Source organism: Streptomyces sp. NPDC051576, from assembly GCF_040681835.1.
In the GTDB taxonomy this organism is placed as follows: domain Bacteria; phylum Actinomycetota; class Actinomycetes; order Streptomycetales; family Streptomycetaceae; genus Streptomyces.
The window spans coordinates 57,512-114,164 of record NZ_JBFAZO010000020.1; the positions used below are offsets into that span (position 1 = coordinate 57,512).

The 56,653-nt window shown below is 71.9% G+C and carries 52 protein-coding genes (2 of these 52 cut by a window edge); 31 read left to right on the forward strand and 21 right to left on the reverse strand.

What is annotated here, in order from left to right; genetic code table 11:
- From ribH to AB0M63_RS43485, 6 genes are all read left to right on the forward strand, one after another.
- On the forward strand, positions 1-388 hold the 3' portion of the coding sequence (gene ribH / locus AB0M63_RS43460) for a 6,7-dimethyl-8-ribityllumazine synthase (RefSeq protein ID WP_355918553.1). Its footprint begins 98 nt before the window's first position; 388 of the gene's 486 nt are visible here — the last part of the coding sequence; the start codon falls outside the window, past its left edge; the stop codon is at positions 386-388.
- Between the two features lie 34 nt (positions 389-422).
- Positions 423-695 (forward strand): phosphoribosyl-ATP diphosphatase, encoded by a 273-nt coding sequence (locus AB0M63_RS43465; RefSeq protein WP_018534786.1) that lies wholly within the window; start codon positions 423-425, stop codon positions 693-695.
- A gap of 44 nt (positions 696-739) precedes the next feature.
- Positions 740-1,606 carry an ATP phosphoribosyltransferase gene (hisG, locus tag AB0M63_RS43470; RefSeq protein ID WP_355918549.1) on the forward strand — a complete coding sequence of 289 codons (867 nt, stop codon included), beginning with the start codon at positions 740-742 and terminating at the stop codon, positions 1,604-1,606.
- 26 nt (positions 1,607-1,632) lie between these two features.
- Positions 1,633-2,076 (forward strand): PH domain-containing protein, encoded by a 444-nt coding sequence (locus AB0M63_RS43475; protein ID WP_355918546.1) that lies wholly within the window; start codon positions 1,633-1,635, stop codon positions 2,074-2,076.
- A gap of 175 nt (positions 2,077-2,251) precedes the next feature.
- A complete protein-coding gene (locus AB0M63_RS43480) occupies positions 2,252-3,586 on the forward strand; it encodes a hemolysin family protein (RefSeq protein ID WP_355918543.1) in 1,335 nt (444 codons plus the stop codon).
- Positions 3,583-4,671, forward strand: a complete 1,089-nt coding sequence (locus tag AB0M63_RS43485) for a hemolysin family protein (protein WP_355918540.1) — start codon at positions 3,583-3,585, stop codon at positions 4,669-4,671. Before AB0M63_RS43480 ends, AB0M63_RS43485 begins: the two co-directional genes overlap by 4 nt.
- A gap of 32 nt (positions 4,672-4,703) precedes the next feature.
- On the opposite strand, the gene AB0M63_RS43490 is transcribed toward AB0M63_RS43485, so the two are convergent.
- Both AB0M63_RS43490 and AB0M63_RS43495 read right to left on the reverse strand, forming a co-directional pair.
- Entirely contained in the window at positions 4,704-6,572 is a 1,869-nt protein-coding gene (locus tag AB0M63_RS43490; protein ID WP_355918537.1) for an AAA family ATPase, read from the reverse strand.
- Positions 6,573-7,006: 434 nt separating this feature from the next.
- Complete coding sequence (locus tag AB0M63_RS43495; protein ID WP_355918534.1) at positions 7,007-7,627, reverse strand: hypothetical protein; 621 nt, start codon at positions 7,625-7,627, stop codon at positions 7,007-7,009.
- 217 nt (positions 7,628-7,844) lie between these two features.
- On the opposite strand from AB0M63_RS43495, the gene AB0M63_RS43500 reads away from it, so the two are divergent.
- The 6 genes from AB0M63_RS43500 to AB0M63_RS43525 all read left to right on the forward strand — a co-directional run bounded on the left by AB0M63_RS43500 (position 7,845) and on the right by AB0M63_RS43525 (position 14,142).
- A complete protein-coding gene (locus AB0M63_RS43500; protein WP_366023278.1) occupies positions 7,845-9,206 on the forward strand; it encodes a peptidase C39 family protein in 1,362 nt (453 codons plus the stop codon).
- A 101-nt stretch (positions 9,207-9,307) separates the two neighbouring features.
- Positions 9,308-9,454, forward strand: a complete 147-nt coding sequence (locus tag AB0M63_RS43505; protein WP_355918529.1) for an SCO1431 family membrane protein — start codon at positions 9,308-9,310, stop codon at positions 9,452-9,454.
- A 65-nt stretch (positions 9,455-9,519) separates the two neighbouring features.
- Positions 9,520-10,179, forward strand: a complete 660-nt coding sequence (locus tag AB0M63_RS43510) for a TetR/AcrR family transcriptional regulator (RefSeq protein ID WP_366023279.1) — start codon at positions 9,520-9,522, stop codon at positions 10,177-10,179.
- A 230-nt stretch (positions 10,180-10,409) separates the two neighbouring features.
- Positions 10,410-11,591: an acyl-CoA dehydrogenase family protein gene (locus AB0M63_RS43515; RefSeq protein ID WP_366023280.1), complete on the forward strand. Its 1,182-nt coding sequence runs from the start codon at positions 10,410-10,412 to the stop codon at positions 11,589-11,591.
- 343 nt (positions 11,592-11,934) lie between these two features.
- Positions 11,935-13,035, forward strand: a complete 1,101-nt coding sequence (locus AB0M63_RS43520) for a hypothetical protein (protein ID WP_355918519.1) — start codon at positions 11,935-11,937, stop codon at positions 13,033-13,035.
- 12 nt (positions 13,036-13,047) lie between these two features.
- Positions 13,048-14,142: a phosphotransferase family protein gene (locus AB0M63_RS43525; RefSeq protein WP_366023281.1), complete on the forward strand. Its 1,095-nt coding sequence runs from the start codon at positions 13,048-13,050 to the stop codon at positions 14,140-14,142.
- A gap of 10 nt (positions 14,143-14,152) precedes the next feature.
- Here the strand turns inward: AB0M63_RS43525 and AB0M63_RS43530 are convergent, their stop codons facing one another.
- Entirely contained in the window at positions 14,153-14,587 is a 435-nt protein-coding gene (locus AB0M63_RS43530) for a hypothetical protein (RefSeq protein WP_355918513.1), read from the reverse strand.
- 209 nt (positions 14,588-14,796) lie between these two features.
- On the opposite strand from AB0M63_RS43530, the gene AB0M63_RS43535 reads away from it, so the two are divergent.
- From AB0M63_RS43535 to fxsA, 4 genes are all read left to right on the forward strand, one after another.
- A complete protein-coding gene (locus tag AB0M63_RS43535; RefSeq protein ID WP_317881683.1) occupies positions 14,797-15,237 on the forward strand; it encodes an Lrp/AsnC family transcriptional regulator in 441 nt (146 codons plus the stop codon).
- 47 nt (positions 15,238-15,284) lie between these two features.
- Positions 15,285-16,886, forward strand: coding sequence for an amidohydrolase (locus AB0M63_RS43540; protein ID WP_366023282.1), 1,602 nt, complete (start codon positions 15,285-15,287; stop codon positions 16,884-16,886).
- A 533-nt stretch (positions 16,887-17,419) separates the two neighbouring features.
- Positions 17,420-18,220, forward strand: a complete 801-nt coding sequence (locus tag AB0M63_RS43545; protein ID WP_355918507.1) for a polyprenol monophosphomannose synthase — start codon at positions 17,420-17,422, stop codon at positions 18,218-18,220.
- A gap of 72 nt (positions 18,221-18,292) precedes the next feature.
- The gene (gene fxsA, locus AB0M63_RS43550) at positions 18,293-18,850 is read left to right on the forward strand and encodes an FxsA family membrane protein (RefSeq protein ID WP_355918504.1); all 558 of its coding nucleotides are present in this window, start codon (positions 18,293-18,295) and stop codon (positions 18,848-18,850) included.
- A 99-nt stretch (positions 18,851-18,949) separates the two neighbouring features.
- Here the strand turns inward: fxsA and AB0M63_RS43555 are convergent, their stop codons facing one another.
- The 4 genes from AB0M63_RS43555 to AB0M63_RS43570 form a co-directional block, all read right to left on the reverse strand.
- On the reverse strand, positions 18,950-19,324 hold the full coding sequence (locus AB0M63_RS43555) for an RNA polymerase-binding protein RbpA (protein ID WP_003977404.1): 375 nt from the start codon (positions 19,322-19,324) through the stop codon (positions 18,950-18,952).
- 255 nt (positions 19,325-19,579) lie between these two features.
- Positions 19,580-20,929 (reverse strand): MFS transporter, encoded by a 1,350-nt coding sequence (locus tag AB0M63_RS43560; protein ID WP_366023283.1) that lies wholly within the window; start codon positions 20,927-20,929, stop codon positions 19,580-19,582.
- Positions 20,930-20,968: 39 nt separating this feature from the next.
- Positions 20,969-21,736 (reverse strand): glycerophosphodiester phosphodiesterase, encoded by a 768-nt coding sequence (locus tag AB0M63_RS43565; RefSeq protein ID WP_366023284.1) that lies wholly within the window; start codon positions 21,734-21,736, stop codon positions 20,969-20,971.
- On the reverse strand, positions 21,733-22,422 hold the full coding sequence (locus tag AB0M63_RS43570) for a hypothetical protein (RefSeq protein ID WP_366023285.1): 690 nt from the start codon (positions 22,420-22,422) through the stop codon (positions 21,733-21,735). Before AB0M63_RS43570 ends, AB0M63_RS43565 begins: the two co-directional genes overlap by 4 nt.
- A gap of 64 nt (positions 22,423-22,486) precedes the next feature.
- Between AB0M63_RS43570 and AB0M63_RS43575 the strand changes: the two genes are divergently transcribed.
- Complete coding sequence (locus tag AB0M63_RS43575) at positions 22,487-23,989, forward strand: PLP-dependent aminotransferase family protein (RefSeq protein WP_366023286.1); 1,503 nt, start codon at positions 22,487-22,489, stop codon at positions 23,987-23,989.
- A 54-nt stretch (positions 23,990-24,043) separates the two neighbouring features.
- On the opposite strand, the gene AB0M63_RS43580 is transcribed toward AB0M63_RS43575, so the two are convergent.
- Together AB0M63_RS43580 and AB0M63_RS43585 are read right to left on the reverse strand one after the other, a co-directional pair.
- Positions 24,044-25,621, reverse strand: a complete 1,578-nt coding sequence (locus AB0M63_RS43580; RefSeq protein WP_366023287.1) for a hypothetical protein — start codon at positions 25,619-25,621, stop codon at positions 24,044-24,046.
- Between the two features lie 34 nt (positions 25,622-25,655).
- Positions 25,656-25,850, reverse strand: coding sequence for a hypothetical protein (locus AB0M63_RS43585; protein ID WP_019066471.1), 195 nt, complete (start codon positions 25,848-25,850; stop codon positions 25,656-25,658).
- Between the two features lie 256 nt (positions 25,851-26,106).
- On the opposite strand from AB0M63_RS43585, the gene AB0M63_RS43590 reads away from it, so the two are divergent.
- The 5 genes from AB0M63_RS43590 to AB0M63_RS43610 all read left to right on the forward strand — a co-directional run bounded on the left by AB0M63_RS43590 (position 26,107) and on the right by AB0M63_RS43610 (position 31,538).
- Positions 26,107-26,499 (forward strand): ankyrin repeat domain-containing protein, encoded by a 393-nt coding sequence (locus AB0M63_RS43590; protein ID WP_366023288.1) that lies wholly within the window; start codon positions 26,107-26,109, stop codon positions 26,497-26,499.
- 336 nt (positions 26,500-26,835) lie between these two features.
- Complete coding sequence (locus AB0M63_RS43595; RefSeq protein WP_355918485.1) at positions 26,836-28,254, forward strand: HEAT repeat domain-containing protein; 1,419 nt, start codon at positions 26,836-26,838, stop codon at positions 28,252-28,254.
- 139 nt (positions 28,255-28,393) lie between these two features.
- Positions 28,394-29,521, forward strand: coding sequence for a glycosyltransferase family 1 protein (locus AB0M63_RS43600; RefSeq protein WP_366023289.1), 1,128 nt, complete (start codon positions 28,394-28,396; stop codon positions 29,519-29,521).
- Positions 29,518-30,681: a glycosyltransferase gene (locus AB0M63_RS43605; RefSeq protein WP_366023290.1), complete on the forward strand. Its 1,164-nt coding sequence runs from the start codon at positions 29,518-29,520 to the stop codon at positions 30,679-30,681. Before AB0M63_RS43600 ends, AB0M63_RS43605 begins: the two co-directional genes overlap by 4 nt.
- Positions 30,678-31,538, forward strand: a complete 861-nt coding sequence (locus AB0M63_RS43610) for an SGNH/GDSL hydrolase family protein (RefSeq protein WP_366023291.1) — start codon at positions 30,678-30,680, stop codon at positions 31,536-31,538. The genes AB0M63_RS43605 and AB0M63_RS43610 overlap by 4 nt, the downstream gene beginning before the upstream one ends.
- A 13-nt stretch (positions 31,539-31,551) precedes the next feature.
- Here AB0M63_RS43610 and AB0M63_RS43615 read toward each other — a convergent pair whose 3' ends face one another.
- The 5 genes from AB0M63_RS43615 to AB0M63_RS43635 are packed head-to-tail and all read right to left on the reverse strand — an operon-like array spanning position 31,552 to position 35,934.
- A complete protein-coding gene (locus AB0M63_RS43615; protein WP_366023292.1) occupies positions 31,552-32,421 on the reverse strand; it encodes a biotin-dependent carboxyltransferase family protein in 870 nt (289 codons plus the stop codon).
- Positions 32,418-33,035 (reverse strand): allophanate hydrolase subunit 1, encoded by a 618-nt coding sequence (locus tag AB0M63_RS43620; RefSeq protein WP_366023293.1) that lies wholly within the window; start codon positions 33,033-33,035, stop codon positions 32,418-32,420. The genes AB0M63_RS43615 and AB0M63_RS43620 overlap by 4 nt, the downstream gene beginning before the upstream one ends.
- Positions 33,032-33,784 carry a 5-oxoprolinase subunit PxpA gene (locus AB0M63_RS43625; protein ID WP_355918687.1) on the reverse strand — a complete coding sequence of 251 codons (753 nt, stop codon included), beginning with the start codon at positions 33,782-33,784 and terminating at the stop codon, positions 33,032-33,034. Before AB0M63_RS43625 ends, AB0M63_RS43620 begins: the two co-directional genes overlap by 4 nt.
- Before the next feature lie 12 nt (positions 33,785-33,796).
- Positions 33,797-34,618, reverse strand: coding sequence for a putative hydro-lyase (locus AB0M63_RS43630; protein WP_355918470.1), 822 nt, complete (start codon positions 34,616-34,618; stop codon positions 33,797-33,799).
- Positions 34,615-35,934, reverse strand: coding sequence for an MFS transporter (locus AB0M63_RS43635; protein ID WP_366023294.1), 1,320 nt, complete (start codon positions 35,932-35,934; stop codon positions 34,615-34,617). Before AB0M63_RS43635 ends, AB0M63_RS43630 begins: the two co-directional genes overlap by 4 nt.
- Before the next feature lie 170 nt (positions 35,935-36,104).
- Between AB0M63_RS43635 and AB0M63_RS43640 the strand changes: the two genes are divergently transcribed.
- The 4 genes from AB0M63_RS43640 (at position 36,105) to AB0M63_RS43655 (ending at position 44,107) form a co-directional block, all read left to right on the forward strand.
- The gene (locus AB0M63_RS43640) at positions 36,105-36,812 is read left to right on the forward strand and encodes a GntR family transcriptional regulator (RefSeq protein ID WP_355918464.1); all 708 of its coding nucleotides are present in this window, start codon (positions 36,105-36,107) and stop codon (positions 36,810-36,812) included.
- A gap of 101 nt (positions 36,813-36,913) precedes the next feature.
- Positions 36,914-38,440: a hypothetical protein gene (locus AB0M63_RS43645; protein ID WP_366023295.1), complete on the forward strand. Its 1,527-nt coding sequence runs from the start codon at positions 36,914-36,916 to the stop codon at positions 38,438-38,440.
- Between the two features lie 47 nt (positions 38,441-38,487).
- Positions 38,488-39,366, forward strand: coding sequence for a hypothetical protein (locus AB0M63_RS43650; RefSeq protein ID WP_366023296.1), 879 nt, complete (start codon positions 38,488-38,490; stop codon positions 39,364-39,366).
- A gap of 40 nt (positions 39,367-39,406) precedes the next feature.
- Positions 39,407-44,107, forward strand: coding sequence for a hypothetical protein (locus AB0M63_RS43655; RefSeq protein ID WP_366023297.1), 4,701 nt, complete (start codon positions 39,407-39,409; stop codon positions 44,105-44,107).
- A 9-nt stretch (positions 44,108-44,116) separates the two neighbouring features.
- Here AB0M63_RS43655 and AB0M63_RS43660 read toward each other — a convergent pair whose 3' ends face one another.
- Positions 44,117-44,638 carry a hypothetical protein gene (locus AB0M63_RS43660; protein WP_366023298.1) on the reverse strand — a complete coding sequence of 174 codons (522 nt, stop codon included), beginning with the start codon at positions 44,636-44,638 and terminating at the stop codon, positions 44,117-44,119.
- A 418-nt stretch (positions 44,639-45,056) separates the two neighbouring features.
- Between AB0M63_RS43660 and AB0M63_RS43665 the strand changes: the two genes are divergently transcribed.
- From AB0M63_RS43665 to AB0M63_RS43680, 4 genes are read left to right on the forward strand one after another with little or no spacing between them, the layout of a single operon-like run.
- Positions 45,057-47,915 carry a nitrate- and nitrite sensing domain-containing protein gene (locus AB0M63_RS43665; RefSeq protein WP_366023299.1) on the forward strand — a complete coding sequence of 953 codons (2,859 nt, stop codon included), beginning with the start codon at positions 45,057-45,059 and terminating at the stop codon, positions 47,913-47,915.
- Positions 47,912-48,343 (forward strand): roadblock/LC7 domain-containing protein, encoded by a 432-nt coding sequence (locus AB0M63_RS43670; RefSeq protein WP_366023300.1) that lies wholly within the window; start codon positions 47,912-47,914, stop codon positions 48,341-48,343. The genes AB0M63_RS43665 and AB0M63_RS43670 overlap by 4 nt, the downstream gene beginning before the upstream one ends.
- 9 nt (positions 48,344-48,352) lie before the next feature.
- On the forward strand, positions 48,353-48,748 hold the full coding sequence (locus tag AB0M63_RS43675; RefSeq protein WP_355918443.1) for a DUF742 domain-containing protein: 396 nt from the start codon (positions 48,353-48,355) through the stop codon (positions 48,746-48,748).
- A gap of 43 nt (positions 48,749-48,791) precedes the next feature.
- Positions 48,792-49,397, forward strand: coding sequence for an ATP/GTP-binding protein (locus AB0M63_RS43680; protein WP_327405523.1), 606 nt, complete (start codon positions 48,792-48,794; stop codon positions 49,395-49,397).
- A gap of 126 nt (positions 49,398-49,523) precedes the next feature.
- Here the strand turns inward: AB0M63_RS43680 and glpK are convergent, their stop codons facing one another.
- From glpK to AB0M63_RS43705, 5 genes are all read right to left on the reverse strand, one after another.
- A complete protein-coding gene (glpK, locus tag AB0M63_RS43685) occupies positions 49,524-51,035 on the reverse strand; it encodes a glycerol kinase GlpK (protein ID WP_366023301.1) in 1,512 nt (503 codons plus the stop codon).
- 22 nt (positions 51,036-51,057) lie between these two features.
- Positions 51,058-51,783, reverse strand: a complete 726-nt coding sequence (locus tag AB0M63_RS43690) for an MIP/aquaporin family protein (RefSeq protein WP_366023302.1) — start codon at positions 51,781-51,783, stop codon at positions 51,058-51,060.
- 333 nt (positions 51,784-52,116) lie between these two features.
- On the reverse strand, positions 52,117-53,769 hold the full coding sequence (locus tag AB0M63_RS43695; protein WP_366023303.1) for a GGDEF domain-containing protein: 1,653 nt from the start codon (positions 53,767-53,769) through the stop codon (positions 52,117-52,119).
- A gap of 100 nt (positions 53,770-53,869) precedes the next feature.
- Complete coding sequence (locus AB0M63_RS43700) at positions 53,870-55,060, reverse strand: lipid-transfer protein (RefSeq protein WP_366023304.1); 1,191 nt, start codon at positions 55,058-55,060, stop codon at positions 53,870-53,872.
- Entirely contained in the window at positions 55,057-55,482 is a 426-nt protein-coding gene (locus tag AB0M63_RS43705) for a zinc ribbon domain-containing protein (RefSeq protein ID WP_366023311.1), read from the reverse strand. Before AB0M63_RS43705 ends, AB0M63_RS43700 begins: the two co-directional genes overlap by 4 nt.
- 237 nt (positions 55,483-55,719) lie before the next feature.
- On the opposite strand from AB0M63_RS43705, the gene AB0M63_RS43710 reads away from it, so the two are divergent.
- Positions 55,720-56,256: an NUDIX domain-containing protein gene (locus AB0M63_RS43710; protein WP_366023305.1), complete on the forward strand. Its 537-nt coding sequence runs from the start codon at positions 55,720-55,722 to the stop codon at positions 56,254-56,256.
- Between the two features lie 2 nt (positions 56,257-56,258).
- Here AB0M63_RS43710 and AB0M63_RS43715 read toward each other — a convergent pair whose 3' ends face one another.
- Positions 56,259-56,653: the final stretch of a TIM-barrel domain-containing protein gene (locus AB0M63_RS43715; RefSeq protein WP_366023306.1), read on the reverse strand. Its footprint extends 1,972 nt past the window's final position; 395 of the gene's 2,367 nt are visible here — the last part of the coding sequence; the start codon falls outside the window, past its right edge; its stop codon occupies positions 56,259-56,261.

A 56,653-nucleotide genomic window follows, 5' to 3' on the forward strand; every position in this document is an offset into this window, starting at 1 on the left:
TCTGGTGGACGGCGCCCTGCGCGCCCTGCACGACCTCGGGATCGACGAGCCGACCCTGCTCCGGGTCCCCGGCAGTTGGGAACTCCCGGTCGTGGCAAAGGTGTTGGCGGGCCGGGGCTACGACGCGATCGTCGCCCTCGGCGTCGTCATCCGGGGCGGCACCCCGCACTTCGAGTACGTGTGCCAGGGAGTGGTCCAGGGCCTCACCCAGGTCTCGGTGGAGACCGGCGTCCCCGTCGGCATGGGTGTACTGACCTGCGACACCGAGGAGCAGGCCCTGGACCGGGCCGGCCTCGCGGGCTCGAACGAGGACAAGGGGCACGAGGCGGTGACGGCGGCGGTCGCGACGGCGGCCACCCTCCGCTCAGTATCTGAACCGTGGCGTTAAGCCCACGATTGTTTGCAATAGGGTGGGCAGCACCATGTCCAATAAGACGTTCGAGGAGCTGTTCACCGAGCTCCAGCAGAAGGCCGCCACCGGCGACCCCGCCACTTCCCGCACCGCAGAGCTGGTCGGCAAGGGCGTCCATGCCATCGGCAAGAAGGTCGTAGAAGAGGCCGCCGAGGTCTGGATGGCCGCGGAGTACGAGGGCAAGGAGGCGGCTGCCGAGGAGATCTCGCAGCTGCTCTACCACGTCCAGGTGATGATGGTCGCCCGCGGCATCTCGCTGGACGACGTCTACGCCCACCTCTGAGCCACACCCCCACCCGCACATCCCACGAAAAGGAAGCCGACCTCATGCTGCGCATCGCCGTCCCGAACAAGGGTTCCCTGTCAGGACCTGCGGCGGACATGCTGCATGAGGCCGGCTACCAGCAGCGTCGGGAGTCCAAGGAACTGCGGATCGTCGACCCGGTCAACGAGGTGGAGTTCTTCTACCTCCGCCCCCGCGACATCGCGATCTATGTCTCCTCAGGCCGCCTCGACATCGGCATCACCGGCCGCGACCTGCTCATCGACTCCGGGGCGCACGCCGAGGAGATCCTGCCGCTGGGCTTCGCCCGCTCCACCTTCCGCTTCGCCGCCAAGCCCGGCACCGCGACCGGCATGCAGGACCTCAAGGGCAAGACGGTCGCCACCTCCTACGAGGGGATCGTCGCCGCGCACCTCGCGGCGGGCGGCGTCGACGCTTCCGTGGTCCACCTGGACGGCGCCGTCGAGACCGCCATCGAACTCGGCGTCGCCGAGGTCATCGCGGACGTCGTCGAGACCGGCACCAGCCTGCGCAACGCGGGCCTGGAGGTCTTCGGCGACCCGATCATGAAGTCCGAGGCGATCGTCATCCGGCGCTCGGGAGCCGAGACCGCCGACAGTGCCGACAGCGCCGAGCCCAAGGTCCAGCAGTTCCTGCGCCGCCTCCAGGGCGTCCTGGTCGCCCGGACATACGTGATGATGGACTACGACTGCCGGGTCGAGCAGTTGGAGAAGGCCGTCGCGCTCACCCCCGGCCTGGAGTCCCCGACCGTCTCCCCGCTGCACAACGAAGGCTGGGTCGCCGTCCGCGCGATGGTCCCCGCCAAGGAGGCGCAGCGGATCATGGACGACCTGTACGACATCGGCGCCCGGGCCATCCTGACGACGGCCATCCACGCCTGCCGTCTCTGAGGAACACGCCGAGGACCACACCGATCATGTCCGAACTCCCCGCCCTGCCGGTCACGTTCCGGCCGGGCCGCACCCGAGCCGTGCTGCTCACCGCGGGCATCGCGATCTTCGTCGTCATCACGACCGTCGCGATGCTCCTGGAGCAGCTCACCCCGGGGGAGAAGCTCAGCTTCGTCTTCACCGGCGCCCTCCTCTTCGCCGTACTGGCCCTGCTCGCCCGGGTGAAGGTCGTCGCCGACGAGACCGGTGTCACCGTCGTCAACATCGTCAGCCGGCGCCGTCTGGCGTGGGCCGAGATCCTCCAGGTGAACCTGCGCCACGGCGACCCCTGGGTGTTCATCGACCTCAGCGACGGCACCAGCCTGCCGGTCCTGGGCATCCAGCCCGGCATCGCCAAGGAGCGGGCCATCGCCGACGCGCGCACTCTGCGGGCGCTCGTCGAGGACCGGTCCACGAGGGATCTGCCGTAGACCGCCATGTCTTGATTAATCTGTTGTCGGTGGCGTTTTTCGTTCCCGCCTCCGCCACCGATGCTTCCCCTGTGTTCAGAGGCACCCTGCGACCCGAGGAGTGACTCCCTCCAGCGATGGACGGATCGTCCTGTAGTACCTGCGCCGCCCCCTCCCGACATACCGAGGCGGCGGCATGACCATCCCCTTGCTGCTCCTCGGAGCGGCGATCCTGCTGATTCTGGCCAACGGCTTCTTCGTCGCGGCCGAGTTCGGGCTCGTCACCGTGGAGCGTCCCGAGGCCGAGAAGGCCGCCGCCGAGGGCGACCGACGGGCCGCCACGGTCGTCGAGTCGCTCAAGGAGCTGTCCTTCCAGCTCTCCGGCACCCAGCTCGGCATCACCATCACCTCCCTGGTCGTCGGCATGCTCGCCGAACCGGCCCTGGCGGAGCTGCTGCACGGCCCGTTCGGCGCGATCGGCATCCCCGAGGGCGCCGTCTCCGGTGTCGCCGTGGTCGTCGGCATGCTGCTCGCCTCCGCCGTGCAGATGGTGATCGGCGAACTCGTGCCCAAGAACTGGGCGGTGTCGCGGCCCCTGCAGGTCGCGCGCTTCGTCGCCGCTCCGCAGCACACCTTCGCCCGGCTGTTCCGCCCGGTGATCGCCGCGCTCAACGCGGTCGCCAACCGGCTCGTCCGCGCCTTGGGTGTAGAGCCCGCCGAGGAGCTGGCCTCCGCCCGCACCCCCGGCGAACTCGTCTCCCTCGCCCGGCACTCGGCCCAGGCCGGCGCCCTGGAGCAGGACACCGCCGACCTCTTCGTACGGACGCTGTCGCTGGGCGAGCTGACCGCGCAGCACGTGATGACCCCGCGCGTGAAGGTCAGCGCGCTCCAGTCGTCGGCGACCGCCGAGGACGTGGTCAACCTGACCCGCGCCACCGGTCTGTCCCGCTTCCCCGTCTACCGGGAGAAGATCGACGAGATCGTCGGCATGGTCCACCTCAAGGACGCGCTGGCCGTGCCCGCGCCCGACCGGCTGCACACCGTGGTCACCAGCATCGCCAAGTCCCCGGTACTGGTCCCCGAGACCCTGCCCGTCCAGCCGCTGCTGGCCCGGCTGCGCAGCGAGCAGCCGATCGCCGTCGTCGTCGACGAGTACGGCGGTACGGCCGGTGTGGTCACCCTGGAGGACATCGTCGAGGAACTCGTCGGCGAGGTCCGCGACGAGCACGACGGCCAGGACCTCCCCGAACTCGCCGCCGTCCCGCCCGAGGACGGAAAACCCGCCTGGGACGCCGACGGCAGTTGCCGCGTCGACATCCTCCAGCGCATAGGCCTCGACGTGCCCGAAGGACCGTACGAGACCGTCGCCGGACTGGTCGCCGACCTGCTCGGCCGGATCCCGGCCCCCGGCGACAAGGCCGAACTCCCCGGCTGGCGGCTGTCGGTGCGCCAGGTCGGGCACTACCGCGCCGAGCGGGTCCGCCTCGTACGCACGGCTCCCGTGGTGAACATCATGGAGGCGGCCCGATGACCGTCCTCCAACTCCTGTTCGCCGCCCTGCTGGTGCTCGCCAACGGCTTCTTCGTCGGCGCCGAGTTCGCCCTCGTCTCCGTCCGCCGCAGCCAGATCGAACCCCTCGGCACCACCCGCGCCCGCCAGGTCCTCTACGGCCTGGAGCGGCTGCCCCAGATGATGGCCGCGGCCCAATTCGGCATCACCGTCTGCTCGTTGACCCTGGGCGCGGTCGCCGAGCCGACGGTCGCCCATGTGCTGGAGCCGGTCTTCGAGTGGATGCACCTGCCCGAGGGAATGATCCACCCCCTCGGATACGTCCTCGCACTGGCCGCCGTGGTCTTCTTCCACCTGGTCATCGGCGAGATGGTCCCGAAGAACCTCGCGATGGCCGCGCCGGAGAAGGCCGCCCTGTGGCTGAGCCCCGGCCTGGTCGCCTTCGCCCGGGTGTGCCGGCCGATCACCGTGGCCCTCGGCGCCGTCGCCCAGGGCATCCTGCGGCTCTTCCATGTCGAGCCCAAGGACGAGGTCGAGGCGGTCTTCACCAGCGAACAGCTCAACCGCCTGGTGGAGGACTCCGGTCAGGCCGGTCTCCTCGACCCCGAGGAGCAGGAACGCCTGGAGGACGCACTGGAGTTGGGGTCCCGCCCGGTCACCGACGTGCTCTTGCGCCGGGAGGACCTGGTGACGGTCAGCCCCTCGGTCACCCCGGGCGAGATCGTCGCGCTCACCGCCCGCACCGGCTACTCCCGCTTCCCGATCGCGGCGGAGACCGGCGCCTTCATGGGCTATCTGCATGTGAAGGACGTCCTCGACCTGGAGGAGTCCCAGCGGGCGGTGCCGCAGCAGATCTGGCGTCCCATGACGACCCTGCGGTCCGAACTCCCCCTGGACGACGCCCTGACGGTGATGCGCCGCGCCGCCACGCACCTGGCCCAGGTGGCCGACGCGTCCGGCAAGGTGCTGGGCCTGGTCGCCCTGGAGGACGTGCTGGAACTCCTGGTCGGCGAGGTCACCGACCCGGCGCACCGGGACACCCCGGACGACGTCAGGGTCTCGGAACCGCGCGCGAGCGGCGCCCAGAAGGAGGCGCTGGCGAGCTGAGCGACCGGGGTGCGGGGCCCGGGGTCCTGTCGTCACATCGGCGACGGATCCTGCGGCCCCCGCCCCGACAGCACCTCGCCGTACGCCTGCATCAGATCCGGCAGCCGCAGCGTGGAGAGATCGTCCCGCGACAGCATCCCGGGGTACACCGACAACCGCAGATCCCGGTACGCGCAGCTCTTCTCGTACAGGGTCCGCAGGAACCGTCCGTTGCCCAGCTCGTCGATCCACCCCTGGTCCACCACGTGCCCGGCGATGGAGCGCAGCTCGTCGAGCGCCTCCTCGTCCCACACGTCACCGTTCTCCGCGGCCAACACCTCGCCGATGGAGGTGAGTTCGAGGGGACGGTACGAGGGGAAGTCGACACGGGTCGTGAAGCGGGAGGACAGCCCGGGGTTCGCGGCCAGCAGCCGGTCCATGCCCTCGGGGTAGCCGGCCAGGATCACCACCAGGTGGTCGCGGTTGTCCTCGGCCCGCTTCAGCAGCACCTGTAAGGCCTCGTCGCCGTACGCGTCGCCCTTGCCGTAACCGGAGTTGGAGAGCGAGTAGGCCTCGTCGACGAAGAGGACGCCGCCGATCGCGGAGTCGATCAACTCGTTGGCCTTCACGGCCGTCTGGCCGAGGTACTCGCCGACCAGGTCCGCCCGCTGGGCCTCGACGAGGTGGTCGCCGCCGAGCAGTCCGAGGGCGTAGAAGACCCGGCCGAGGATGCGGGCCACGGTGGTCTTGCCGGTGCCCGAGGGGCCGGAGAAGACGAAGTGCCGTTTCGGCGGCTGGACCGGCAGGCCCTGCCCGGCGCGCAACCGCGCCATGTTCAACTGGGCGGACAGCGCCTTGACTTGGCGCTTGACCGGCTCCAGCCCCACCATGCGCTCCAGCTCGTTGAGCGCCTCCTCCAGCAGGACGGGGTCGGTGGGACCGGTGGGCAGCGGCGGTACTGGCACCGAGGTCTTCTCGCGCACGGAGTCGGCCGCGGAGGGCAGCGGACCGGTCGGCGGCAGACCGGGATCCGACAGCTTGAGGTCACGCCCCTCGGCGCCGAACAGCGGATCGAGCCCGTCGGGACCCTCCAGCGCGTCCTGCCCGCCGGAGAGCCTGATCGCCGCGAGGTCGCTGACGTCCTCGGCGCCGTCGTACCCGTCGGAGTCGGTGATCGCGGCGAGCCGCGCCGAGGTGTCCATGAACGCGGGATCGACCCGGTGCACGGCCCGGTACAGGGGGAGCGCGGCGGCGCTGCGGCCGGTGCCCTCGTGGGCCCGCGCCAGCCAGTACCGCAGCTCCTTGCGCTGCGGCTGTTCGCTGCGGCAGCGCATCAGCGCGGCGGAGAGCAGCGGCTCGGCCTGGCCGTACATCTCCAGCCGGACCCGGGCCATCCCGCCGAACAACCCGGCCTCGATGCCCAGGAGTTGGTCGTTGATCAGCGGGTCCGTGTGCCGGACCAACTGCTCCCAGTCCTTGACCAGATAGGCGCGGCAGGCGTGCAGGAAGCGCACCTGGTGGTCGGTGTCGACGGGCGGAAGTCCGGCCAACGCCCGGTCCAGTTCCGGGACATGGCGGCCGTCCAGCCAGTGCGAGGCGTGCGCGAGCAGCAGATCACGCGGGCTCTCCAGCACGGGCTGGACCCACCAGCCCAGCCAGTACCAGGAGTTGAGCGTCCGGCGGTGTCTGGTGCGCTGTTCCCCGAAGCGCTCGCGGTGCCGGTACATCCGCAGCAGTGCGGTCGTGGTGTCGACCCGCAGCGCGTGCAGTCCGAGCCAGCCGTCGGCCATCCCGGGATCCATGCGGACCGCGGTGCGGAACTCCTCCTCCGCCTGCGGATAAGCGCCCATCGTGTAGGCGTCCACGCCTCGCAGCCACGCGAGGTCGGCCGGGGCCTCGGAGCCCTGCGTGCCGAAGTCCATCACGTCCCCCCACAAACCGTGCCCCCGTTGATTCGCCGCCGGGCCGGCGCCCGTCGGCAGTCTGGGTCGAACCGCTGTGCCGCGGACGGGAGTTGCCGTGGTGCGCGAAGCAGCCGTCCGATGGTCGCACCCAGGGCATCGTACCTGCGGGGCAGTCGCCCACCGAAGGGTGCGGGCAAGGCCGTTTGACGAGGTGGGAGCAGATGGGGCGCACTCAGGACGGTGACCCAGGGTGAGCGAATCACGGCTCGTGACGGCCGGAAAAGGGGGCTGAGAGCAGAACGAAGCCCCCGATCACGGGGGAACAACCGGGGGCTTCGCGACTCTGGGCGGCTTCGAACGGCCGCACATTCAGAACGTAAGACCTGTACGGCCCCTGGGTCAAGCCGAGTTGGGGCACTCAGGCAACTTCACACAGGACGGTCTTCACAAGTTCAGCACACTGCGGGCGGTCCGTCACCGTGGGTGACGCCGTGGTCCGGTCCAATCGTCACAGCGGGCCCCGCGAGCACCTCGTACCCCTTGCTCAACTGCCGTACCAGGAGGTCCGCGTGGGGTCGCGAAGGGTCTTTGGCGAAGTGTTCGCGCTCCGCCTCGACCCAGCCGTCCCAGAAGTCCCGCTGCTCCGCCCCGTCCCGCAGTCGCCCCCGTGCCCAGGCCTCCTCCCGGGGCAACTCCATCCACAGCAGCCCGGCGAGGAACGGGCGCACCTCCCGGCGCCCGGCGCCGACGCCCTCGATCAGGACCACGGGCGCGGGCGGCAGCGCGCGGGGCGGTCCGAAGCGGCGGGTGTGCCAGTCGTAGGCGGCGTAGTGCGCGCTCTCGCCGCGGCCGAAGGGGGCGATCACCTGGTCCAGCAGCCGGTCGGTCCAGCCGAACAACTCGTCGTGGGTGGCGAGATCGTCCAGGTGCAGGACGGGGGCCCCGCCCAGCGCCGTGGACAACCGCTCGGCGAACGTGGACTTCCCGGACCCCGCGTGCCCGTCGACACCGACGAGCCGGACCGGTCCACAGGACGGTGGCAGATGGCTCAGACGGTGTGCCAGGTCGTGCATGGCTGTTCCCGGGAGGTCGTGGGCTGGTGCCGCAGGTCGCCGGGACATTCTAGGGAGCGCGGTTTCCCGTCCCAGGTCATGCCAGTGGTCGATACCAATATTGGTGGGCGTGGCATGGCCCGAAGTGCTGGCAGGGGCACGCTCTCTGCGTCCATAGTTGGCGCACAGCCGTCCATTGGATCTGTCCCGACTCGGAACACCCGGGGGTCTTCCGCCCATGAGCAGAGCCGAACAGCCGTCCCGCAGAACCGTCCTGGCCGCCGCGGTCGCCGCCGCCGTCGTGAGCGGCGCGAGCCCCGCGGTCGCCGCCACCGCCGACGCGCCCGCCGACACGGACCGGGGCCCGGCCCGAGCGGTCGACAACCACGCCTGGACCACCTGCGCCGACTGGCGCGGCGGCACCGCCCGGGGCACCCGGGCCGTCGCGGGCCCGCGCCCCGGCCTCGTCATCGGCGCCGCCCTCGGCAGCGTCGACTACACGGACCCGCACACCGGCAAGACCGCCGCCTGGGAGTACGCGACCTGGACGTCCCCCGTCCACAAGCTCTCGGTCCCCGCGACGGAGACCATCGCCTCCTGGAACGCGCACACCCCCGCCGGCACCTGGATCCAGGTCGAACTGCACGGCACGTACTCCGACGGCACCGACACCCCCTGGTACGTGATGGGCCGCTGGGCGGCCGGCGACCAGGACATCAAGCGGACCTCCGTCGACGGTCAGAAGGACGGCAAGTCCAGTATCTGGACGGACACCTTCGCGATCGACGACGCGACCACCGGCCTGCGCCTGGCGTCGTACCGCCTGCGGCTGACCCTCTACCGCAAGCCGGGCACCAAGCTCACCCCCACCGTGTGGCGGCTGGGCGCGATGGGCTCGGACATCCCCGACCGCTTCACCGTCCCGGCCTCCACGCCCGGACTCGCCCAGGAGCTGATCGTCCCGCGCTACTCGCAGGAGATCCACGTCGGCCAGTACCCCGAGTACGACAACGGCGGCGAGGCATGGTGCAGCCCCACCTCCTCGCAGATGATCATCGAGTACTGGGGCGGCCGGCTCACCCCGGAGCAACTCGCCTGGGTCGACCCGACCTACGCGGACCCGCAGGTCGACAACGCGGCCCGCTTCACCTACGACTACCAGTACCAGGGCTGCGGCAACTGGCCGTTCAACGCCGCCTACGCGGCGACGTACAAGGACCTCCAGGGCGTGGTCACCCGGCTCGGCTCGCTCGGGGACCTGGAGACACTGATCGCGGCGGGCATCCCGGCCGTAACGTCCCAGTCCTTCCTCAGCAGCGAGCTGACCGGCGCGGGGTACGGCACCTCAGGACATCTGATGACCGTGATCGGCTTCACCGCCGACGGCGACGTGATCGCCAACGACCCCAACTCGCCCAGCGATCCGGCCGTCCGCCGCGTCTACAACCGGCGCGAGTGGGAGAACATCTGGCTGCGCACCAAGCGGTACAACGCCTCCGGCAACCTCTCCTCCGGTACCGGCGGCGTCTGTTACCTCTACTTCCCGGCGCAGCCGACCGCCCGCCAGCGCAAGGCACTCGCGGCGGTGGGCGTGCGCTGACCCGGAGCCTGTGACCAAGGTCTCTGCCGCGGGCGGTGATATGGATGGCAAGGTGGACAGAACGGGGGAGTCCACCGCACATCCGACCTTTGCGAGCCACCATGACCGCACACTCAGCCGGCGCCGCCCGCACCCGTATCCGCACCGGCGGCCCCGAGGACCAGGGTCCGAAGATCGCCGAGCACATCATGGGCTGGACCCTGGTCGTGGTGATCGCGATGCTCGTGACCCAAATCGGCCTGCTGTGACCTGGTGCATAAACGACCTGCCATACTGCGGTTGACCCAGCCCAGTTGGAGAGCCAGAGTCGAAATTGGAAATCAGTCAGCAGCGTGACGTCCCACGTCCTCGGGTGCGCGGTACCGAGCGTTCCTTGGCGCGCCGCGCCGAACTCATCACCATCGGCCGGAAGTTGTTCGCCGACACGTCCTACGACGCCCTGTCCATGGACGACATCGCACGGCAGGCCCATGTCGCCAAGGGGCTGATCTACTACTACTTCCAGTCCAAGCGCGGCTACTACCTGGCGATCATCAACGACTCGGTCGCCGACCTGGTGAACTTCGCGGCGAGCGGCCTCGAACTGCCCCAACTGGACCGCGTACAGCGCACGATGGACAGTTATCTGCGCTGGGCCGAGCACAACCAGGCCGCCTACCGCACCATCGTCAGCGGTGGCGTCGGCTTCGACACCGAGGTGCACGCCATCCGGGACGGGGTGCGCGCGGCGATCGTCGCGACCATCGCCGAAGGCGCCTACGGCCGTACCGACATCTCCCGGCTCGCCCGCATGGCCCTCTTCGGCTGGGTGTGCAGCGTCGAGGGCGCGACCCTGGAGTGGATCAGCGGCCCCGACCTGTCCCGCGAGACGATGCGCGAACTCCTCGTGAAGACCCTGGGCGGCACCCTGCGCGCCATCGAGGAACTGGACCCGGCCTGTCCGGCCCCGGCCCCGGCCCGCCGGGACGCCTGAGGCGGCGCTCCGGACCGGTTCCGGACGTCCGGGTTATTCTCGAAGTAAGCGGTCGTTAACTGGTGACGGCAGACCTCTGATCGGGCATACTCACAGCGCAGAGCCGCTGGTCAGCCGCTTCCGAGACCCGGGAGCGGGAGCAGCGGCCGCATCCGTGCGGTACCCGGCCACGTCGCCTCGACCCAAGGCGTACGCCCGCCGATGTGCCCGACAGGGAGGAGAGCGTCGCCATGCCCGACCGCGCCCCGCAACCGGTGGACCGGCAACTGCCCACGGACGAGGCCCGGGATCTGATCTCGCTGGCCCGCGACATCGCGCAGCGCGAGATCGCCCCGAGGGCGGCAGCGGAGGAGGACGCCGGACACTTCCCGCGCGAGGTCTTCACCCTGCTCTCCCGATCGGGACTGCTCGGCCTGCCCTACGACTCCGAGTACGGCGGCGGCGACCAGCCGTACGAGGTCTACCTCCAGGTCCTCGAAGAGCTGGCCGCGGCCCGCCTCACCGTCGGCCTCGGCGTCAGCGTCCACTCGCTGTCCTGCCACGCGCTGGCCAACTACGGCACCAAGCAGCAGCAGGTCGAGCACCTGCCCGCGATGCTCGGCGGCGGACTGCTCGGCGCCTACTGCCTCTCCGAACCGTCCTCCGGCTCCGACGCGGCCTCCCTGCGCACCAAGGCGGTGCGGGACGGCGACCACTGGGTCATCGACGGCACCAAGGCCTGGATCACCCACGGCGGCATCGCCGACTTCTACACGGTCATGGCCCGCACCGGCGAGGACGGCCCGCGCGGGATCAGCGCCTTCCTGGTGCCCGGCGACGCGCCCGGCCTGAGTGGCGCGGCACCCGAGAAGAAGATGGGCATGAAGGGCTCGCCCACCGCGCAGGTCCACTTCGACGGCGTCCGGGTCCCGGACGAGCGGCGCATCGGCGAGGAGGGCCAGGGCTTCGCGATCGCCCTGTCCGCGCTGGACTCCGGGCGGCTCGGCATCGCGGCCTGCGCGATCGGCCTGGCCCAGGCCGCGCTCGACGAGGCGGTGGCGTACGCGACCGGACGGCAGCAGTTCGGGCGGCCGATCTCCGACTTCCAGGGGCTGCGCTTCATGCTCGCCGACATGGCGACCCAGATCGAGGCGGGCCGGGCGCTCTACCTCGCGGCGGCCCGGCTGCGCGACGCGGGCCGGCCGTTCGCCAAGCAGGCGGCGATGGCCAAGCTGCACTGCACCGACACCGCGATGAAGGCGACCATCGACGCCGTCCAGGTGCTCGGCGGATACGGCTACACCGCGGACTTCCCGGTCGAGCGCTATATGCGCGAGGCCAAGGTCCTGCAGATCGTCGAGGGCACCAACCAGATCCAGCGCATGGTCATCGCCCGCCACCTGGCGGGTCCGGAGGCCCACCGAACTGGCTGAGCCCGAGCGGCGGCGCCGCCAGCCGCACCCACTCCGGGTCGTGACGCCCCGGCAGGGTGCGGCCCCGGTCGGCCCAAGTCCGCATGAGATCACGGTAGATGGGCGGATCCTGGGGCTGCGGCGGCGCCGGCTGAACCGATTCTGCGGGTGCGGGGACGTAGATACGGCGCTGACGCCCGGTCGGCGCATATGTGGGGGTCATACCAGGGCAACGTAAGAGCCCGACAACAGGTCACCGGCGCGGGTAATCGTGCGTACGTTCACCGGCGTCCGGCTCCCGGCCATGGCCATCGCACACTTCCTGACGTACCGTCACCTCCACTGTCCCCAGGGGAGGTTAGCCGTGGCAGACGACCGTCCCGTGCCCCTCGACGAATACCCCGTGCACCAGGTCCCCCTGTCGATGAAGCACGTCGCGACCGGCGACCGGAACGCCTACGACCGCTGCATCTTCCACGTCCTCGACCACGAGGGCCGCGCCCTGCTCATCCTCGGTCTCGGGGTCTACCCCAACGTCGGCGTGATCGACGCCTACGCGACCCTCCGCACCGGCGACACCCTGCACGCGGTCCGCGCCTCCGACGCCCTCGGTGAGGACCGCATGCACCTCGCCGTCGGCCCGCTGCACATCGAGGTCGAGAGGCCGCTGAGCCGACTGCGCCTGCGCTGCGAGGACAACTCCCTGTCGTACGACCTGACGTGGACCGCGGAGTTTCCCGCCCTGTGGGAGCCCCACCACGTCCAGTACCGCGGCGACCGGCTCACCCTCGAAGGCCGCCGCTTCGTCCAGGCGGGCGGGGTGGAGGGCGTGATCCGGGCCGGCGAGGAGGAGTTCCGCGTCTCCGCCGGCGACTGGACCGGTACCCGCGACCGCAGTTGGGGCGTGCGGCCCATCCCCGGTGAGGAGGGCGGCCGGCTCGCCGAGGACCACCCGACCGAGGGCTTCCACTGGATCTGGTGCCCGGTCCGCTTCGAGGACCGCTTCCTCATGGTCATCGTCCAGGAGGACGCCGACGGCTACCGCACCCTGAACGAGGCGACCGTCGTCCGCCCCGGCCACCGCGACCGCCAACTCGGCTGGCCCCAGGCCGAGATCACCTACCGCTCCGGCACCCGCCACCCCGAGCGCGCCCTCATCCGCCTCGGCGACGCCCACAAGCCCCAGGAACTCGATGTCGAGATCCTGACCTCCTCACCCCTGGCGACCGGCGCGGGCTACCCGCCCGCCGACGACTGGCAGCACGGCACCTGGCGCGGCCGCGCCTGGACCGACCGACGCACCTACGACCTCACCCGGCCCGCGCCGCTCGCCGCCTACGGCGTCACCGACCACGCGGCCCGCTTCCGCCTGGACGGGCGGATCGGCCACGGCATCTTCGAGCACGGCTCCTTCGGCCGCCACGACCCGAGCGGCTTCACCGGCTTCGACTCGGTCGCACCGTAGGGGAGTTGAGACATGGCGACGGCGCCCCGCCCCCGCACGACCACCCGAGACCCCGAGCAACTCGCCCACCGCCTCACCGCCTGGCTCGACACCCGCCTGACCGGCGCCCGGGCCGCCCGCGTCACCGTCCCCACGTCGAACGGCATGTCCAGCGAGACTCTGCTCTTCGACATCGAACACCCCGAACTACCGAACCAGGCCTGCGCGTTGAGACTCGCGGCCGACCCGGCGGCGTACTCCGTCTTCCCGGTCTACGACATGCCGCGCCAGTACCGCACCATGCGCCTGGTCGCCGACCGCACGGACCTCCCGGTGCCGAAGGTGCACTGGCTGGAGGAGGACCCCGGCCCGCTCGGCGCACCCTTCTTCGTCATGGAGCGCGCCGAGGGACGCGTACCGCCGGACGTCATGCCCTATACGTACGAGGGCAATTGGCTGCACGCGGCCACCGACGCGGAACGCGCACACCTGGAGGCCGCCTCGATCGGACTCATCGCCCGCCTCCACGACCAAGTCCCGCTCGCGGAGGCCGACTTCCTCACCCTCCCGGGCGACGGCGACGCTCTGCACCGCCATGTCTCATCCCAACGTGCCTACTACGACTGGGTGGTTGACGGAGTCGCCCGCTCACCGCTGATCGAGAGCGCCTTCGACCGGCTGACGGACCTCTGGCCGTCCGACCCGGGTGAACCGGTCCTCAACTGGGGCGACGCGCGCATCGGGAACGTCGTCTACGACGGCTTCGACCCCGTCGCCGTCCTGGACTGGGAGATGGCGGCGACGGCCCCGCGCGAGGTGGACCTCGGCTGGACCGTCTATCTGCATCGCTTCTTCCAGGACCTCACGGTCGCCTTCGGCCAGGCGGGCCTGCCGGAGTTCTTCCGCCGGGACCGGGTGGAGGCCCGGTACGCCGAACTCACCGGCCACACCCCGCGCGACATGGACTTCTACACCCTGTACGCGGCGCTGCGGCACGCGATCGTGATGCTGCGCATCGCCTATCGGCAGGTGCACTTCGGGGAGACGGCCGTCCCGGCGGACCCGGACACACTGATCCTGCACCACGGCAGCCTGCGGGCCATGGTGCAGGGCAGTTACTGGGGTTGAGCGAGAGCGCTCAGGCGGCGCGGCGCATGTCCGGCACGCGCATCGGGCGCGAGCTGGGACCGCCGACGTGCGAGAAGGGCTGGGTGCGCCAGTCCAGCCCCTGAGGGAGCGTCAACAGCAGCGCGGTGTCCTGCTCCTGGAGCTCCGCGGACTCGTCGGCGGAGCGGGCGTCGGCCGCCTGGCGTCCCGTGCCGGCGCAGACCGTCAGCCCGAACGGGTTCCACGGTGAGGCGCACAGCGCGTGCTCCGGCAGGACCTCCTCGTCCGCGAGGAGCGCGATGGGCTGCACGCAGTCCGGGCAGATCACCCGGTACATCTCGAAGGTGTCGTACTCGTCGAGCTCGTCGGCCTCGAAACCGTCGGGTTCGACGCCCTCCGGCTCGGGCTCGACGACGAGCTGCGGCCGCTTGGGCGCGGTGCGTCCAGGGCGCTTAAGACTCTGCATGGGTTTCTCCCCCTACTGGGCTGGGCCGTGAAGGCGCTGCGGCCTCGACCACAGCAAGCACTTCCCGTCCCGTCTCCGCGGTAATCACGAGACCATCACGGAGAGCGTTCGGGGCCTGTGGCGTTCGTCACATGCAACATCACGAACCGGGTATGACCTGCGCGGCTCGGCTATCGGAGGAGATCAGCCGCCATGTAAGTTCTTGCGCCATGGAGGAGCTGGACCGACAAATCGTGCAGCTGCTCGTCAAGGACGGGCGGATGAGTTACACAGACCTGGGCAAGGCCACGGGCCTGTCCACGTCGGCCGTGCACCAACGGGTGCGCCGGCTGGAGCAGCGTGGTGTCATCCGCGGGTACGCGGCGGTGGTCGACCCGGAGGCGGTGGGCCTGCCCATGACCGCCTTCATCTCGGTCAAACCGTTCGACCCCAGCGCCCCCGACGACATCGCGGAGCGCCTCTCCGGCGTCCCCGAGATCGAGGCCTGCCACAGCGTCGCGGGCGACGAGAACTACATCCTCAAGGTGCGGGTGTCCACCCCGCACGAACTGGAGGAGCTGCTGGCCCGGCTGCGCGGTCTGGCCGGGGTCTCGACCCGGACCACGGTGGTGCTGTCGACGCCGTACGAGGCCCGCCCGCCGCGCATCTGACCGACCTGCGTGCGGGGCCGTGCCGGTGAGGCGCGAGACTGTTCCCCATGAGTGAGCGCACCCCCGAACCGACCACCGTCCTGCTCCGCCGCGGCGAAGTCCACAGCCCCGCCGACCCCTTCGCCACCGCGATGGTCGTGGAGCGCGGCCAGGTCGCCTGGGTCGGCTCCGAGGGGGCCGCCGACGCGTTCGCGGACGGGGTCGACGAGGTGGTCGACCTGGACGGCGCGCTGGTCACCCCGGCGTTCGCCGACGCACATGTGCACACGACTGCCACCGGCCTCGCGCTCACCGGCCTCGACCTGTCCGACGCGCCCTCCCTGGAGGCGGCGCTGTCCCTCGTCCGGGACTTCGCCGCCGCCCGCCCGGCCGACCGCGTGCTGCTCGGCCACGGCTGGGACGCCGCCCGCTGGCCGGGGGGCCGCCCGCCGACCCGCGCCGAACTCGACACGGCGACCGGCGGACGCCCGCTCTACCTCTCCCGCATCGACGTCCACTCCGCGGTCGTCAGCACGGCCCTGCTCGACCTGGTCCCCGGCTTCGAGGCCCCGGACGGCCCCCTCACCGCCGACGCCCACCACGCCGTACGCTCCACCGCGCTGGCCGCGATCACGCCGGAGCAGCGCACCGCGGCCCAGCGTGCCGCCCTCGCCCACGCGGCCTCCCTGGGTGTCGGCTCGGTCCACGAGTGCGCGGGACCCGAGATCTCCTCCGAGGACGACTTCACGGGCCTGCTGCGGCTCGCTGCCGAGGAGCTGGGACCACGCGTCGTCGGCTACTGGGCCGAGCAGGACGTGACCAAGGCGCGCGAGCTGGGCGCCGTAGGAGCGGCGGGGGACCTCTTCGTGGACGGCGCGCTCGGCTCGCACACCGCCTGCCTGCACCAGCCGTACGCCGACGCCGGGCACACCGGCATCGCGTACCTGGATGCGGACGCCGTCGCCGCCCATGTCGTCGCCTGCACCGAGGCGGGCCTCCAGGCGGGCTTCCACGCCATCGGGGACGCCGCGGTGACCGCCGTGGTCGACGGCGTCCGTATCGCCGCCGAGAAGGTCGGCCTGGCCCGCGTGCGCGCCGCCCGGCACCGCGTCGAACACGCCGAGCTGCTCACCCCGGAGACCGTCGCGGCCTTCGCCGAACTGGGTCTGACCGCGTCCGTGCAGCCCGCCTTCGACGCCCTGTGGGGCGGGGAGGACGGCATGTACGCCCAGCGCCTGGGCGCCGAGCGGGCCCGCGCCCTGAACCCCTTCGCGGCCCTGCTCCGGGCCGGTGTTCCGCTCGCCTTCGGCTCCGACAGTCCGGTCACCCCGGTCGACCCGTGGGGCACGGTCCGCGCCGCCGCGTTCCACCGGACGGGTGAACACCGGATTTCCGTGCGCGCCGCGTTCACCGCGCATACGCGGGGCGGCTGGCGGGCCGTAGGACGGGACGACGCGGGTGTTCTGGTCCCGGGCGCGCCCGCCGACTACGCCGTCTGGCGGACCGACGCCCTGGTCGTGCAGGCGCCCGACGACCGGGTCGCGCGCTGGTCGACGGACCCGCGCTCCGGCACACCCGGACTGCCCGACCTGACGCCGGGCGGCGAGCTCCCCGTCTGCCTGCGCACCGTCGTGGGCGGACGGACGGTGTTCGTACGGCCGGGCGAGTGATCTCCCGGGGTGGCGCGCCCCCGATCCACGGCCGCCGGCCTGTCGCGCGACCTGCGCATCCTCTGCCCTGACCAGCCGGTTGACGGAGAAAGTGCAGATCAGACCGCTGTTGACAGGCGGGCGCAGGGGGCCGGTAGGTTCGTCCGAGTCCACCACCGGACGCCCGACCGGGGAACCTCCGAACAATCGCCGAAGCGCCGCTGGGTCAGGGATGGTGTGCCGCACCGGGGCACCGTCACTGGGAGCCAGGCTCAGCGCCAGCGCCACGGCGAGGGAACGTTCCGGCCGGTCGGCTGGTGTGACCCGGGTGGGGCCCGGACGTCCAGTAGACAACGGCTTTGGTCGACCCGCAGCCGGCGGGTCCCAGGTCGGCCCGAAGGGCGCCGGGCCCCCATCCGCAGCACACAGGTGCCAAAATGGGCATCCTTACCCCGTTCTTGTCGAATCGACACCACCGTACGAACGGCCTGGCACGTCATCCCAGGCGGTGGCCACTATGGTGGACGCCTGCGTACGGACATGAAGGGGCAGCAGTGAACGACGGCGACGGAGCCCTCGCGGCACAGGCCCAGGGGCGGAAGTTCGGCCCGCTCGGCACGGCCTTGGTGATCATCCCGACCTACAACGAGGCGGAGAACATCAAGTCCATCGTCGGTCGGGTGCGGCAGTCGGTCCCCGAGGCTCATGTCCTCGTGGCCGACGACAACAGCCCCGACGGCACGGGCAAGCTGGCCGACGAGCTGGCGGCCGAGGACGAACAGGTCCAGGTGTTGCACCGCAAGGGCAAGGAAGGCCTCGGAGCCGCCTACCTCGCGGGCTTCCACTGGGGCATGGACAACGGCTACGGCGTGCTCATCGAGATGGACGCCGACGGCTCCCACCAGCCCGAGGAGCTGCCCCGGCTGCTCACCGCCCTCAAGGGCGCGGACCTGGTGCTCGGCTCCCGCTGGGTGCCCGGCGGCCGGGTGGTGAACTGGCCGAAGTCCCGTGAGTTCATCTCCCGCGGCGGCAGCCTGTACTCGCGCGTGGCCCTCGACCTGCCGCTGCGCGACATCACGGGCGGCTACCGCGCCTTCCGGCGCGAGACCCTCGAAGGCCTCGGACTGGACGACGTGGCCTCTCAGGGCTACTGCTTCCAGGTCGACCTGGCCCGCCGCGCCGTCAAGGCCGGCTACCACGTCGTCGAGGTCCCCATCACCTTCGTGGAGCGCGAACTCGGCGACTCCAAGATGAGCCGCGACATCCTCGTCGAGGCCCTGTGGCGGGTCACCACCTGGGGCGTGGGGGAGCGGATCGGCAAGCTCCGCGGCCGGGGAAAGCCCACACAGCCGTAGCCCCACGACCTCACAGGCCTCGTCGATCATGCCCTTATCCCGCACTGAGCCGGGCCCAGGCACACTGGACGTATGACGACTGGCGCACCTACCCCTTCCACCGCCGCCCGGCCTCCGCGTTCCCGGCTGCGCACGTTCCTGCCGCTGGGCATCGCCGCGTGGCTGGTGCTGGAGATCTGGCTGCTGACCGTGGTGGCGGGCGCGTCGAGCGGGCTGACGGTCTTCCTGCTGCTGCTCGCCGGGTTCGTGCTCGGCGCGGTGGTGATCAAGCGGGCGGGCCGGCGGGCCTTCCAGAACCTGAGCCAGGCCGTGCAGCAGGGCACCGCCCCGGCCAGCGGCGGTGGCAGCGGCCTGATGATGCTGGGCGGGCTGCTGCTGATGATCCCGGGGCTGATCTCGGACGTGGCGGGGCTGCTCCTGCTGGTTCCGCCGGTCCAGAAGGCCCTGGCGCGCTATGCGGAGCGCACGGTCGAGCGGAAGCTGGGCAAGGCCGCCCCGGGAACCCTCGGGGACGCCTTTCAGCAGGCCCGTATGCACCGCCCGGACGGCAAGGTCGTCCAGGGCGAGGTCGTACGGGACGAGCCCGACGGCGGCGCCCCGCAGGACCCGCGCCCGCCGCTCACCCGCTGACACTCCACTCCGGACAGGCAAAAGCGCGGGCGCCGTACACGTTCGTACGGCGCCCGCGCTTACTTGCTTGTGCGGTAGAACCGCTCCGCACCTTCAGGACTAGGCCGACTTGCGGCTGTCCCTCGGGTGTACCGCGATATTCATCGCGCCGGAACGGAGAACGGCAAGACGCTCCTCAAGGACCTCTTCGAGTTCCTCGCGGGTGCGCCGCTCCATCAGCATGTCCCAATGGGTACGCGCGGGCTTGGCCTTCTTTTCCTCAGGGCCGTCGCCGTCGACCAGGAGTGCCTGGGCCCCGCAGACCTTGCACTCCCACTCCGGCGGAATCTCCGCCTCGACCGAGAAGGGCATCTCAAAGCGATGTCCCTTCTCGCATGCGTACTCCACGGCCTGGCGTGGCGCCAGGTCGATACCGCGGTCCGTCTCGTAGCTGGTCACCACGAGGCGCGTGCCGCGAAGAGCTCGCTCACTCATGAATCGTGCCTCCCGGGCTTGTCGCCCACAGGACAGGTGTCGCTGTCGTCGTCATCCGGTCAACGTCCGGTCGGCGGTAAAGATTCCCGTACGGGGTCATGCGTCGCCGTCGTAGCCGCCCCTTGTTGTACCCACCAGCGCCCGGTTTGTCACATCTACTAGCAGATGTCACCTAGCGATTCGTCATCTTTGACGCGCAGTAACGGTACGCCAGGCAGGCCAAACGCGTACACTACCGCCCTTTCGCCTCCAGCGCTAAATCCTCTCGGGAAGAGGATTCCCCGCGTCGCTGATCGCCCGGGCCACCGGAACCCGTGCGAGCAGCACGAACCCGATGGCGAAGAAGGCCACCAGGGAGACGATGGCGTCCCGATAACTTCCGGTCAGCTGGTATGTCACCCCGAACAGAAGGGGGCCCAGCCAGCTCATGCCCCGATCGCTCATCTCGTACGCCGAGAAGTACTCGGCCTCCTTGCCGGGCGGTACGAGATGGGAGAACAGGGACCGCGACAGTGCCTGGCTGCCGCCCAGCACCAGCCCGATCCCGGCGGCCAGAACAAAGAACCAGACGGGCGCGTGGGCGGGCAGGAAGTATCCGGCGGCCAGCGTCACCGTCCATGCGACGAGCGAGCCGAGAATCGTCCGCTTGGCTCCGTACGCCCGGGCGAGTCGCCCCATGCCGAGCGCGCCGGCCACCGCGAGCACCTGGACCATCAGCACGGCTGTGATGAGCGTCGACTGGCTCAGGCCCAGCTCCTCGGAACCGTAGACGGAGGCCTGCGAGATCACCGTCTGGATGCCGTCGTTGTAGATCAGGTAGGCGAACAGGAAGGACAGCGTGAGCGGTTTGCCGCGCATGTCCCGGACCGTCGCCGCGAGCTGCCGCCAGCCCTGCGCCGTAGGTGCCTCGGAGGCCGTACGGCCGCGGTCGCGCAGCCGTTTCAGCGGTACGACGGTGAAGGCGCCCCACCAGATGCCGGCCGAGGCGAGACAGATGCGGACGGCCATCGACTCGGACAGGCCGAAGGAGTCGTGGGCGGTGAACAGGATCAGGTTCGCGATCAGGACCAGGGAACCGGCCGCGTAGCCGAAGGCCCAGCCGCGAGAGGAGACCGCGTCCCGTTCCTCGGGCGGGGCGATCTGCGGGAGGTAGGAGTTGTAGACGACCATCGAGACGGCCACCGAGGAGTTGGCGACGATCAGCAGGAAACCGCCCAGCAGATAGCGATCGCCGTCCAGGAAGAAGAGTCCCGTGGTGGCGGTCGCGCCCACATAGGCGGCGAGCGCCAGCAGCGGCTTCTTGCGGCCGGTCCGGTCGGCCGCCGCGCCCGCCAGCGGCATCAGCAGGACCGCCACGATGACGGACGCGGAGACGGTGTAGGCGAAGAAGGATCCCGCCCGTACCGGAATCCCCAGGGGATGCACGAACCCGTCCGGGTCGGCCGCCGACTTGGCTACCGACGTCAGATAGGGGCCCAGGAACACGGTCAGCACGCTCGCCGAGTAGACGGAGCAGGCCCAGTCGTAGAAGTACCAGCCGCGCTGTTCGCGCCGCCGCTCGGCGGCCTCGTCGGCCGCCGGTGACCGCAGGGTGTCGGTGCCCACCCGTGCCCTCGCTTCCCCGTGCACGCGTCGACCCGGGGCTCAGGCCCAGACGCCCCGATCCACCATGACCTCGCGCAGTGTGTCGATGTGATCGGTCATGATGCCATCCACTCCCAGGTCCAGGAGCCGGTGCATGCGATCGGCCTCGTTGATGGTCCACACGTGGACCTGCACCCCGCGCGCGTGGGCGGCCCGGACGAAGCGCCGGTCGACCACGGGGACGCCCGACTGCTCCTCGGGAACCTGGGCGGCGACCGCCGAGCGGCGCACCGGGAGGGGCGCTCCCCAGGAGCGCAGCCGCAGGTTCAGCACCCCTCGCGTGCCGAACGACGTGGCCAGCCGCGGCCCGGCCAGATGCTGGGCGCGGACCACGCGGGCCTCGGAGAAGGAGCCCACGCAGACGCGGTTCCAGGAGTCGGTGCGCTCCAGGAGATCCAGGAAGGGGCGCAGGGCCGGCTCCGCCTTGATGTCGACGTTCCAGCGCACCTCGGGGAAGGTCTCCAGCAACTCCTCGAAGAGGGGCACCGGTTCGCGGCCCGCCACGCGCGCGTGGCTCACGTCCGACCAGAACAGGTCCGCGATCCGGCCGGCCCCGTCGGTCACCCGGTCCAGGGTCTCGTCGTGGAAGGCGACGAGCTTCCCGTCCGCCGTGGCGTGCACGTCCGTCTCGATGTACCGGTAGCCCAGCTCGACCGCGCGCCGGAACTGGAACACGGTGTTCTCCAGGCCGTCCGCCGCGCCGCCCCGGTGGGCGAAGGGGATGGGGCCGGGGTGGTCGAGATACGGATGACGTATGAGCGTGGTCACCCGGGCAGTATCGCCGCCTCCGGTGACCCGGCGGCTACGACCGTGCTGCCGCCGGATGCCGACGGGGCGGCGAACACGCGCAGGAACAACTGGGCGAGCGGGCCGATCGCCAGCGCGTACAGCAGGGTGCCGATGCCGACGGTGCCGCCGAGAACGAAGCCGGTGGCCACGACCGCTACCTCGATCGCCGTCCGGATCAGGCGGATGGAGCGGCCGGTGCGCCGGTGCAGCCCGGTCATCAGTCCGTCGCGCGGGCCCGGTCCGAAGCTCGCGGAGATGTAGAGGCCGGTCGCGACCCCGTTGAGCAGGATGCCGGCGAGCAGCAGCGGAATCCGTACGGCCAGGCCGTGCGCCTCGGGCACCAGTGCGAGGGTGCCGTCCATGGCCAGGCCGACCACGAACACGTTGGAGACCGTGCCCAGGCCGGGGCGCTGGCGCAGCGGGATCCACAGGAGCAGCACCGCCGCGCCCACGATGATCGAGACGACGCCGATCGTCAGGCCGGTGAGTTCGGCGAGGCCCTGGTGCAGCACGTTCCAGGGCTCCAGGCCCAGGCCCGACACCACCAGGAGCGCCGAGCTGGCGCCGTAGAGCGCGAGTCCGACGTAGAGCTGGACCAACCGTCGTCCGAGACGGTTTCGCGTGGACAAAGGGTGCCCCCTGGTGGTGGTAGTGGCCTGACGCATGACACTCTGTGGCTTGAGAAGGAACGGTATCCATGGCCAATTCCGGGAAGGTGGACTGGTTTCCATGGCGCAGTGGACCTCGGCGATGGGCGCCGCACAGCTCGCCCGGCTGCTCAACTCCCAGCAGGACCGCCCGGCCGGGCCCGGCACCCGCCGTCCGCCCGCCTACCGGGCCCTCGCGGACGGCATCCGCCTCCTCGTGCTGGAGGGGCGCGTCCCGGTGGCCGCCCGACTACCCGCAGAGCGGGAGCTGGCGCTCGCGCTGTCCGTCAGCCGCACCACGGTCGCCGCCGCCTATGAGGCGCTGCGCACCGAGGGGTTCCTGGAGTCCCGTCGCGGAGCGGGCAGTTGGACCGCCGTGCCGGCCGGGAACCCGCTCCCCGCGCGCGGGTTGGAGCCGTTGCCTCCGGAGGCCCTCGGTTCGGTGATCGACCTCGGCTGCGCCTCGCTGCCCGCGCCCGAGCCGTGGCTCACCCGGGCCGTGCAGGGCGCCCTGGAGGAGCTGCCGCCGTACGCCCACACGCACGGCGACTATCCGGCCGGGCTGCCCGCGCTGCGCGCGATGATCGCCGAGCGCTACACCCTGCGCGGGATCCCGACCATGCCCGAGCAGATCATGGTCACCACCGGTGCGATGGGTGCCATCGACGCCATCTGCCACCTCTTCGCGGGGCGCGGCGAGCGGGTCGCGGTCGAATCGCCCTCGTACGCCAACATCCTCCAGCTGATGCGGGAGGCGGGTGCCCGGCTGGTGCCCGTGGCGATGGCGGACGGGCTCTCCGGCTGGGACATGGACCGCTGGCGGCAGGTCCTGCGGGAGGCCGCGCCCCGACTCGCGTACGTCGTGGCCGACTTCCACAACCCGACCGGCGCCCTCGCCGACGACGACCAGCGGCGCCGGCTGGTGGACGCGGCCCGCTCGGCCGGGACCGTGCTCGTGGCCGACGAGACGATGACCGAGCTGTGGCTCGACGAGGGCGTCGACATGCCACGCCCTGTCTGCGGCTTCGACCCGGCCGGTTCGACGGTCATCACCGTCGGCTCCGCCAGCAAGGCCTTCTGGGCGGGCATGCGCATCGGCTGGGTGCGCGCGGCTCCCGACGTCATCCGCAGCCTGGTCGCCGCCCGCGCCTACGCCGACCTCGGCACCCCCGTACTGGAACAGCTCGCCGTCAACTGGCTGTTCAGCACCGGTGGTTGGGAACAGGCGGTCGACATCCGACGCGTCCAGGCCCGCGAGAACCGGGACGCGCTGGTCGCGGCGGTACGGCGGGAGCTGCCCGGCTGGGAGTTCGAGGTGCCCCGGGGCGGACTCACGCTGTGGGTCCGCACGGGGGGGCTGTCGGGCTCACGGCTCGCCGAGATGGGGGAGCGCGTGGGGGTGCGGGTGCCGTCCGGGCCCCGCTTCGGGGTCGACGGGGCCTTCGAGGGCTATGTGCGGCTGCCGTTCACCGTGGGCGGCGCGGTGGCCGAGGAAGCGGCCGTACGGCTGGCCGCCGCGGCCCGGCTGGTGGAGAACGGGGTCACCGGGGGCGGCGGCGACGCGCCGCGGACGTTCGTGGCGTAGACGGGAAGGGACTCCACCCGGGGCCGGCGCGACCGCTCGCGCCGGCCCCGGCTGCTACGAGGTCTCCACCACCGCGGCCTCCACCACCGCTTCTGTCGCCACCGTCTCCGCCGCGTCCGCCGGTGTGGTGTGCGGCGGCAGCAGCGCCAGCACCGCCTGGCGGTCCGCGTCGTTCGTCGCGTCGTCGTACGGGTCCGGGGTCGCCGGGACCTGGAGCCGGTGCACCGGGCCGCTGCCCAGGCGCGCGTAGCCGCGGCCGGGGGGCATCTGGGCGATCGGCGTGGTGTGCGGGGGAGCGCCGAGGACCGCCTCCAACTGCTGGGTGGTGGCGGGGCCGAGGACGACACGCGCGCGTGTGTGCTGGCGTACGGCGTCGCCGATCGTGTCCGCGCTGTCGAACTGGTCGGCCACCACCACGGTCACATTGGCCGCGCGGCCGTGCCGCAGGGGGACCTGGAGGAGGGACTGCGGGTCCTTGTGGCCGTCGGCCGCCGCCACATGGGCGAAGGCGCTCGGGCGGTCCAGGATGATCCACAGCGGGCGCCTGGTGTCGTCCGGCGCAGGGTGGCCCGACTGGCGGGCGCGGTTGGCCGCGATCAGTCGGCGCTCCGTCTCGCTCGCGGCCCACTCCAGGCTGGCCAGCGCGCCCGCGAGCCCGCACTCGACCGCGAGGACGCCGTCCCGGCCGGTGAGGCAGGCGTACTCGCCGGTGCCGCCGCCCTCCACGATGAGGACGTCGCCGTACTGGAGGGCCTGGAGCGCGATGGAGCGCAGCAGCGTGGAGGTGCCGCTGCCGGGCTGGCCCATGACCAGCAGGTTCGGCTCGGTGGAGCGGACGCCGGTGCGCCAGACGACCGGCGGGACGTCGCGCTGCTCCGCGCCGTGGGTGAGCGGGAGCGTGCGGTGGACCTGGGTCGGGTCGGTGAAGCCCAGGACGGTCTCGCCGGGGGCGGTGACGAAACGCTGGGCGGCGATGTCGGTGGGGAGCGGGGCGAGGACGCCGACCGTGAGCTGGTTGCCCTCCTCGTCCCACATGAAGTGGTACTCCCGGCCGCGGCCGGACTTCGCGGTGAGGAGCTGTTCGATCCGCGCGCGGGAGTCGGCCTCGCCGTCGGTGAAGTACGCCGGGTAGCGGACGACCAGATGGGCGATGCGGCCCTCGCCGTCGAACTCGTAGGCGGGGAAGGCCTGCTCCCAGTCGCCGCCGTGGGCGAACAGGGGCGCCGGGTCCTCGGCGGTGGAGAAGTAGGGCACCAGTGCTTCGTAGAGGGACTGGAGGCGCTGGGTCTGGGACTCGTCGGGGCCTTCGGGCGCCGGCGCGGTGCGGTCCCGGCCGTGCCATGCTGCCGCCGCCATCAGGACGATGACGGCGAGCAGCGGGCCGTACGGCACCAGGGCCACCACCAGGACCACCGAGGCCAGCAGGAAAAGCAGCGGCCCGCGCTTGTCCTTGGGGGTGTCGGCCCATCTGCGCCGCCCGGCGGATGCCAGCCGGCGCAGACCGCGAGTGATCGTGATCAGCGGATGGAGGACGTCGGTGGCGCTGTCGGCCGCCGTCCGGGCCAGCTCCCGGCTCCGGGCGAGCTGTGCGGTGCCGTTGCTCAGGATGCGGGGGAGGGGGCGCCGGGCCACTGCTGTCTCCTGACGGTGCGTACGGGTGGTTGCGTCAGAACTTGATGCCGCCGAGGAGGCTCGCCAGGCTCTCGCCGCCTGCCTTGATGCTGGGGGCGATGGCCGTACTGGCCATGTAGAAGCCGAAGAGCGCCGCCACAATGGCGTGCGAGGCCTTGAGTCCGTCCTTCTTGAAGAAGAGGAAGACGATGATGCCGAGAAGGACGACGCCTGACATGGACAGGATCATTTGAGCTCTCCTGGTTCGTGGGGACAGTCACCATGAGTTCTTCCAGGATCACAGGATGTATCCATACGATAAAAGGTGCAAGTGGGTGAATTTCGGCAGATTTCCCTCGGATGGTGGAACGCATTCGGGCCCTCTGAGCAGGGGATTCACCTGTGTCGGACCCGATGGTGATCTTTGCCTCGGAGGGTGCCGGTCATGTGTCGGCGGAGCCAGTACGCTGGCGATTCACCCGTACTAGTGAGAGGCGGTCAGGCCGATGAGTGAAGCCCCCGACCCCGAGGTCGTGGAGCTCGCGACCAAGATCTTCGACCTGGCCCGCCGGGGCGGGACCGAGGCGCTGGTCGCCTATGTGGACGCGGGCGTTCCGGCCAACCTCACCAATGACCGCGGTGACTCCCTGGTGATGCTCGCCGCCTACCACGGCCACGCCGAGGCCGTACGGGCCCTGCTGGCACGGGGTGCCGAGGCCGACCGGATCAACGACCGGGGGCAGACGCCGCTCGCGGGGGCCGTCTTCAAGGGTGAGCAAGAGGTGATCGAGGTTCTGCTGGAGGCCGGTGCCGATCCGGCCGCGGGCACCCCCTCGGCGGTCGACACGGCGCGGATGTTCGGCAAGTCAGAGCTGCTGGAGCTGTTCGGCGCGCACTGAGGTACGGGTCTGTCGGCAGCAAAGACGGGCCTTCTGACCAGGTACGACAAGGAAAACGGGGGAAAACGGGGGAAGGCAGCACCGGGCCGCCCGAAATTTCGGTCGCGGCAGCGAGAACTGCCGGGTCATCATGACGTCGTGATTTACGGACGCGATGGCCGGGCAGGTGATGCCGCACCGCGCGGGCCGTGATGAGGCCCGCATGGGCCACCGACGAGAGGCAGAGGAAAATGGTCTACAGCAAGCAGGAAACGGCGGGCGCCCCGACGTGTTGTCACGCGGCCAGGTAGTGCACGTCCCCCGGTTGCGTCGACGCTTGATGTGAGGCTGTTTCCCATGTTCGAACCGGTCATAGCGCCCAGCGGTACGCTGCTCGGCCTGCTTCAGCGGGGCCGCGGCGACGGCACACTGCACGCGCTCACCGCCCCGCGTGCCGAGGCACTCGCGGCGCTGAACCACTGTGTGCTCCGCGACCCCCGCCACGACTGGCAGGTGGAGAACCGCTCCCTGTACTACGCCCGTCTGTACCTCGATCTCAACGGCGACCTGGACGCCGTCGAGGCCCACCTCTTCGACACCGAGGACGTCCTCGACACCGAGGAGTCCCGCACCGGCCTCGCGCTCGCCGTCCTCGGGCACCTCGCCTCCTACGGCAGGCGGGACGCGCTCGAACTGCTGCGCAGGTACGCGGCCTCGGGCAGCAACTGGGCCTGGGCGCTGGACGAGCTGGCGCTCCGGGACGACGACGCGGGCCTGCGTGCCCTCGCCGCCCCCGTCCTGGCGCGTTTCCCGGCCGACCCGGAGGGCGAGGCCGAGCTGGCCACCGCCGTGCGGGACGCCTTCGAACCCCGGCCCTGGCGGCTGTGGGCCGAGGACGCACGCGAATCGATCGCCACGCGCGTGCGTGCCGCCCAGGAAGCCGGCTGCTTCGACCGCTGGCAACGCCAGATGCGACCATCCGGGCCCCGTCCGGGGTGGAGCGTGCAAGCGGTGTTCGAATGGGCCCAACAGGGCCTCGAACGCGGAGCCGCCCTGCACGTCCCCGCCGCCCGCTGCCTCAGCGCCGTGGCGGGCCCCGAGGACCGGCCCGAGATCGTCGAGGCGGCCAAGGACGGCAGCGAGGGAGCCCGCTGCACCGCCCTGCGCTATCTCGCCGACAGCAACGATTCCGAAGCCCTCCAGCTCATCGAGCGCGCGGTGGCCGCCGGCTCGGCGCCCGTGGTGGAGGCCGCCGTCGACGCCTTCGAACGGATGCGCTCGATCGCCGCCGTCGACCGGGCCCGCGGCTGGGCCCGCCGCCCCGACCCGCTCGGTGCCGCCGCCGGACGGATGCTCGCCTGCCGGGGCGGAGCCCAGGACAGCGACCTCGTCCTCGGCGCCCTCAGGGAGGCCGTCATGGGCGAGGGACCCGACGCCCCCACCCTGTGGACCCTCGTCGACGGCGCCGGCCGCCTCGGCATCGCCTGCGCCGCCCCCGTCCTGCGCCATGTGTACCGGGAGACCGCCTCGTCCCATCTGCGCGGCCGGGCCGCCCGGGCGCTGGCCGCCACCGATCCCTCCTACCCCACCGGCTTCGCCGTCGAGTGCCTCTGGGACTGCGAGGAGACCACCCGCGAGATCGCCGCCCGGCACGCCGAGACCGGTGACGCCCGGGTCGTGGAGCAGCTCCGCAGGCTCGCCGCCGACCCGGCGGAGGAAGCGGAGGTCCAGACAGCCGTACGGAGCCGGATCGGGCCCGACGCCCCCGCAGTGTGAACGTGGGATGACTCGCGGGTCAGACGGGCATGGACGCCGTCTGACCTGCTCGGGTGTGGAGCGCAACGCTCATGGGACGTTCACCGTTCGCATAGATCCACGTTGACGCGGGCACGTCCAGCACGGCGACAACACGGGTATGCGTGTCGTCATCGTGACCGAATCCTTTCCCCCCGATGTGAACGGCGTGGCCCACTGCGCGCTCCAGACCGCCCGGCACCTCGTGGATCGCGGTCATCATCCGCTCGTCGTCGCGCCGGCCACCTCGGCCGGTAGCGGGCCCGACGCCCAGTCGCCGTGCCCTGTCATCCGTGTCCCCTCCCTACCGCTCCCGGGCTACCCCCAGGTCCGTGTCGCCCTCCCCAGCCGACGCGTCGCCGCGGCCATCACCGAACACCGCGCCGACATCGTGCACCTGGCCAGCCCCTTCATCCTCGGCGTCCGCGGCATGGCCGCCGCGGCCCGGCTCGGCATCCCCGCCGTGGCCGTCTATCAGACCGACCTGGCCGGATACGCCCGTACGTACGTCGGCGCCGGCGAGGCCACCGCCTGGCGGCGCATCCGCTCCGTGCACGCCGCCGCCGACCGCACCCTCGCGCCCTCCAGCGCGGCCCTGGGCGACCTTGAGGCGCACGGTGTGCCCCGGGTCAGGCTCTGGCCGCGCGGGGTGGACACCGAGCGCTTCCGCCCCGAGTACCGGGACGAGGCACTGCGCCGCGAACTCGCCCCGAACGGCGAGCTGATCGTCGGCTACGTCGGCCGGCTCGCCCCCGAGAAGCAGGTCGAACTCCTCGCCGGCGCCTGCGGCCTCAACGGCGTCCGGGTCGTGGTGGTCGGCGACGGACCCAGCCAGCCGCACCTCACCGAGGCGCTGCCGGGCGCGGTCTTCCTCGGCCGGCGTACCGGCGACGAGCTCGCCCGTATCTTCGCCTCGTTGGACATATTCGTGCACACCGGACCTTTTGAGACCTTCTGTCAGACCGTCCAGGAAGCCATGGCCAGCGGCGTTCCCGTCGTCGCGCCCGCCGCCGGCGGACCGCTGGACCTGGTCGCCCACGGGCGCACCGGGTTCCTCTTCCCGCCGCGCGACGAGAACGCGGTGACGGACGCCGTACGGACCCTGGCCGCCGATCCCGCGCTGCGGGCCGAGTACGGCGCCGCCGCGCGGGCCATGGTCGAGGGCCGCACCTGGGCGGCCGTCGGCGACCAACTGATCGCGCACTACGGCGATGTCCTCGCCGCGCGCAAGGTGGTGGTGGCGGCATGAACACCGCTTCGCTGCGGATCGTGCGGCTCGCCAACTTCGTGGCCCCCTCCTCCGGGGGGCTGCGCACCGCCCTGCGCGAGCTGGGCAAGGGCTTCAAGGAGGCCGGGCACGACCCGGTCCTCATCGTGCCCGGCGAGCGTCACACCGACCGCGAGACCGAGCAGGGCCGGGTCATCACCCTGCCCGGCCCGCTGCTGCCCGGCACCGGCGGCTACCGCGTCCTCGCCGACAAGCGGAGCGTGGCCAACCTCCTGGAGCAGCTCGCCCCCGACCGCCTGGAGGTCTCCGACCGTACGACCCTGCGCTGGACCGGCAAGTGGGCCAGGCGGGCCCGCGTCCCCGCCGTGATGGTGTCCCACGAGACCGCCGACGGCGTCCTGCGCACCTGGGGCCTGTCGGAGAACATGTCCCGGCGGACCGCCGACGCCCTCAACGTCCGTACGGCGCACACCTACGCGCGCGTGGTGTGCACCACGGAGTTCGCCGAGCGGGAGTTCGTCCGCATCGGCGCCCGCAATGTCGTACGGGCCCCGCTGGGCGTCGACCTGGTGGGGCGCAGCCCGGCGCTGCGGGACCCGGTGGTGCGCGCGGAGTACGCGCGCGTGGACCAGGTTCTGCTGGTGACCTGCACCAGGCTCTCCGTGGAGAAGAAGCCCGGCACGGCGCTCGACGCCCTGGAGGCGCTGGTACGGCGCGGGCGGCGGGCGGTCCTCGTGGTCGCCGGGGACGGGCCGCTGCGGGCCCGGCTCGAACAGCGGGCGCGGGAGCGCGGGTTGCCGGTCACCTTCCTGGGTCACGTCTCCGACCGGCGGCTGCTCGGCGCGCTCCAGGCCTCCGCCGACGTGTGCCTGGCACCCGGGCCCGCCGAGACCTTCGGGCTCGCCGCGCTGGAGGCGATGGCCTGCGGCACGCCCGTGGTGGCCAGCGCCTCCTCCGCGCTCCCCGAGGTCATCGGCTCCGCCGGCGCCACGGCGGCGGACAACGGCGCGGCCTTCGCGGACGCCGTGGACATGCTGCTCGAACGCCCCGAGGCGGAGCGGAGGGAGATCGCACGCGCGCGTGCGGAGTGTTTCGGCTGGCACACCGCGGTCGACGCGTTCCTCGCCGCACACGACGCGGATGTCCCGGTACGGCGCTTCGTGCCCGGAGTCGTGGCATGAGAACGGTCCGTTTCGTCGCCCTCGGTGACTCGCTCACCGAGGGCGTGGGGGATCCCGTCGGCGAGGCCTGGCGCGGCTGGGCCGCGCTGCTCGCCGACGGGCTGGCCGAACAGCCCGAGGAAACAGTGGAGTTCACGAACCTGGCGGTCAGCGGGGCGCAGTCCCGGGACGTCCTGGAACGGCAGACCCCGGCCGGGCTCACCCTGAACCCGGACGTCGTGTCCGTCGTGATCGGCGTCAACGACACCCTGCGCTGCACCTTCGACATACAGGCCCTCGCCGCCCGCCTCGACAAGGTCTACGCGGCCTTCACCGAGCAGGGCGCGGTCCTGCTCACGGCCTGTCTGCCCGACCCCGGCGCGATGCTCGGCCTGCCGGGCGCGCTGGCCCGCCCGCTGGCCCGGCGGCAGCGGGCGGTGAACACCGTGGTGCACGCGCTCTCCGAGCGGTACGGGGCCGTGCATCTGCACGTGGCCGAGGGCGAGTGGATCATGGACCGGGCGATCTGGAGCGCGGACCGGCTGCACCCCGGCGAGCGGGGTCACCGTCAACTTGCCCTGCGCTTCCACGCGTTGCTCGCCGAGGAGGGCGTGGCCTCGGGGGCCGCACCCTCCCCCGAGCCCGAGTTCCCGGCACCCACCAGGTCGGCCAGCCTGCTGTGGCTGGCGACCGCCGGCACCGGATGGGTGGCCCGCCGCTGCACCGATCTGCTGCCGCAGCTCCTCCGGCTGGCCGCGAACGAGATGCGCCACCGCGCGCGGGGCACCAGCGCGCGGCTCGACCTGAGCGCGTCCCACGCGGTGTCGATGGCGCTGGCCTCCCTTTCGGTGCAGCAGGAACAGCCGGACGCCGCATAGGGCGTACGGGGGCTCAGCGTCGGCGTACGGCCACGAAACGGACCGGGGTGCCGGGCACCGCCTGGGCGGCCGCCGGGAGGTCCGTGGGGCGGACGACGGCGATCACCGGATAGCCGCCGGTGGTCGGATGGTCGGCGAGGAAGACCACCGGGCGGCCGTCCGGTGGCACCTGGACGGCGCCCAGGACCATGCCCTCGCTGGGGAGTTCACCGGTCAGGGCCCGCTCCAGGGCCGGCCCCTCGGTGCGCAGCCCGATGCGGTTGCTCGCCGAGGACACCCGGTAGGCGCGTGAGGTGAACGCGCGGACGGCCTCCGGCGTGAACCAGTCGGCACGAGGCCCCTGGGTCACCCGCAGCACCAGTTCGGCCGGGGGAGCCGGCTGCGGGGCGACGTCCACGCACGCGTGGCGGGTCATCGGCGACCCCAGCGGCAGTATGGCGCCGTTCGTGAGCGGCGGCGGGCCGAGCCCGGACAACAGGTCCGTGGAGCGGCTGCCGAGCACCGGCTCCACGCCGACTCCGCCGGCGAAGGCGACGTAGGAGCGCACTCCGGAGACGGCCGTGCCGATGTCCAGGAGGGCCCCGGCCGGCACATGCACGGGTGCGCCCCAGCCGACGGGCCGTCCGTCCACCGTGACCGGGCACGGTGCGCCGCCGACGGCCACGAGGATCGTTGAACGAGGCCGTACGGCACAGCCGTTGAGGGTCGTCTCCAGGACGGCCGCTTCGGGGGGATTGCCGACCAGCCGGTTGACGATCGCCGCCGCGGGCCCGTCGAGCGCCCCGGAACGCGGCACCCCCAGGTGCGCGTGGCCGGGCCGCCCCAGGTCCTGCACGGTGGTCAGGGCCCCGGCCCGGACGACGGCGAAGGCGCGGTCCGTCATACGTCCGCCACCGGGACGAAGCGCACCCGCGTGCCCGGCGACAGCAGCGCGGCCGGCTCACGGGTGTGGTCCCACAGGACCGCGTCCGTCGTGCCGATGAGCTGCCAGCCGCCCGGCGAGGCACGCGGGTACACGCCGGTGTACGGGCCCGCCAGGCCCACGGCACCGGCATGGACGGCCGTGCGCGGGGTGGCCCTGCGCGGGACGTCGTAGCGGGCCGGGAGGCCGGTGAGGTAGCCGAAACCGGGGGCGAACCCGCAGAAGGCGACACGGAACTCGGTGGCCGCGTGGATGCGGCCCACCTCCCGCTCGGGGACGCCCCACAGGGCGGCGACGTCGGCGAGGTCCGGGCCGTCGTAGCGCACCGGGAGCTCGACCACCTCACGCGCGCGTGGGGGAGCGGGAGGCAGTTCGGACGTGGTCAGTTCGGCGGCGAGACGGGCCGGGTCGGCGAGGCCGTCGAGGAGGACCGTGCGGGCGGCGGGGACGATCTCGCGGACGGTGAGCAGCCCCTCCGCGCGGCGCCGCAGCAGCTCCGCGCGGACAGCCTCGGCCTCCTCCCCGGAGGCGACCTCGACGAGCAGTGCGTCCTCCCCGACGGGCAGGGCCCTCACGCGAAGGCCTCCACCCGGACACCCGACTCCACGAGCCGCTCGCGGACCCTGCGGGCCAGTTCGACGGCGCCGGGCGTGTCCCCGTGCAGGCACAGGGAGCGGGCCCGCACCTCGATGCGCGCCCCGGAGAGCGCGTCGACCGTCCCGGAGCGGGCCAGGCTCAGCGAGCGCTCCACGACGGCCTCGGGGTCGGTGACCACCGCGCCCTCCTGGCGGCGCGGCACGAGCGTGCCCTCGTCGGTGTAGGAACGGTCCGCGAACGCTTCAGGGACGGCCTCCAGTCCCGCCTTCCCGGCCAGGTCGAGCACGACCGAGCCGGGCAGCCCGAGCACCGGCAGCGAGGCGTCGGCGAGGAGCACGCCCTCGATCACCGCGGCGGCCTGCTCCCGGTCGTGCACGATCCGGTTGTAGAGCGCGCCGTGCGGCTTGACGTACGACACGCGCGTGCCCGCAGCGCGGGCGAACACCTCCAAGGCACCGATCTGGTACGCCACTTCGGCCGCCAGCTCGGCGGGCGGCACGTCCATCGCGCGCCGCCCGAACCCCGCCAGGTCCCGGTAGGACACCTGCGCGCCGACCCGTACGCCGCGCTCGGCCGCCAGCTCGCACACCCGCCGCATGGTCACCGCGTCCCCCGCGTGGAAGCCGCAGGCCACGTTGGCGCTGGTGACGACGGACAGGAGCTGTTCGTCGTCGGTGAGATGCCAGCGGCCGAAGCCCTCGCCGAGGTCGGCGTTCAGATCGATCATCATCTCTCCTGGTCAGGCGACGCGGTACTGCTCGTCGCGGGCGTCGGTGACGAACATCTGGCCCGGCGCGTGGGTGATGGCGAACGGCGGGCGGGAGGCCATCACCGCGGCCTGCGGGGTCACTCCGCAGGCCCAGAACACCGGGATGTCGTCCGGGGCCGCGTCCACCGGATCGCCGAAGTCCGGACGCCCGAGGTCCTCGATGCCGAGCCCCGAGGGATCGCCGCAGTGTACGGGGCTGCCGTGCACCGCCGGGAGCAGCGCGGTCTCCCGGATCGCCGTCGCCAGATGCTCCGGCGGCACCGGGCGCATCGACACCACCATCGGGCCGTGCAGCCGCCCCGCCGGGCGGCACGGGCGGCTCGTCACGTACATCGGGACGTTGCGGCCCTGCTCGATGTGCCGGATCGGGACACCCGCCTCGCTCAGCGACCACTCGAAGGTGAAGCTGCAGCCGATCAGGAACGACACCAGATCGTCGCGCCAGTGCGCGCGCACGTCCGTCGGCTCTTCCGTCAACTCGCCGTTCCGCCACACCCGGTAGCGCGGCAGATCGGTGCGCAGGTCCGCGCCGTCGGCCAGCACCGTCCGCCAGGAACCGGCGTCCGTGACGTCGAGCACCGGACAGGGCTTCGGGTTGCGCTGGCAGAACAGCAGCATGTCGTAGGCCCAGTCGGCGGGCACCGAGATCAGGTTGGCCTGGGTGTGGCCCGCCGCGACTCCGGCCGTGGGGCCCGTGACGCCGGCCCGGAAGCGGGCCCGGGCGGTTCGCGGGCTCCACGCGTGCGCGTGCTTGTCGACGAGAGTCAGGGGACGGTCCTCCGTGCGGTTCACTCCAGCTCCTTTCCGCGGGTCTCCGGCAGTCCCAGGAGCGCCAGTGCCGCGATGCCGTATCCGATCGCCCCGAAGACGAGTGCCCCGCCCACACCCCAACTGTCGGCCAGGAAGCCCACCAGGGTCGGGAAGACGGCGCCGACCGCGCGCCCCGTGTTGTACGTGAAGCCCTGCCCGGTGCCGCGCAGCGCCGTCGGGTACAGCTCGCTCAGGTACGAGCCGAAGCCGCTGAAGATCGCCGACATACAGAACCCGAGCGGGAAACCGAGCACCAGGAGAAGGGTGTTGGCGCCGCTGGGAATGTGCGTGTACGCCAGGATGCAGATCGCCGAGAGCAGCGCGAAGAGCCAGATGTTGCGCCTGCGACCCAGCACGTCGGTGAGGTAGCCGCCGGTGAGGTACCCCAGGAAGGCTCCGGAGATCAGGAAGGTCAGATAGCCGCCGGTGCCGACCACCGACAGGCCGCGCTCGGTCTTGAGGTAGGTCGGCACCCAGGTGGCGAGGGTGTAGTAGCCGCCCTGGACGCCGGTGGAGAGCAGACCCGCGAAGACCGTCGTCCGCAGCAGCCCCGGTGCCCCGGCCGTGCCCGGCTTGAAGATGGCCGCGAACGAGCCCTTCCGGGCGTTCTGTTCCCGTACGGCCGTCGCCCCGGGGGCGTCATGGACCCGGCGGCGGACCCAGAGCACCAGCAGCGCGGGCAGCGCACCGGTCCAGAACATCACCCGCCAGGCCAGGTCGTCGCCGAGGAACGAGAAGACCAGCGTGTAGACGACCGCTGCCAGCGCCCAGCCCACCGCCCAGGAGCTCTGGACCGCGCCGAGCGTACGGCCCCGGTGCCTGGCGCTCGCGTACTCGGCGACCAGGATGGCGCCGACCGCCCACTCGCCGCCGAAACCGAGGCCCTGGAGGGCCCGGAGCACCAGCAGGGTCTCGTAGTTGGGCGCGAAGCCGCAGGCCACCGTGAAGACGGCGTAGGTGATCACGGTGATCAGCAGGGCCTTGACGCGGCCGACCCGGTCGGCGAAGACGCCCGCGACGGCGCCGCCGACCGCGGAGACGACCAGCGTGACCGTGGTGAACAGACCGGTCTGGCCGCTGTCCAGACCGAAGTACGCGGCCAGCGCGACCATGCTCAGCGGCAGCGTGAAGTAGTCGTAGGAGTCCAGGGCATAGCCGCCGAACGCGCCGGCGAAGGCGCGGCGGCCGTTCGGACCGAGCGCGCGCAGCCAGGCCAACGCGCCGTCGTCGGCGGTGAGTTCGTCCGAGTCCGGGTGTGCGCCGGTGTTCAGGGCCTGAGGTGGAGGGGTCGTGCTCATGTGCACCTCGCAGAAGGAGGACGGAGGGTGCTGGGACTGAGCCGTGCCGTGCGGAAGCTGTCGGCGCCCGGGGTGAGCGGAGGCGCCTTGGAGAGCAAGTTAGAGGATCGTTGAACGATCCTTCAAGAGGCTTGTTGTTTCGTTCTTGTATCTGCGGTTGAATTCCGGGCATGGCAGAGCAACTGGCGGGACTGGCCGACGACCGCGCCCTCCTGGGCCGTACGAGCACCGCGGAACGGGTCTCGGACATCCTCAGAAACCGCATCGCCGAGGGCTATTTCCCGCCGGGCACCCGGCTGTCGGAGGACGGCATCGGCGGGACGCTCGGTGTGTCGCGCAACACACTCCGCGAGGCGTTCCGGCTGCTCACTCATGAGCGCCTGCTCGTCCACGAGTTGAACCGGGGCGTCTTCGTCCGGGTCCTGACCGTCGAGGACGTCAAGGACATCTACCGCACCCGCCGCCTCGTCGAGTGCGCCGTCGTACGAGGCCTGGGCGAGCCGCCGTACGTCGTCGAACAGCTCGCCGCGGCGGTGACGGAAGGGCAGCTCGCGGCCGTCGAGAATGACTGGAAAGGGGTGGGTACGGCCAATATCCACTTCCACCGGGAACTCGTCGCCCTCGCCGGCAGCGAGCGCACCGACGAGCTGATGCGCAGCGTCTTCGCCGAACTCCGGCTCGCCTTCCACCTCGTGGACGACCCGAAGCGGCTCCACGAGCCCTACCTCCAGCGCAACCGCCTGATCCTCCAGGCCCTCCAGGCGGACGACCGCGTCGAAGCCGAGAAACTGCTCGCGGTCTACCTCGACGACTCCCTGGAACGGGTCGTCGACGCGTACCGGCGGCGGGTCGGCGAGGACGGCACGGCGCTCGGCTGAACCCGCGCGAGGCGATGACGACAGCCGCTCACGAGGCTGTGACGGTAGTCGCTTCTGCGTCGTTTGGGTCGTTGTCAGACCGAGGACCTAGTCTGTGCACCGTGACTTCGCCTGCATCGACGGACAGCGTTCCGCCCCAGTTCAGCGCGGGGCCGCGCCCCGCCCCGGGCCCGGCCGCCGACGAGGGACTGGCGCGGCGGCTGCGCGCGCTCGCCTGCACCGCGCCGCTGCACGACCTCGACGTGCGCAAGGCCAACCTCGCGGGCGAGTACTCGGTGTACGGCATGGCGGAGGTGGCCCTCGCCGCCATCGACCTGGTCACTCTCAACATGGACTTCGACACCGGCGCCGACCACGACCAGATAGTGGCCAGGCTCATCCCGCGCATCGCCGCGCAGGCCCCCCGGCGCCCCGTCGCCGAACACGAGCGCGTGGCCCGCTGGGTCCTGGAGAACCTGATCAACGTCGGCAGCGTCGACCGCGGCTTCCGCACGGTGTACGGCACGTTCGCCCAGGACGGCACCTATGTGCGCCGCGACTACGACTTCAAGCTGATCGAGGAGGTCCCCGGCTACGGCGGCAGCGTCTACCTCCGTACGACGGACGAGGCCGTCAACGTCCTGGTGGGCGCCCTCGACACCGACGTCACCAGCGCGCAGATCGCCGCCGAGGTCAAGCTGGAGGTGCTGATCAGCCGCGGCCGGCTCGCCGACGCCCAACTCGCCGCCGAGCAGGCCCGGTACCGCACCGTGCAGTACTCGGAGACGCTGCGCCGCGCCCTGGACGCCACCCGGCGCAACGTCCGCGCGGTGGACTGGCTCAACGCCGTGCCCGACATGATCGCCGAGGCCCTCGACCACGTCGCCGACCGGTACCGCCACGAGAACGCGATCCTCACCAACATCCGCAAGGCCCGCGACGAGTCCGAGGACCCCGAACAGAAGCGCCGCGCCGCCGAGTTGGTCGACATCGTCAAGGACTGCATCCGACGGCACACCCAGCTCCAGTCGCGCCTCCTGGAGGCCGGGCCGCTGTTCCGCGCCGAGCAGGACCGGCAGGCCTTCGCCACACCCATGACGACGTCCGGGACGGACCTCTACGGACACCTCGTCTCGCCCGTGCTGCCGCTTCCCCTGGAGCAGGCGGTCCGGGTCACGGACACGTTCTTCGCGCACGGGACCGGGCTGCGCACGCCGGTGTCCGTCCGGGTAGGGGACCTCGTCGACATACTGCTGACGCCACCCCAGGAGCGGGAGCACCTCGGCGCGGAGATGCCCGAGCCGGACCTCATCGCCACCCCGGACGACAGCCGTTTCAGCGAGGAGCAGTTGGCCGCGGCGATGGAGCTGCTCGATCTTCCGGCGGACGCGCCTCGGCGGTTGTCGGGACTGCTCGCGGAGGCCCGGGATCAGGACACCGAACTGCCTTACCTGGTCGCCCTGTTGGCCATCCACGCGGCCAGTCCGCCGGTCGGTACGGCGTACCGGCAGGGGGAGCCCAAGCTGCTGTTCGCCGTCGACGACGGGACCGAGCTGGAGGACCCCGAGTTCGGCGGGGCCGATCTCATCGTCGGCACCGCCCTGTTGGACGCGGCCGGGATGGCGGCGGGCCGCACGGAGGCGGCATAGGCCATGACCCACCGCTCACTGAACCACCTCAGCAAGGAGCCCCGACCGTGACCGAGCACGTCGAACGGAGTGAGCCGGAGGCCGTCGCCGCGCCGGTGACCGCCGTCATCACACCCGCCGACGCCGCCGACGCGGCCCGGCTCGTCGCGTTCGGGCTGCAGCCCAAACTGCAGCCCGCGCGGGACCAGGAGTACGCGGAGCTGCTGCGCCGGCACCGGGAGGACCCGCCGTTCGCGCGGCTCGCCGACGCCGTCGCCGCCGGGCTCGGGCTGGTCGTCCTGGAGGTGTCCCCGCGCGCGGGGATGGCCGTGACCGCCGCCGAGGACTCGGTGTTCGCCGTACGCATGGGCGACTACGCGCGCCGCACGTCCGCCGACTCCGGGGACCGCTTCCTGCACGGGCTCGCGCACCTCTGCGTGGCCGCGATGGCGTTCCCGCGCCCCGAGGACCTCGCCGACGACGGCTACATCGGACGTGTCACGGTCAACGGGGTCGACGCCTTCGTACGACAGGCCTGCCGCCGCCTGGAGGAGCGGGCCGACGAACAGGGCCTGAACACCGACCCGGCCACCGACGCGCCCGGCCTGGAGGCCGCCTGGCGGATCTGGGTCAGACGCAGCGCGACCGGAGCCACCAAGGACGCCCGCAGACTGGCCGGTTCGACCACCGGCATCGTCGGCAAGGCGGCCGCCTTCCTCACCGACTCAGGCTTCCTCCAGCGCACGGGCGACGACAACGGCGGTACGTACCGCACCACCGCCCGCTACCAGCTCCAGGTGCGTGACACGGCCGGCAGCGCCGCCATGGCCGAGCTGCTGGAGCTGGGCATCGTCCCCGTCACCGACGGCACCGCGAGCCTGCTGCCCGCCGAGGACACCGAGGATCTGGAGCTGGTGGCCGACGCCGGACTGCCGTTCCACTCCTGAACTCCCCCCACCTGCCGAAGACTTACGACGAGAGTCCGCCATGTACGAGCTGTCCCGGGTCCGCCTCTACTCCATCGGTCCCGCCGGTGCGCGCTACGCCGACACCGTGCTTGACCTGCGTGGCGTGGGCAAGCCCGTGCCCGATCCCGCGCCCACTCAGGCGGAGTTCTTCGAGGACGAGCCCGTCGGGCCGCCGCGCCGCCCCGCACCCGCGGGCGTGCTCTTCCTGGAGAACGGCGGCGGCAAGTCCGTCCTGCTCAAGCTGATCTTCTCGGTGATGCTGCCCGGCCACCGCAACACACTCGGCGGCGCCAGCTCCGGCGTGCTGCGCAAGTTCCTGCTCGCGGACGACTGCGGGCATGTCGCCCTGGAATGGCAGCACACGCTGACCGGTGAATGCGTGGTCGTCGGCAAGGTCAGCGAGTGGCGGGGGCGCCAGGTCTCCAACGATCCGCGGAAGTTCGCCGAGGCCTGGTACTCCTTCCGGCCCGGGCCCGGACTGAGCCTGGACAACCTCCCCGTCGCCGAGGCCACTTCGGTACGGCCGCCCGTCGAGGGCGCGTCCGGTGCGCAGGGCCGCCGACGCACCATGAAGGGCTTCCGGGACGCCATCACCGAGGCCGGCAAGGCGTATCCGCACCTCGAAGTGCACTGGGAGGAGATCCACGACCGCTGGATCGAGCACCTCGGCGACCTCGGCCTCGACCCCGAACTCTTCCGCTACCAGCGGGAGATGAACGCCGACGAGGGTGAGGCCGCCGGACTCTTCGCGGTCAAGAAGGACTCCGACTTCACCGACCTGCTGCTGCGCGCGGTCACCGACACCCGCGACACCGACGGGCTCGCCGACCTGGTCGGCGGCTTCGGCAACAAGCTGGGGCGCCGGGCCGAGCTGATCGCCGAGCGGGACTTCACGGCCGGTTCCGTGGATCTGCTCGGCCGGATCGTCGAGGCCGCCGAGGCACGGGCACGCGCGCGTGACATCCACACCGGCGCCGAGCGCCGTACCCGCACGCTGGCGCGCCGGCTGTCCGCGCGGGGCGCGCAGGAGCGGGTCAGGGCCGCCGACCTCGCCCAGCGGGTCACCGCTGCCGCGTACGCCGTCACGCACTCCGAGGGGGCACGGGAGCGCAGCGCGCTGATCGCCGCCGAACTGGCCTACCGGCACGCCTCGTTGGCACTCGCCACCACGGAGAAGTCCGCCGCCGCCCAGAAGCGCGAACTGGCCGACGCACGCACACTGCACTCCGCCTGGCAGGCAGCCGAGGCCGTCCTGCGCCACCGCGCCGCCGCCGACCGCTCCGCGCGCGTGGCCGTCGCCATCCGCGAGGCCGAGCGGGACGCCGCACCGGCGCTCGCCGCCCGCGCCAAGGCCGCCGTCGATCTCGTACGGGCCCTGCACACGGCCGCGCAGAGCGCCGAGGACCTCGCCAACGAGGGCGAGGAGCGGTCCGCCGCCCTTCAGGAGGTCGGCGAGACCTCCCACCGGGACGCGACGTCCGCCGCCACCGAGGCGCAGCGCGCCCGCAGCGAGATCGGCCATCTGCGCCAGCGCCTGTCCGAGGTCGAGCAGGAGACCGCCGAGGCGGTGCGCGCGGGCTGGCTCGACGACAGCGCCCCCGACGCCGACCCGGCCCGCGCCGCCCTCGCGGCCAGCGACGCCGAGAAGAGCGCCGTGGCCGCCTGGGACACCGCGCGCGAGGCATCCCGCCGGGCGGCCGAGCACGCCCGCGAGGCGGCCTCGGCGGAGTCCCGCGCGGAGCTGACGGCGGCCCGCGCCTCCGATGCGGCCACCGCCGCGGCCCGGACCTACGACGCGGAACGGCGCCTCGCCGAGGGACTGGCGGGGGAGGAGCGGCTCGCGGAGCTACTCAGCTTGCCCGGTGCCGGTCCCGGTGCCGGTGGTGTCCCGGTGCCGCGTGGCGCCGACGAGGTCGCGGCGAGCGGCAGTTCTGCCTCGGACGCGGCCCCCGTCACCCACCCCGGTACCACCAAACCCTCCCGCCCCCTCGCCGAAGGCCCCCTCACCCCTGAGGAACTGGACCGTTTCGCCGACGAGTTGCGCGAGCTGCTCGACGACGGGGTCGCCTCCAGCGAACGCCAGCTCTTCGACCTGCGCACCGCCGCCGCCGACGACTCCCGGATCCTCGGGGCGCTCGGCGACGGCGGACTGCTGCCGCCCGGCCCGGACGTGCTGGCCACCGTGGAGTACCTCGGCGAGCACGGCATCCCGGCCCTGCCCGGCTGGCGCTACCTCGCCCAGGCCGTCGACCCCACCGACCACGCGCGCGTGCTGGCCGCCCGGCCCGAGCTGGTCGACGGGGTGATCATCACCGACCCGGAGACACACGCGCGTGCCCGGGAGGCCCTCGGCGAGGCGGCCCTGCTGCCCCGGTCCGCCGTGGCCGTCGGCACGGCCGCCGCCCTGCTCGCCCCGACTCCGGCGACCGACGCGCGGAGCAGCGACGTCTTCCTGGTCCCGCCGAACCCGGCCATGCACGACGAGCACGCGGCCGACGAGGAGCGGCAGGCACTGCGCGCTCGGGCGGGGCAGCGGGACGAGGAGATCCGCACGCTCGCCGCGCGGCTCGGCAAGGACCGCGAGCTGGCGGCGCGGCTGGCGTCCTGGCGCACCGGCTGCCCGAGCGGGCGGCTGGTCGAGTTGGCACGGGCCGCGCAGGACACGCGCGCATTCGCCGAGGAGGCCGAGGCCGAGCTGGCCGAGGCGCGGACCGTGCGGGCCGAGGCCGACGAAGCCGCCGCCGAGTCGGCCCAGGTGCGCGACGAGCGGCAGGAGGCCGCGCAGAAGGCCCGGCGCGCCGCCGACGCCCTCGCCGGACTCGCCTTCCGGCTGCGCGAACGCGCCGGCTGGCAGGTCAGACTGCGTGAACTCGCCGACGAGGCGGCCGAGTCGGAGGCCCGCGCCCAGTCCTGTCTGGAGCGCGCCCGCGCCGCAGACGAGGACCGCCGCGCCGCCCAGCGTGCGGCCGACGACGCCCGCCGCACGGCCCGTGCGCTGCGCGCCGAGCGCTCCGAGATCGCGGGCGCCCCCGACGACGTACCGGAAGACGACGCAGACGCTCCCAGGCCCGCGCTGGCCGCCCTCCGTGAGGCCTACCGGGCCGCCTCACAGCTCTACGAGAAGGTCGGCGTCGGCGCCGACCTGCGGGCCGAGCAGGCGCGGGCGGAGAGCGACGAGAGCGCGGCCATCGCCGAGTTGGACCGGCTCAGCAACAAGGTCCGCACCCGCGCGGCACAGTTGCTCCAGTCGCCCGACGGCTCCGACGGGCCGTCCCGGCAGGCCGCCGCCGCGCGCGCCGAGGAGCTGGTGCAGCTTCTGGAGACCCGGGTGTCGACCGCGAGCGAGCAACTCGGGCGGCTGCGCGGCGAGGCCGAGCGGCTCGCGCCCGAGGACGGCGAGGCCCACACCGATCTGGCCGAGGACCTGGTTCCGCGCGACGCCGAGCACGCACAGGCCCTGCTGCGCACGGCGACGGCCGAACTCGCCTCCCGCACCGACGCGTTGGGCCAGGCACGCGAGGCGCACGCCGAACTCCTCGATGCCCACCGCGCCGCCGAGGATGGGGCCGGCGGTTTCGACGAGACCGCCGCGCTGCTGCGCGACCTGCTGCGCGAGCACTCCTCGGACGAGGAGCAGGAGGAGCCCGAGCCCTACCCGGGCAGTCTGGAGGAGGCCCGGCACTCCGCCGCCGAGGCCCGCCGCTCGCTGCGCGGCTGCGCCGCCGACCTGTCCGCCGCCGAGAGCGCCGTACGCGAGGCGAGCGATGTGCTCGTGCGGCACGCCAACTCCACGCGGTACGAGCAGGTACGGACCCCCGCGCGGCAGCAGATCCGGGAGCTGCCCGCGTCCGCGCTGCCCGAGCACGCGCAGAAGTGGGCCGACGCCTTCGCACCCCGACTCCGCGTGCTCACCGACGAGTTGGCGCAATTGGAGCGCAACCGCGACTCGATCGTGGACCGGCTCCGCGGGCTCGTCGAGTCGGCCCTTGCGACCCTGCGGTCCGCGCAGCGGCTGTCCCGGCTGCCCGAGGGACTCGGCGAATGGTCGGGGCAGGAGTTCCTGCGCATCCGCTTCGAGGAACCCGACCAGGCCACGCTCACCGAGCGGCTCGGCGAGGTCGTCGACGAGGCGACCCGGGCCGCCGTGAAGAAGAACTCCGACATGCGGCGCGACGGAATGTCCTTGCTGCTGAGGGGAGTCGGCGCGGCGCTCGAACCCAAGGGTGTCGCCGTCGAGATCCTCAAGCCGGACGCCGTGCTGCGGGCCGAGCGCGTGCCCGTCGGACAGATGGGCGACGTGTTCTCCGGCGGTCAACTGCTCACCGCCGCCATCGCGTTGTACTGCACGATGGCGGCGCTGCGCTCCAACGACCGGGGCCGCGACAAGCACCGGCACGCCGGCACGCTCTTCCTCGACAACCCCATCGGGCGCGCCAACGCCACGTATCTGCTGGAGCTCCAGCGCGCTGTGTCCGACGCGCTCGGCGTCCAACTCCTCTACACCACCGGCCTGTTCGACACGACGGCACTGGCCGAGTTCCCGCTGGTCATCCGGCTGCGCAACGACGCCGACCTCAGGGCGGGCCTCAAGTACATCAGCGTGGAGGAACACCTCCGGCCGGGCCTGCCGCAGCAGGCCCCCGCCGGAGAAGGGGAGTCGGTGCACAGCGAGATCACGGCGACCCGCATGTTCAAACGCCCGGCGCCGACCGCCCCGTAGGCGAAAAGCTCAGGAGTGGGCCACCTGCCCGGAGCCGCCCTTGCGGGCTATCCGCTCCTGAGCGCGCTCGGCGGTCCGCGCCTGGCGCTGGGCCCGGCGCCGCTCACGGCGGAGGGCCCTGGCCGTGCTGCTGGGCTCGGAGATCACACCGTTGCGCTGGTTCCACATCTGGCGGGTCACCCAGACGTCGAGGGCGCCCCAGGTGGCCACCACCGTGCTGACCACGCTGCTGATCACCATGGGGAACGCCAGCCAGGACCCGGCCATCGTGCACAGGAAGGCCACCGTCGCCTGGATCAGCGTCACGGCGATGATGATGACCGCCCGCACGGCCGCCGTACGCACCGGATCCGGCAACCGGCGCCGGCGCGCGGGCTCCTCGATCCACAACGGCCGGTAGTACTCCGGCTGTTCGGCCCTCACGCCGACCTCAGGCGCGATGTCGTGATCCGGTGCCTCACGGCGCCGCCGCTCCGTCGACCGCTCCGCCACGCCGTCCTCAAGCGACTCCTGCCGCTCCGCCGTGCCCATCAAGGTGTCCTCCCCGTCGCCGGTAGACCACTCGCCCCGGAGTCCGAAGACTCCGGCTCCCCAGTGGGTGCCCGGCTTGCGCTGTTTTACGCTGCCCAGTTGCGGATGCGGCTCCTGTGGCCGGATCCGCCCCCATTTCCCGTAGAGAAAGACGAACAACTTGCCACGAAGATTCCCAACGGACGAAAAAATCCGGCCAACTGGCCAACTTGGCCGATCCGATGGGATCCGGTGATCCCGGCTGAATCGGGGCGGTAATCTCCCCCAATGCCCGGACAACTCCCCATCTCCCGGCGCTCTTGCGGAAGTTCACGCTCCGGACAGCTCTTCGAGTTACCTGTGTGTCAGTAGTAGGCTCGCGCCGTTTGTTGACGCACATGTGTACCCCCGGTCGGCGGGGGGCCAGCAGGGGGAGGCCATGCGCTTTCGCGGGAAGTCCATCCGCCGGAAGATCGTGGCGCTCCTTCTCGTGCCGCTGGTGTCCCTGACCGCGATCTGGGCGTTCGCCACGGTCCTCACCGGCCGGGCGGCCGGAGCCCTGTTCAACGTGTCGTCGGTCGTGGAGAAGATCGGCTATCCCGCCGAGGACACCGTCCGTGTCATCCAGCAGGAACGCCGGCAGTCGCTCGTCTATCTCGCCGACCCCCGCGCCGCCGACGGCCTCACCGACCTCAGACGCAGCCGTGCCGCGACCGACGAAGCCGTCGCCAAGATCCGCCGGAACGCCGAGAACCCGGACGTCCGCGACGCGATGGGCCAGGCCACCGACAGCCGTGTCTCCGCCGTCCTGGACGCCTTCGACGGCCTCACGTCCCTGCGCCGCAGCGTCGAGGACGGCACCGTCACCCGCGGCCAGGCCCTCGGCCTCTACAACCACCTCGTCGACCCGTGCTACGTGCTGCTCTCCAACCTCCACGTCGTCGACAACGTCGAGATGGACAAGCAGTACCGCGCCCTGGTCAATCTGGCACGCGCGCGTGAACTCCTTTCCCGCGAGGACGCGTTGCTCGGCTCGTCGTTGATCGTCGGCAAGCTCACCCGGGACGAGACCCGCGGCATCTCCGATCTCGTCGCCCAGCGCACGCTGTTGTACGACATCAACCTGCCGCTGCTGCCGTCCTCCGAGCGCGACCACTTCGAACGCTTCTGGACGAACGCGGCCAGCGCCCCGCTGCGCGTGGCCGAGCAGGCCGCCGCGTCCACCACGTCCGGCGAGCCCCGCAACGTCACCGCACAGACCTGGAACACCGCGGCCGGCGGTGTGCTGAGCAAGCTCGCCACCCTCGACGACCAGGCCAACGACCGCTATCAGGACCGCGTCCGCCCGGTCGCGATGAACGTCATCCTCAAGGCCGCCGTCGCCGGCGTCCTCGGTCTGATCGCCCTCCTGTTCTCGCTCTTCCTGTCCGTACGCATCGGCCGCGGCCTCATCCGCGACCTGCGTCAACTGCGCCTGGACGCCCACGAGGCGTCCGGCGTACGGCTGCCCAGCGTGATGCGCCGCCTGTCCGTGGGCGAAGTGGTCGACGTGGAGACCGAGGTACCGCGCCTGGAGTACGACAGGAACGAGATCGGCGACGTCGGCCAGGCCCTGAACACCCTTCAGCGGGCCGCGGTCGAAGCCGCCGTCAAGCAGGCCGAACTGCGCTCCGGTGTCTCCGAGGTCTTCGTCAACCTCGCCCGCCGCAGCCAGGTCCTGCTGCACAAGCAGCTCACCCTGCTCGACACCATGGAGCGCAGGACCGAGGACACCGACGAACTCGCCGACCTGTTCCGCCTCGACCACCTGACCACCCGGATGCGCCGCCACGCCGAGGGCCTGGTGATCCTCTCCGGCGCCGCCCCGTCCCGGCAGTGGCGCAAGCCGGTCCAGCTCATGGACATCGTCCGCGCGGCCGTCGCCGAGGTCGAGGACTACGAGCGCATCGAGGTCCGCCGGCTGCCGCGCATCGCCGTCACCGGTCCCGCCGTCGCCGACCTCACCCACCTCGTCGCCGAACTCCTGGAGAACGCCACGGTGTTCTCCCCGCCGCACACCGCCGTCCAGGTCGTGGGGGAGCGGGTCGCCAACGGCTTCACCCTGGAGATCCACGACCGCGGCCTCGGCATGGCCGCCGACGCGCTCCTGGACGCCAATCTCCGGCTCGCCGAGACACCGGAGTTCGAACTCTCCGACACCGACCGGCTCGGCCTGTTCGTGGTCAGCCGGCTCGCGCAGCGGCAGAACGTCCGCGTCTCCCTCCAGCCCTCTCCCTACGGCGGCACCACTGCCGTCGTATTCATCCCCGACGCCCTGCTGAGCGACGAGATCCCGGACACCAACGGCATCGGCTTCCGCCTCGACCGGCCGCAGCCGACGAAGGAGGGCGAGCTGGAGGACAGCCGCCGCTCCGCGCTCTCCCACGTGCCCGCGAAGCTGCCCGGACTGCCGCCAGCTCTCCTGGACGGTCCGGTCGAACTCGAAGCCCCTGTCGACCTGGACGCCCTCGAAGGCTTCCCCGACGCGCTCGACGACGAGGACGGCGAGCACGGCGGGATCTTCCGCCCGCGCCGCTCCGTCGCCCACCGCGACGATCTCGCCCCCGTCCGCCCTGTGGAGCAGCATCCGCAGGTCTCCGAGGCGCACGACGGGCCGCGCGGGGCGGCCGCGGACGACCACCGGAGCGAACCGCTGCCCCTGCCTCGGCGGCGGACGCCCAAGCTCGTGAGCTCCCATGGACGCCCGGTCGTGGAGCAGCGCTCCCGGCGGGACCCGGAGGACTCCCCAGACGGCGGTTTCGACGGCCCCGCGCCGGCCCCGAGCCTGGGCGGACCCGAGACGGACGGCCCGGCACCGCTGCCGGCCCGGCGTCGCGGTGACACGCCGCTCCGGCGCCGTACCGACGTGCCCGGCGGACGCGCCGAGTCCGCTGCGGCCCAGGCCTCCCCGGGGCGCGGCCGCGCCGAGCCGCCCGACACGCCCGCCCTTCCCAGGCGCACCCGGCGTGCCGAGATCGCGTCCAGCGGCCCGGACTCCGACACCTCGCAGAACCGGACCGGGCCCGACCTGGGAGCGCTGCCCAGACGCGTACGCCAGGCGAACCTGGCACCCCAGTTGAAACAGACCCCGGAGCGGCACGCCGCGACCCCGGCGGAGGTCGCCGAGCGCGACGCCGACGAGGTACGCAGCCGCATGGCCTCGCTGCAGCGCGGCTGGCAGCGCGGCCGCGAGGAGAACGCCGAGGGCGACGACGCCCAGGGCGGCACAGCACAAGGAACGAAGGGGGACGGTCGATGACCGCACCGAAGGCGACCGGCCACAGCGGCGACGAGCGCGGGCTGAACTGGCTCCTCGACGACCTCGTCGAACGCGTCGCCAGCATCCGCAAGGCCGTCGTGCTCTCCGGCGACGGCCTGGCCACCGGCGTGTCCCAGGATCTGACCCGGGAGGACAGCGAGCACCTGGCCGCGGTGGCCTCCGGTTTCCACAGCCTCGCCAAGGGCGTCGGCCGCCACTTCGAGGCGGGCAGCGTGCGGCAGACGGTCGTCGAGCTGGACGAGGCCTTCCTGTTCGTGACGGCGGCCGGTGACGGCAGTTGCCTCGCCGTCCTCGCGGACGCGGACTCGGACGTCGGCCAGGTCGCCTACGAGATGACGCTGCTCGTGAAGCGGGTCGGTGTGCATCTGGGCGCCGCTCCGCGCACCGATCTGTCCTTGGGCGGGTAGTGAAGTGACATGAGCAAAGACGGTCAGGGAAGAGGCCACTGGTTCGACGACGAGGCCGGGCCGGTGGTGCGGCCGTACGCGATGACGCGCGGCCGCACCACCAGTGCGGCCCAGCACCGCCTCGACCTGATCGCGGTGGTGATCGCGGAGGCGCGGACGGACGACTCGGAGGCGGACCAGACGCTGTCCCCGGAACATGTGGACATCGTCGGTCTCTGCCGGGACGCCCCGCAGTCGGTCGCCGAGCTCGCCGCCGAACTCGACCTGCCCATCGGCGTGATACGCGTTCTCATCGGGGACCTCGTCGACGAGGAACTCGTCCATGTCTCGCGGCCCGTACCCCCTGCCGAACTGGTGGACGAGAGTATTCTGCGCGACGTGATCACCGGCCTCCGGGCGCTGTAAGCGGCCCCCCGACCTCACCCCCATCAAGCAGGAGAACAGATCGATGATCTTCGGGCGTTCTGAGCGCGGCAAGCCTCCGGTCGAGCCCGTCACGCTCAAGATCCTGGTGGCCGGCGGCTTCGGCGTGGGCAAGACCACCCTCGTCGGCGCGGTCAGCGAGATCAGGCCGCTGCGCACGGAGGAACTGCTCACCGAGGCAGGGCGTCCGGTCGACGACACCAGCGGTGTGGAGGGCAAGCACACCACCACCGTGGCCATGGACTTCGGCCGCATCACCCTGCGCGAGGACCTGGTGCTGTACCTGTTCGGCACGCCGGGGCAGGAGCGGTTCTGGTTCATGTGGGACGAGCTGTCCGAGGGCTCGCTGGGCGCCGTCGTCCTCGCCGACACCCGCCGCCTGGAGGACTGTTTCGCCGCCCTCGACTACTTCGAGCGGCGCTCCATCCCGTTCGTCGTCGGTGTCAACTGCTTCGAGGGCGCCGACCGTTACCCGGTGGACGCCGTACGCCAGGCCCTCGACCTCGACGAGGACGTACCCCTGATGCTGTGCGACGCGCGCGACCGGGCGTCGGTCAAGGAGGTTCTCATCGAGGTCGTCCAACACGCGATGGCCTACGGCGCGAAGCGCCGCCAGAGCGTCACCAGTTGAGGCGCGGGCGCGGCCCGTACCCCCGCCGACAGGGGTACCGGCCGCGGCTCCTGGAACGAGGCACGCGCGTGTGCCTCGTCGACCACGCACGCGTGTGTGCCTCGTCGACCACGCACGCGTGTGTGCCTAGTTGTCGCCCTCCTCCAGCCAGCCGAAGCTCTTCTCCACGGCCTTGCGCCAGTTGTGGTACTCGCGGTCCCGTACCGACGACTCCATGGACGGCGTCCACTCGACGTCCTTCTGCCAGTGCGACTTCAACTCGTCCAGGCCGCTCCACACACCGGTGGCGAGCCCGGCCGCGTAGGCGGCGCCCAGACAGGTCGTCTCGGAGACCCTGGGCCGGATCACCGGCACCCCGAGAACGTCCGCCTGGTGCTGCATCAGCAGGTTGTTCTTGGTCATGCCGCCGTCCACCTTCAGGGTGGTGATCTGCACCCCGGAGTCCTGGAACATGGCGTCCACGACCTCCCGCGTCTGCCAGCTCGTCGCCTCCAGGACCGCGCGAGCGAGGTGCCCCTTGGTGACGTACCGGGTCAGCCCGGTGACGACACCGCGCGCGTCCGAACGCCAGTAGGGCGCGAACAGACCGGAGAACGCGGGCACGATGTACGCGCCGCCGTTGTCGTCCACGCTCGCGGCGAGGGACTCGATCTCGTCGGCGCTGCGGATGATGCCCAGTTGGTCGCGGAACCACTGAACGAGCGCGCCCGTGATGGCGATCGAGCCCTCCAGACAGTAGACCGGCGCCTCGTCGCCGATCTTGTAGCCCATCGTCGTGAGGAGCCCGTTCTTCGAAGGCACCGGCCGATTACCGGTGTTGAGCAGCAGGAAGCTGCCCGTGCCGTAGGTGTTCTTCGCGGTGCCCACGTCGTAGCAGGCCTGCCCGAACACGGCCGCCTGCTGGTCGCCGAGCGCCGACGCCACGGGCACGCCCGCGAGTTGGCCGACCGCGGTGCCGTAGACCTCGGCGGAGGACCTGATCTCGGGGAGGATCGCCTCGGGCACGTTCATCGCGGAGAGGATGGACGGGTCCCACTGGAGGGTCTCCAGGTTCATCAGCATGGTGCGTCCGGCGTTCGTCACGTCCGTGACGTGCCGGCCGCCGTCGGTGCCGCCGGTGAGGTTCCAGATCAACCAGGAGTCGATCGTGCCGAAGGCGATCTCGCCGCGCTCCGCGCGGTCCCTGAGTCCCGGCACGTTGTCCAGCAGCCAGGCCGCCTTCGGGCCGGAGAAGTAGCTGGCGAGCGGCAGTCCGGTCTGTTCGCGGAAACGGTCCTGCCCGTCCGAGCCGCCGAGTTGGTTGCACAGGGCCGCGGTACGGGTGTCCTGCCACACGATCGCGTTGTGCACGGGTTTGCCGGTGGCGCGGTCCCAGAGGACCGTCGTCTCCCGCTGGTTGGTGATGCCGAGCGCGCTGAGCTGGTCCGCGCGCAGTCCCGCCTTGGCGATCGCCCCGGCGACCACCGCCTGCACCTTGGACCAGATCTCGGTGGCGTCGTGCTCCACCCAGCCCGGCTTGGGGAAGATCTGGCGGTGCTCACGCTGGTCGACGGCGACGATCGCGCCGTCCTGGTTGAAGACGATGCAGCGGCTGGAGGTGGTGCCCTGGTCGATTGCGGCGACGAACCTGTCCGTCATGACGACCCCTTTGTCGTGTCCTTCAGAAGGCTGCGTTGAAGATGACTCCGGCGAGCGCCCCGCCGATGAGCGGCCCGATCACCGGGATCCACGCGTAACTCCAGTCCGAGGTCCCCTTGTTGGGGATCGGGAGCAGCGAGTGGACGATGCGCGGGCCCAGGTCGCGGGCCGGGTTGATGGCGTATCCGGTGGGCCCGCCGAGCGACAGACCGATGCCGACCACGAGGAACGACACGACCAGCACCGCCGTGCCGGACTGGCCCAGTCCCTTGGTGAGCCCGAAGGCCAGGATCGGCAGGACCAGCGAGATGGTCGCGATGATCTCCGTCATCAGGTTCGCCACGACGTTGCGGATCGTGGGCGTGGTGGAGAAGATTCCCAGCGTGGGCTGCGCCATCTCCTCCTCGGCGTTGGCCTGGAACTGCGCGTAGTAGACCAGCCAGCACAGCACCGCGCCGAGCATGGCGCCCACCATCTGCCCCGCGATGTAGATCGGGACCTTGTCCCACTTCCCGGTGTCGATGGCGATGCCGATCGTGACCGCCGGATTGAGCTGCCCGCCGGACAGCGGCGCGGCCGTGTAGGCCCCGGCCATCACGCCGAAGCCCCAGCCGAAGGCGATGACGATCCAACCGGCGTTCTGTGCCTTGGAGTAGTTCAGGACGACGGCGGCGACCACTCCGGCGCCGAACAGGATCAGGATCGCGGTGCCGATGATCTCACCGACGAATATGTCTCCGTTGCTCATGGCGGCTCCTAGGCCCTGGCCCGGGACGTCGGCCCCGGTCCTCCGTGCAGGGTGCGGTTCCCTTGGCGACTTCAGCCGAAGGCAGGGAGGGTCCCGCGCCCCGCCCGGCGTCCGTGACGAGCGTGCCGTCGCAGCCGAGACCGCCCGTGGGGAGTGGGCCTGAGCGCGGGGGAGCCCGCGCGGCACAGTGCCTGGTACGCCGAGAATGTACGGCGATGTCGACCGACACCGGGAAGTGTTCACCGGCGCCCAGGGAGCGTCAAGGTCGCGGACGGCATCGGTGACACCCGCCCTGACGGCCCCTGGAGCCCCCTGGGAAGCCGCCGGGCCGCCTCAGTGCCCGTGGGACTCCGCGGTGGTGCGGTCGGCCCGTAGAGGCGCCGCCGGCGATCCGCGCAGGATCTCGTACTCGCCCAGCCCGGCCTGGCTCAGCACCCAGCTCGTGCCGTCCAGCGCCTTCGCGGCCTTCTTCAGCGGCGCCAGGTACGCGGCGGCCTGCCGGTGGTCGGTCACACTGCCCGGTAGGCACAGGACGGTGGCCAGGGACAGCGTCACGGCCCTGCCGCCCGCCTCCCAGGGCACGTCCAGCACCGTGGTGGCCAGCGGCTCCAGCCCCTCCGGATCGGCGAGCACCAGGAAGTCGTCCCCGCCGATGTGCCCCACGCGCGCGTGCCCGGACGCCGCCCGCTGCAGCGCCCGCCCCACCGAGCGGATCAACTCGTCGCCCGCCGCGAACCCGGCTCCGTCGTTGACCTGTTTGAAGTCGTCGACATCCAGCCAGCTCAGCGCGAACGCCCGCCCCTCCGCGATCCACCGGTCCACCTCACCGGTGATCGCGTCCGAACCGGGCAGCCTGGTGAGCGGATTGAGACCCGCGGCCTCCTCCACCCGCGTCTCGGCCAACGCCCGCACCAGATCCGCCAGTCGTACGACGCCCACGCACCGCCCGTACCGGTCGACGACCGCCACATCGTCCGACGTACGGTCCCGGTCGCCGACCGCGACGACGTCCAGGACCTCCCAGACGCTCGCGTCGACGCCGACCGTCCGGGGCACGTCACCGAGCTTGGCCGCGGGCCGGTCGGCGTACAGGGCGTGGCCGTAGCGCCCCGACATCGACAGCAGGAAGCGGGAGCGGTGCACCGACCGGACCGGCACTCCTTCCCGGTCCACGAGCAGCACCCCGGACACGTCCGGCGAGCCGGTCAGCAGCGCGCGCACCTGACCGGCCGACGCGGTGTCGGGCAGCAGCGCGGCGGGCCGCACGAACTCCCGCACCCACGGCCCCGACAACGGTGTCGCGGCGAGCCCGGGCGGGCGCGGCGGAACGTATACGTCCGCCGCCGGGACCCGCGTCGGCGGCGCGAACAACTCCCCCTGCGCCAACTGGGCCCCGGCTGCCCGCGCGGCCGCGCACTGCGCCTCGGTCTCCACCCCCTCCACGGACAACAGGGCGCCCAGCTCGTCGCAGAGGGTCCGCATGGCCCGCACCGCGGCCGGCCGCTCCAGCAGCGAAGCGTCGAGCTTCACCAGGTCGGGCGCGAGATCCGTGAGCAGCCGCAGGGGTACGTCACCGTCGCCGATGCCGTCCGCGCAGACCCGGAACCCCTGGGCCCGCAGCTCGGACACCGCCTCCAGGAGCGCCCGTTGCGGCACGTGCGTGTACGGCGGGACGATGTCGACCGTCACCTCCCACGGCAGCCGTCCCGCCTCGCGCACCGCGCGGTGCAGCGGGGTGAGCCCGCCGAGGTCGGCGAGCGTGCCGGCGAACACATTGATGTGCAGCGGCAGCAGCGTCTCCTTGCGTGCGGCGGCACGGACCGCCAACACGGCCAGCCTGCCGTCGAGTTCGGGGTCACGCCGGGCCTCGGCCAGGATGTCCCCGGTCTCCGGGCGGACGAGTATCTCCAGCCCGGCGATCCCTCCGGTGGTCAGGTTGACCACCGGTTGGAAGGCGAAGCGGAGAGTGTCCGTCAAGGAGCGCACGGCAGCATGATGACGCTACCGGCGTACGCCGAGGCCCAGTTCATAAGACGTTCACGCAGCCTCTTCGGTCGATCACACGGTGTGAACGGCACTCCGCCGCTCACCGCACAGCCACTACCGCCGACCCGTGCCCGAACAGCCCCTGGTTCGCGGTCATCCCCACCCGCGCCCCCGCGACCTGCCGGTCACCCGCGGCACCCCTCAACTGCCAGGTCAGCTCGCAGACCTGGGCGATCGCCTGCGCCGGAACCGCCTCCCCGAAGGAGGCCAGCCCCCCGCTCGCGTTCACGGGTATACGACCGCCCGGGGCCGTGGCACCCTCCCGGAGCAGCTTGGCGCCCTCGCCCTCGCCGCACAGCCCCAGATCCTCGTACCACTGCAACTCCAGGGCGGTGGACAGGTCGTACACCTCGGCCAGGGAGAGGTCCTCGGGGTCGATTCCCGCCTCCTCGTAGGCCGCGCGCGCGATCGACGCCCTGAAGGCCTCGTCCGGCGGTGCGACGGCCGCCGCGGAATCGGTGGCGATGTCCGGGAGGTCCAGCACCGTGTTGGGATAGCGCGGCGTCACCGTGGACACCGCCCGGATCCGCACCGGGTCCGCCGCTCCGTGGCGGCGCGCGAACTCCATGCTCGACAGCACCAGGGCGGCCCCGCCGTCCGAGGTGGCGCAGATGTCCAGCAGCCGCAGCGGATCGGCGACCACCGCCGAGGAGGCGACCTCCTCGGCGGAGACCCGCCTGCGGTAGCGCGCGTACGGATTCAGCGCGCCTGAGGCGGCGTTCTTCACTTTCACCTGGGCGAAGTCCTCAGGAGTGTCCCCGTAGAGGGCCATCCGCCGGCGCGCGTACAGCCCGAAGTACGTCGGATTCGTCGCCCCCAGCACCCGGAAGCGCAGCCAGTCCGGATCGTCGTGCCGCTCCCCGCCGGCCGGCCGGAAGAACCCCTTGGGCGCGGCATCGGCGCCCACGACCAGCACCACGTCCGCGAGCCCCGAAAGGAGCTGCGCGCGGGCCGCGTTGACGGCCTGGGCCCCGGACGCGCACGCCGCGTACACGCTCGCCACGCGGGCGCCCTGCCAGCCCAGGGCCTTCGCGAACGTCGCGCCCGCCACATACCCCGGATATCCGCCACGGACCGTGTCCGCGCCGACGATCGAGCCGACGTCCCGCCACTCCAGCCCGGCGTCGGCGAGGGCCGCGCGGGCCGCCGCCGTCCCGTACTCGACGAAGCCGCGCCCCCACTTGCCCCAGGGGTGCATGCCCGCGCCGAGCACCGCCACGTCCTCCGTCATACCGCCACCCCCGCAGGCCGCCAGTGCCAGGTCGTCCAGGTCGTCTCCGCGTCCTCACTGAGCACACCGGGGACGACCTCCACCTCCATGCCCACCGTCAGATCGGCGACGGTGATCCCGGGAACCGCCTGTCCCAGCACCACGATCCGCTCGGACTCCAGCTCCACAGCGATCAACGCGTACGGTTCCCACGGAAGTTCCGGGTCGCTCACATACGGTGACGGTGGCCGGTAGCGGCTGTCCGTATACGACCAGACGCGGCCGCGCCGCGACAGCGGGACCTCCTCCAGCTCGCCGCCCCGGCAGGCCGGATTGCGGCAGTGGCCGTCCTCCCGGGGGAAGAAGACCGAGGCGCACGCGGTACAGCGTGTGCCGAGGAGCCGGAACTCGTCCCCGTCCCCGGTGAACCAATCGGTGACCACAGGTGTGCGTGTCCGTGACAACGTCCCTCCACAGCACTGGATCTGACGGAACGTCAGAAGTGTGCCACGGGCAACGGAAAATGAGCAGGGCGTTTCGGTGAACCATGGAGCCGCCTACGGCGTCGTGATAGCGGGAGGGACGGCCGGGGCCCACGGGGGTGGCTCCGGCCGTCCCTCCCGTTCACCCGCGCGGCCCCCGGAAAGATTCCCTCCGCTTGATCGGATACAGTCCGCCGGGTGTCCGAAACTCAAGCCTCCGTCCCCAACTCCGCGCCGGATTCCCACTGTTCGAGCTGCGGATCGCCCTACGGAGAGGGCGTCTCCGGCTGGCCCCGCACCTGCCCGGTCTGCGGCACCGTCGCCTACCGCAACCCGCTGCCCGTGGCCGTCGCACTCCAGCCCGTGTACGACACGAAGGGCACCGCCCTGGTCGTCATCACCCGAACCATCGCCCCCGCGCGCGGAGGCATCGCCCTGCCGGGCGGCTACGTCGACCACCGCGAGGACTGGCGACAGGCACTCGTCCGCGAGCTCAGGGAGGAGACTGGCATCGACGCCGCGAGCCGCGACGTCCGGCTCGTCGACGCCATCAGCTCGCCCGACGGCCACCTCCTGCTCTTCGGAGTCCTCCCGGAGCGCCCCGCCGAAGGCCTGCCCACGTCCGTCGCCACCGACGAGACAGAAGGCTGGCACCTCCTGCGCAGGCCCGAGGAACTCGCCTTCCCGCTGCACACGGTGGCCGTCAGGGCCTGGTTCGAGGGCCGGTACATCTGAGGTCAGCCCGCACCGAGCCCTCGTACCCGCACCGGGTAGGACGGCGCGCTCACGCCGTTGTCCCGCTCCCGCTCCACGACCAGACGCCGGCCCGCCCAGCGGGCGACGTACCGCTCGATCTCCGGCTCGTCCCAGCCGTCGCCCGCGTCCGGCACCACCAGCCCGTCCCCGGTCCGTCCGCGGGCGGGCGCCCACACCTCCAGCTCCAGCCCGCCGTCCGCGCCCCGCACCGGCAGGACGGCACCCGCGCGCGCGAGCACCGGGATCCGCGACAACGGGGCATCGACCAGAATCTGGGCCGGCCCTTCGTACGCCCGCTCCGTCTCCGTGTCGTACCAGCGCCCCCGCGGCAACTGCACCGCACGCCGGTCCGACCCCGGATCCAGCACCGGCGCCA

Bases quoted from the DNA above. Each gene is read 5' to 3' on its own strand.
- AB0M63_RS43465 (WP_018534786.1), top strand. From the start codon at position 423: ATGTCCAATAAGACGTTCGAGGAGCTGTTCACCGAGCTCCAGCAGAAG.
- hisG (WP_355918549.1), top strand. From the start codon at position 740: ATGCTGCGCATCGCCGTCCCGAACAAGGGTTCCCTGTCAGGACCTGCG.
- AB0M63_RS43475 (WP_355918546.1), top strand. From the start codon at position 1,633: ATGTCCGAACTCCCCGCCCTGCCGGTCACGTTCCGGCCGGGCCGCACC.
- AB0M63_RS43480 (WP_355918543.1), top strand. From the start codon at position 2,252: ATGACCATCCCCTTGCTGCTCCTCGGAGCGGCGATCCTGCTGATTCTG.
- AB0M63_RS43485 (WP_355918540.1), top strand. From the start codon at position 3,583: ATGACCGTCCTCCAACTCCTGTTCGCCGCCCTGCTGGTGCTCGCCAAC.
- AB0M63_RS43490 (WP_355918537.1), bottom strand. From the start codon at position 6,572: ATGGACTTCGGCACGCAGGGCTCCGAGGCCCCGGCCGACCTCGCGTGG.
- AB0M63_RS43495 (WP_355918534.1), bottom strand. From the start codon at position 7,627: ATGCACGACCTGGCACACCGTCTGAGCCATCTGCCACCGTCCTGTGGA.
- AB0M63_RS43500 (WP_366023278.1), top strand. From the start codon at position 7,845: ATGAGCAGAGCCGAACAGCCGTCCCGCAGAACCGTCCTGGCCGCCGCG.
- AB0M63_RS43505 (WP_355918529.1), top strand. From the start codon at position 9,308: ATGACCGCACACTCAGCCGGCGCCGCCCGCACCCGTATCCGCACCGGC.
- AB0M63_RS43515 (WP_366023280.1), top strand. From the start codon at position 10,410: ATGCCCGACCGCGCCCCGCAACCGGTGGACCGGCAACTGCCCACGGAC.
- AB0M63_RS43525 (WP_366023281.1), top strand. From the start codon at position 13,048: ATGGCGACGGCGCCCCGCCCCCGCACGACCACCCGAGACCCCGAGCAA.
- AB0M63_RS43530 (WP_355918513.1), bottom strand. From the start codon at position 14,587: ATGCAGAGTCTTAAGCGCCCTGGACGCACCGCGCCCAAGCGGCCGCAG.
- AB0M63_RS43535 (WP_317881683.1), top strand. From the start codon at position 14,797: ATGGAGGAGCTGGACCGACAAATCGTGCAGCTGCTCGTCAAGGACGGG.
- AB0M63_RS43540 (WP_366023282.1), top strand. From the start codon at position 15,285: ATGAGTGAGCGCACCCCCGAACCGACCACCGTCCTGCTCCGCCGCGGC.
- fxsA (WP_355918504.1), top strand. From the start codon at position 18,293: ATGACGACTGGCGCACCTACCCCTTCCACCGCCGCCCGGCCTCCGCGT.
- AB0M63_RS43555 (WP_003977404.1), bottom strand. From the start codon at position 19,324: ATGAGTGAGCGAGCTCTTCGCGGCACGCGCCTCGTGGTGACCAGCTAC.
- AB0M63_RS43570 (WP_366023285.1), bottom strand. From the start codon at position 22,422: ATGCGTCAGGCCACTACCACCACCAGGGGGCACCCTTTGTCCACGCGA.
- AB0M63_RS43575 (WP_366023286.1), top strand. From the start codon at position 22,487: ATGGCGCAGTGGACCTCGGCGATGGGCGCCGCACAGCTCGCCCGGCTG.
- AB0M63_RS43585 (WP_019066471.1), bottom strand. From the start codon at position 25,850: ATGATCCTGTCCATGTCAGGCGTCGTCCTTCTCGGCATCATCGTCTTC.
- AB0M63_RS43590 (WP_366023288.1), top strand. From the start codon at position 26,107: ATGAGTGAAGCCCCCGACCCCGAGGTCGTGGAGCTCGCGACCAAGATC.
- AB0M63_RS43595 (WP_355918485.1), top strand. From the start codon at position 26,836: ATGTTCGAACCGGTCATAGCGCCCAGCGGTACGCTGCTCGGCCTGCTT.
- AB0M63_RS43600 (WP_366023289.1), top strand. From the start codon at position 28,394: ATGCGTGTCGTCATCGTGACCGAATCCTTTCCCCCCGATGTGAACGGC.
- AB0M63_RS43605 (WP_366023290.1), top strand. From the start codon at position 29,518: ATGAACACCGCTTCGCTGCGGATCGTGCGGCTCGCCAACTTCGTGGCC.
- AB0M63_RS43610 (WP_366023291.1), top strand. From the start codon at position 30,678: ATGAGAACGGTCCGTTTCGTCGCCCTCGGTGACTCGCTCACCGAGGGC.
- AB0M63_RS43615 (WP_366023292.1), bottom strand. From the start codon at position 32,421: ATGACGGACCGCGCCTTCGCCGTCGTCCGGGCCGGGGCCCTGACCACC.
- AB0M63_RS43625 (WP_355918687.1), bottom strand. From the start codon at position 33,784: ATGATCGATCTGAACGCCGACCTCGGCGAGGGCTTCGGCCGCTGGCAT.
- AB0M63_RS43635 (WP_366023294.1), bottom strand. From the start codon at position 35,934: ATGAGCACGACCCCTCCACCTCAGGCCCTGAACACCGGCGCACACCCG.
- AB0M63_RS43640 (WP_355918464.1), top strand. From the start codon at position 36,105: ATGGCAGAGCAACTGGCGGGACTGGCCGACGACCGCGCCCTCCTGGGC.
- AB0M63_RS43655 (WP_366023297.1), top strand. From the start codon at position 39,407: ATGTACGAGCTGTCCCGGGTCCGCCTCTACTCCATCGGTCCCGCCGGT.
- AB0M63_RS43660 (WP_366023298.1), bottom strand. From the start codon at position 44,638: ATGGGCACGGCGGAGCGGCAGGAGTCGCTTGAGGACGGCGTGGCGGAG.
- AB0M63_RS43665 (WP_366023299.1), top strand. From the start codon at position 45,057: ATGCGCTTTCGCGGGAAGTCCATCCGCCGGAAGATCGTGGCGCTCCTT.
- AB0M63_RS43670 (WP_366023300.1), top strand. From the start codon at position 47,912: ATGACCGCACCGAAGGCGACCGGCCACAGCGGCGACGAGCGCGGGCTG.
- AB0M63_RS43675 (WP_355918443.1), top strand. From the start codon at position 48,353: ATGAGCAAAGACGGTCAGGGAAGAGGCCACTGGTTCGACGACGAGGCC.
- AB0M63_RS43680 (WP_327405523.1), top strand. From the start codon at position 48,792: ATGATCTTCGGGCGTTCTGAGCGCGGCAAGCCTCCGGTCGAGCCCGTC.
- glpK (WP_366023301.1), bottom strand. From the start codon at position 51,035: ATGACGGACAGGTTCGTCGCCGCAATCGACCAGGGCACCACCTCCAGC.
- AB0M63_RS43690 (WP_366023302.1), bottom strand. From the start codon at position 51,783: ATGAGCAACGGAGACATATTCGTCGGTGAGATCATCGGCACCGCGATC.
- AB0M63_RS43700 (WP_366023304.1), bottom strand. From the start codon at position 55,060: ATGACGGAGGACGTGGCGGTGCTCGGCGCGGGCATGCACCCCTGGGGC.